37 protein-coding genes, 1 tRNA gene and 4 pseudogenes are annotated in these 57,671 nt (G+C 68.8%); 18 read left to right on the plus strand and 24 right to left on the minus strand.

Annotated features, from left to right (window positions below):
* Positions 1 to 337: 337 nt before the first annotated feature.
* Positions 338 to 922: a hypothetical protein gene (locus tag ACFU8W_RS30740; protein WP_384043943.1), complete on the minus strand. Its 585-nt coding sequence runs from the start codon at positions 920 to 922 to the stop codon at positions 338 to 340.
* A gap of 1,634 nt (positions 923 to 2,556) precedes the next feature.
* On the opposite strand from ACFU8W_RS30740, the gene ACFU8W_RS30745 reads away from it, so the two are divergent.
* From ACFU8W_RS30745 to bla, 5 genes are all read left to right on the plus strand, one after another.
* Positions 2,557 to 2,748 carry a hypothetical protein gene (locus tag ACFU8W_RS30745; protein WP_384043946.1) on the plus strand — a complete coding sequence of 64 codons (192 nt, stop codon included), beginning with the start codon at positions 2,557 to 2,559 and terminating at the stop codon, positions 2,746 to 2,748.
* Positions 2,749 to 4,106: 1,358 nt separating this feature from the next.
* Positions 4,107 to 4,562 (plus strand): transglycosylase SLT domain-containing protein, encoded by a 456-nt coding sequence (locus ACFU8W_RS30750; protein ID WP_384044062.1) that lies wholly within the window; start codon positions 4,107 to 4,109, stop codon positions 4,560 to 4,562.
* A 662-nt stretch (positions 4,563 to 5,224) separates the two neighbouring features.
* Positions 5,225 to 5,638, plus strand: coding sequence for a hypothetical protein (locus ACFU8W_RS30755; protein WP_384043948.1), 414 nt, complete (start codon positions 5,225 to 5,227; stop codon positions 5,636 to 5,638).
* A 34-nt stretch (positions 5,639 to 5,672) separates the two neighbouring features.
* On the plus strand, positions 5,673 to 5,834 hold the full coding sequence (locus tag ACFU8W_RS30760; RefSeq protein WP_384043951.1) for a hypothetical protein: 162 nt from the start codon (positions 5,673 to 5,675) through the stop codon (positions 5,832 to 5,834).
* 177 nt (positions 5,835 to 6,011) lie between these two features.
* Complete coding sequence (gene bla, locus ACFU8W_RS30765; protein WP_384044065.1) at positions 6,012 to 6,950, plus strand: class A beta-lactamase; 939 nt, start codon at positions 6,012 to 6,014, stop codon at positions 6,948 to 6,950.
* Positions 6,951 to 7,146: 196 nt separating this feature from the next.
* Here bla and ACFU8W_RS30770 read toward each other — a convergent pair.
* Positions 7,147 to 7,223, minus strand: a tRNA-Trp gene (locus ACFU8W_RS30770).
* A gap of 1,472 nt (positions 7,224 to 8,695) precedes the next feature.
* On the opposite strand from ACFU8W_RS30770, the gene ACFU8W_RS30775 reads away from it, so the two are divergent.
* The 5 genes and pseudogenes from ACFU8W_RS30775 (at position 8,696) to ACFU8W_RS30795 (ending at position 16,891) form a co-directional block, all read left to right on the plus strand.
* Positions 8,696 to 9,901: an MFS transporter gene (locus ACFU8W_RS30775; protein ID WP_384043954.1), complete on the plus strand. Its 1,206-nt coding sequence runs from the start codon at positions 8,696 to 8,698 to the stop codon at positions 9,899 to 9,901.
* 341 nt (positions 9,902 to 10,242) lie between these two features.
* Positions 10,243 to 12,621 (plus strand): FUSC family protein, encoded by a 2,379-nt coding sequence (locus ACFU8W_RS30780; protein WP_384043957.1) that lies wholly within the window; start codon positions 10,243 to 10,245, stop codon positions 12,619 to 12,621.
* Positions 12,622 to 13,938: 1,317 nt separating this feature from the next.
* Positions 13,939 to 14,790 carry a hypothetical protein gene (locus ACFU8W_RS30785; RefSeq protein WP_384044068.1) on the plus strand — a complete coding sequence of 284 codons (852 nt, stop codon included), beginning with the start codon at positions 13,939 to 13,941 and terminating at the stop codon, positions 14,788 to 14,790.
* Positions 14,751 to 15,139: pseudogene (locus ACFU8W_RS30790) on the plus strand (transposase); the annotation flags it as partial. The gene ACFU8W_RS30785 and the pseudogene ACFU8W_RS30790, both read left to right, overlap by 40 nt.
* Before the next feature lie 207 nt (positions 15,140 to 15,346).
* Complete coding sequence (locus tag ACFU8W_RS30795) at positions 15,347 to 16,891, plus strand: FMN-binding glutamate synthase family protein (RefSeq protein ID WP_384043960.1); 1,545 nt, start codon at positions 15,347 to 15,349, stop codon at positions 16,889 to 16,891.
* A gap of 861 nt (positions 16,892 to 17,752) precedes the next feature.
* On the opposite strand, the gene ACFU8W_RS30800 is transcribed toward ACFU8W_RS30795, so the two are convergent.
* Entirely contained in the window at positions 17,753 to 18,289 is a 537-nt protein-coding gene (locus tag ACFU8W_RS30800; protein ID WP_384043963.1) for a hypothetical protein, read from the minus strand.
* 654 nt (positions 18,290 to 18,943) lie between these two features.
* Between ACFU8W_RS30800 and ACFU8W_RS30805 the strand changes: the two genes are divergently transcribed.
* The gene (locus ACFU8W_RS30805) at positions 18,944 to 20,260 is read left to right on the plus strand and encodes a hypothetical protein (protein ID WP_384043967.1); all 1,317 of its coding nucleotides are present in this window, start codon (positions 18,944 to 18,946) and stop codon (positions 20,258 to 20,260) included.
* Positions 20,261 to 20,354: 94 nt separating this feature from the next.
* Here ACFU8W_RS30805 and ACFU8W_RS30810 read toward each other — a convergent pair whose 3' ends face one another.
* The 4 genes and pseudogenes from ACFU8W_RS30810 to ACFU8W_RS30825 form a co-directional block, all read right to left on the minus strand.
* Positions 20,355 to 21,245 carry a hypothetical protein gene (locus ACFU8W_RS30810; protein WP_384043970.1) on the minus strand — a complete coding sequence of 297 codons (891 nt, stop codon included), beginning with the start codon at positions 21,243 to 21,245 and terminating at the stop codon, positions 20,355 to 20,357.
* Between the two features lie 557 nt (positions 21,246 to 21,802).
* A pseudogene (locus ACFU8W_RS30815) lies at positions 21,803 to 21,889 on the minus strand (IS5/IS1182 family transposase); the annotation flags it as partial.
* Positions 21,890 to 22,024: 135 nt separating this feature from the next.
* Positions 22,025 to 22,999: an aldo/keto reductase gene (locus ACFU8W_RS30820; protein WP_384043973.1), complete on the minus strand. Its 975-nt coding sequence runs from the start codon at positions 22,997 to 22,999 to the stop codon at positions 22,025 to 22,027.
* A 1,370-nt stretch (positions 23,000 to 24,369) separates the two neighbouring features.
* Positions 24,370 to 24,597, minus strand: coding sequence for a DUF6381 family protein (locus ACFU8W_RS30825; RefSeq protein WP_384043976.1), 228 nt, complete (start codon positions 24,595 to 24,597; stop codon positions 24,370 to 24,372).
* 378 nt (positions 24,598 to 24,975) lie between these two features.
* Here ACFU8W_RS30825 and ACFU8W_RS30830 point away from each other — a divergent pair, with 378 nt between their 5' ends.
* From ACFU8W_RS30830 to ACFU8W_RS30840, 3 genes and pseudogenes are all read left to right on the plus strand, one after another.
* Positions 24,976 to 25,836: a HEAT repeat domain-containing protein gene (locus ACFU8W_RS30830; RefSeq protein ID WP_384043979.1), complete on the plus strand. Its 861-nt coding sequence runs from the start codon at positions 24,976 to 24,978 to the stop codon at positions 25,834 to 25,836.
* Between the two features lie 265 nt (positions 25,837 to 26,101).
* Positions 26,102 to 26,656: a GNAT family N-acetyltransferase gene (locus ACFU8W_RS30835; protein ID WP_384043982.1), complete on the plus strand. Its 555-nt coding sequence runs from the start codon at positions 26,102 to 26,104 to the stop codon at positions 26,654 to 26,656.
* Positions 26,657 to 27,002: 346 nt separating this feature from the next.
* A pseudogene (locus tag ACFU8W_RS30840) lies at positions 27,003 to 27,121 on the plus strand (transposase); the annotation flags it as partial.
* Positions 27,122 to 28,987: 1,866 nt separating this feature from the next.
* Here ACFU8W_RS30840 and ACFU8W_RS30845 read toward each other — a convergent pair.
* The 3 genes from ACFU8W_RS30845 to ACFU8W_RS30855 all read right to left on the minus strand — a co-directional run bounded on the left by ACFU8W_RS30845 (position 28,988) and on the right by ACFU8W_RS30855 (position 31,151).
* Entirely contained in the window at positions 28,988 to 29,299 is a 312-nt protein-coding gene (locus ACFU8W_RS30845) for a hypothetical protein (RefSeq protein ID WP_384043985.1), read from the minus strand.
* A 236-nt stretch (positions 29,300 to 29,535) separates the two neighbouring features.
* A complete protein-coding gene (locus ACFU8W_RS30850) occupies positions 29,536 to 30,546 on the minus strand; it encodes a DMT family transporter (RefSeq protein WP_384043988.1) in 1,011 nt (336 codons plus the stop codon).
* The gene (locus ACFU8W_RS30855) at positions 30,543 to 31,151 is read right to left on the minus strand and encodes a TetR/AcrR family transcriptional regulator (protein WP_384043991.1); all 609 of its coding nucleotides are present in this window, start codon (positions 31,149 to 31,151) and stop codon (positions 30,543 to 30,545) included. Before ACFU8W_RS30855 ends, ACFU8W_RS30850 begins: the two co-directional genes overlap by 4 nt.
* A 378-nt stretch (positions 31,152 to 31,529) precedes the next feature.
* Between ACFU8W_RS30855 and ACFU8W_RS30860 the strand changes: the two genes are divergently transcribed.
* Positions 31,530 to 32,714, plus strand: coding sequence for a TIGR03118 family protein (locus tag ACFU8W_RS30860; RefSeq protein WP_384043994.1), 1,185 nt, complete (start codon positions 31,530 to 31,532; stop codon positions 32,712 to 32,714).
* A 178-nt stretch (positions 32,715 to 32,892) separates the two neighbouring features.
* Here the strand turns inward: ACFU8W_RS30860 and ACFU8W_RS30865 are convergent, their stop codons facing one another.
* Positions 32,893 to 33,909 carry a zinc-dependent alcohol dehydrogenase family protein gene (locus tag ACFU8W_RS30865; RefSeq protein WP_384043997.1) on the minus strand — a complete coding sequence of 339 codons (1,017 nt, stop codon included), beginning with the start codon at positions 33,907 to 33,909 and terminating at the stop codon, positions 32,893 to 32,895.
* Between the two features lie 273 nt (positions 33,910 to 34,182).
* Between ACFU8W_RS30865 and ACFU8W_RS30870 the strand changes: the two genes are divergently transcribed.
* Complete coding sequence (locus ACFU8W_RS30870; protein WP_384044000.1) at positions 34,183 to 35,073, plus strand: helix-turn-helix transcriptional regulator; 891 nt, start codon at positions 34,183 to 34,185, stop codon at positions 35,071 to 35,073.
* 164 nt (positions 35,074 to 35,237) lie between these two features.
* Here ACFU8W_RS30870 and ACFU8W_RS30875 read toward each other — a convergent pair whose 3' ends face one another.
* From ACFU8W_RS30875 to ACFU8W_RS30905, 7 genes are all read right to left on the minus strand, one after another.
* Entirely contained in the window at positions 35,238 to 37,229 is a 1,992-nt protein-coding gene (locus tag ACFU8W_RS30875; protein ID WP_384044003.1) for an acetoacetate--CoA ligase, read from the minus strand.
* 171 nt (positions 37,230 to 37,400) lie between these two features.
* Positions 37,401 to 37,985 (minus strand): RBBP9/YdeN family alpha/beta hydrolase, encoded by a 585-nt coding sequence (locus tag ACFU8W_RS30880; protein ID WP_384044006.1) that lies wholly within the window; start codon positions 37,983 to 37,985, stop codon positions 37,401 to 37,403.
* The gene (locus tag ACFU8W_RS30885; protein ID WP_384044009.1) at positions 37,982 to 39,313 is read right to left on the minus strand and encodes an MFS transporter; all 1,332 of its coding nucleotides are present in this window, start codon (positions 39,311 to 39,313) and stop codon (positions 37,982 to 37,984) included. The genes ACFU8W_RS30880 and ACFU8W_RS30885 overlap by 4 nt, the downstream gene beginning before the upstream one ends.
* 31 nt (positions 39,314 to 39,344) lie before the next feature.
* A complete protein-coding gene (locus tag ACFU8W_RS30890; protein WP_384044011.1) occupies positions 39,345 to 40,262 on the minus strand; it encodes a TauD/TfdA dioxygenase family protein in 918 nt (305 codons plus the stop codon).
* Between the two features lie 41 nt (positions 40,263 to 40,303).
* Positions 40,304 to 41,275, minus strand: coding sequence for a quinone oxidoreductase (locus ACFU8W_RS30895; protein WP_345518813.1), 972 nt, complete (start codon positions 41,273 to 41,275; stop codon positions 40,304 to 40,306).
* Between the two features lie 111 nt (positions 41,276 to 41,386).
* Entirely contained in the window at positions 41,387 to 42,445 is a 1,059-nt protein-coding gene (locus ACFU8W_RS30900) for a 3-keto-5-aminohexanoate cleavage protein (RefSeq protein ID WP_384044016.1), read from the minus strand.
* A 371-nt stretch (positions 42,446 to 42,816) separates the two neighbouring features.
* Complete coding sequence (locus tag ACFU8W_RS30905) at positions 42,817 to 43,839, minus strand: AraC family transcriptional regulator ligand-binding domain-containing protein (protein ID WP_384044018.1); 1,023 nt, start codon at positions 43,837 to 43,839, stop codon at positions 42,817 to 42,819.
* Positions 43,840 to 44,201: 362 nt separating this feature from the next.
* Between ACFU8W_RS30905 and ACFU8W_RS30910 the strand changes: the two genes are divergently transcribed.
* Both ACFU8W_RS30910 and ACFU8W_RS30915 read left to right on the plus strand, forming a co-directional pair.
* Positions 44,202 to 45,287: a TauD/TfdA family dioxygenase gene (locus tag ACFU8W_RS30910; RefSeq protein WP_384044021.1), complete on the plus strand. Its 1,086-nt coding sequence runs from the start codon at positions 44,202 to 44,204 to the stop codon at positions 45,285 to 45,287.
* A 32-nt stretch (positions 45,288 to 45,319) separates the two neighbouring features.
* Positions 45,320 to 46,825, plus strand: coding sequence for a long-chain fatty acid--CoA ligase (locus tag ACFU8W_RS30915; protein ID WP_384044024.1), 1,506 nt, complete (start codon positions 45,320 to 45,322; stop codon positions 46,823 to 46,825).
* Positions 46,826 to 47,014: 189 nt separating this feature from the next.
* Here ACFU8W_RS30915 and ACFU8W_RS30920 read toward each other — a convergent pair whose 3' ends face one another.
* The 6 genes and pseudogenes from ACFU8W_RS30920 to ACFU8W_RS30945 form a co-directional block, all read right to left on the minus strand.
* Positions 47,015 to 47,200, minus strand: coding sequence for a hypothetical protein (locus ACFU8W_RS30920; protein WP_384044027.1), 186 nt, complete (start codon positions 47,198 to 47,200; stop codon positions 47,015 to 47,017).
* Positions 47,197 to 47,475: a hypothetical protein gene (locus tag ACFU8W_RS30925; RefSeq protein ID WP_384044030.1), complete on the minus strand. Its 279-nt coding sequence runs from the start codon at positions 47,473 to 47,475 to the stop codon at positions 47,197 to 47,199. The genes ACFU8W_RS30920 and ACFU8W_RS30925 overlap by 4 nt, the downstream gene beginning before the upstream one ends.
* Positions 47,476 to 48,267: 792 nt before the next feature.
* On the minus strand, positions 48,268 to 51,657 hold the full coding sequence (locus tag ACFU8W_RS30930; protein WP_384044033.1) for a S8 family serine peptidase: 3,390 nt from the start codon (positions 51,655 to 51,657) through the stop codon (positions 48,268 to 48,270).
* A 357-nt stretch (positions 51,658 to 52,014) separates the two neighbouring features.
* A complete protein-coding gene (locus tag ACFU8W_RS30935) occupies positions 52,015 to 53,043 on the minus strand; it encodes a helix-turn-helix domain-containing protein (protein WP_384044036.1) in 1,029 nt (342 codons plus the stop codon).
* Positions 53,044 to 53,595: 552 nt separating this feature from the next.
* Positions 53,596 to 55,113: a glycoside hydrolase family 43 protein gene (locus ACFU8W_RS30940; protein WP_384044039.1), complete on the minus strand. Its 1,518-nt coding sequence runs from the start codon at positions 55,111 to 55,113 to the stop codon at positions 53,596 to 53,598.
* 624 nt (positions 55,114 to 55,737) lie between these two features.
* Positions 55,738 to 57,406 (minus strand): annotated as a pseudogene (locus ACFU8W_RS30945) (IS200/IS605 family accessory protein TnpB-related protein).
* Positions 57,407 to 57,671: the final 265 nt, after the last annotated feature.

A 57,671-nucleotide genomic window follows, 5' to 3' on the forward strand; every position in this document is an offset into this window, starting at 1 on the left:
TGGGCCCCCCCCCCCCCGGGGGGGTTCATCTATACCTACCCGCCCACCCCTTGGGGGGGCGGGGGGGGGGGGGGGTTGTTACGGGTCAACAACCCCCCCCGCCTCCTGCCCCGGAAGGCGGATCCGCCAACTGGCCGACAGTCGTTCGACGTCGCAGGGTGCCGACTACGGCGGCATGCGGGGCGCTCGGTGAACGCCGGGCATGGCGCAGCCGGTGCGGGAGGTTTGGGGGGTGTGCCGAGGGATGCCCCCGCATGCCGGAAACCCCGGCCCTATTCCGACGGGCCGGAGTTTCCGTATGCTGCGGAGGATATTTACCACCGGTCGTAGTGGTTGCTCACCACTCCTTGTCGTAGTGGTCCCGGACCACCCGGAAGCTGCCCACGACACCGTTTTTGACGAACACGCCGCCACGGACGTGGTGACGGGTGAAGACACCGTTGCTGGTGCTCCAGGGACCGACCGTCGCAACCGGGGAACCGTTGTCGCAGGTCGCCCCGCGGAAGAACTCAACAGTCCGGCGGCTGTCGTTACGGACGTTGAAGCTCCGGGCACCCAGACCGCTCACCACCGTGATGCAGCCATCCTCACCACGAGCCGAGTAAGAGCGCTCGTTGATGAAGATCCGGCCCTCCTCCTTGTAGCGGAAACCACCACGCTCGTTGCCGCCACGGTTGCCGCCACCGCCGCCACCGCCGTAGCCGCCCTCGTTCCCCTTGCCCCCGTTGCCGGCGTTGCCACCGCCTTCACCACCGAGCGGAGCCGCGTCGGGGGCGGCCTGCTGAGCAGCCGGGGCGGCTTGCTGGACGGACGGGGCAGCAGCCGGGGCGGATCCGGCGGCCGAGGCGTAGGTGATGCCGGTAGTGGCGATGACCGCAGCGCCCACTGCGGCAGCGGTCACGGCGACAGTACGCGTCTTCATGTCACTTCTCCCTTGTCTCTGAGGGTCGGCCGGGCAACCGGCCTGTGACGAACGTACTTATGGCGCCTTTAGCTGGCATCTCGGACGTATCACCAGGGGGCCGACCGGGTGTACGCACGCCCCGCACCGCCCGCCGATCGCCACATGACACGCCGTCAATACGTGTGAAAGTAAGCTTATTTGGTACACGATTAGGCCTTCTGGGCGACTTGATGACGCCCGATCACCCTGTCGGCAGCATGTCGCCCGGCCCCGCACACCGAAAAACCTCGCCCGCCGCCCTGAACAGCCGTCACCGGCACCCCACCCCACCACCCCGGCCGCCACAGCGCGTGCGCCCGGATGCGGGCCGGCCCTTGCCGGCGCGGTGGACGACCGTGGCGACGCCGGGCGGGGTGACGGCGGCGGCCGTCGTCGCGGTCATCCGGTTCGGTCCGGCGCCTCGGAGCCATGGGCGCCGCGGTTGAACGTTTGCACGCGTGGAATTCCCGCGCGGCACCGACTCCCCTCTGCCCGGATGGTGCCTGTCCTGTCTCATCGGAGTCTTTTGCTCCTGAAGCGATGGCCCGGCCTTGCCGAGGACAACGACACTTGGTCCCGGTCGGCCGGGACACAGGCCGAAGAGGCCTTTGGCCCGCGGATCCGCCTGCCGGTGCACTGGAGCATGGCCGTGGAAGCACCGGCCCATGCGGCTCGGGTCGCCACGCCGACGGGCGCCCCCTCCTGGCCGCAGGCGCGGGAGCTTCGACCGCAACGCCGCGGCACCGGCCGGTCTTCGGTGAGACCGGTCAAGGACCGGCGCGACAAGGCACCCGGCCCCGGCCGGAGGTGACACCGGCACTCATCCAAAGACCCCGGGGGGCGCAGTGACGCAGGCAGTGACGCAGGCAGTCGCACCTGCGGTTCGAGCCGTGACAGGTCACCGCCCCTTGACCGCACGCCAAAGACGGGTCCCGGTCCGGAACCGATGGGCGAACCCGTCGAACGACGGCGCGCAGCAGAAGTTCGCGGCCCTCTCCTGTGCATCGTCGGGGCCGTTCTCCGTCTCCTGCCCGTCACGCCGGCGCGGAGCACGTAACAACCAGTCTGCTGTACTGATCATCGGCGCGTCGCGACGGAGTCTGGTGCCCGACCAGCTGCGCGCGGTTCAAGCTCCTCCTTGACTTCGGATTCGGAGTTCCCAGAACGATCGAACCAAGGAGCACTTACATGCGTCCTGTCCACAGGACACGGGCCCGGATGAGATCTCAGCCCCGACAAGGCCGGTAGGTGGCCGACGGCACGATCGCCGCACTCACGCTGGTCCTGACTACCGGGGTGAGCAGCACGGCTGCGGCGGCCCGGGCCCCTGGTGCACCCTCGATCGCCTCTGGCCCGGGGGACGGTGGAGGCGACAACTGCAAGCACAGGCCACATGACGACAAAGGCAAGGACCGCTGCCGGAGGGGTCCGACCGGCCCTAAGGGCCCCCAGGCCCTCAGGGTGAGCCGGGTCCGGCCGGACAAGAGGGACCGCAGGGCGAGCCGGGCACACCTGGTGCACAAGGCAGGCAGGGTGAGCGGGGCCCTAGCGGTACCGCCGACCTCACCCAATGGCAGGGACCCCTCGTAAATGCGCCTGCGGGCGGGATTCATGTGGAGAGTACAGCCGTCTGCCCTGCGGGCCAGACGGCTGTCTCCGGCGGGTGGGGCTCGGGCTACGGAGTTGTGCCGGGTGCCTCTCTCCAGACCACCACCCATACCTTCGGCGACAGCTGGACCGTCGCCTTCGACAATCCCACCGACGACGTCCTTGGCGGAGCGGCGTTCACGTACTGCGCTGCCTGATGGCGTGGCGATACGCAGCACAGTTTCCGGTGTGCGTGCGGGCTGCAGCGAGGGCCGGTCCACCCCATTCCTCGCTGCTCCCCTTTCTCCTTGCGTGCGGTACCCCGCCGGCCGGCGGTCCCTGGCCGATCTCGCCTTCACGTGGCCGGCTCCGTCGGGTCCAGCTCGAACGGTGTGCGTGCACAACCGTTCCCTGGCCCGCTGATGCTCACGGCCGGACCGGCGAACTCCTGCGGGAGGGGCTGCGCGGCGTCGTGCGTGGCGGGGCCGGTTCTTTCGAACAGGGATCGCCAGCGGCTCGTGCCCTTCTTCCGTCCGGGCGCCCGCCCCGGGCCAGGACCTCACGTACCTGTGGCGACCAGCTGCTCATCCTGGGCCCCGGTTCCTCATCGAGGGGTGGAATCCGATCACCTCGGCGCGGTCTGGCGCCGGCGGGCAGTGCGTGACCGCTCCACAGAGCCAGAACCGAAACTCGTGAACAATCCGATGCCGCGTCAGCGGTGAGTGACTCCCGGACCGCTGTCGAGGTGCTGCTCGATCTCGTGGCCGAAGCCAGGTGCACCGGACCGGCAGCTCCTCAGCCCCGGGGCCTGCGGTGGCCCTGCCGGGGCGGGGCGGCCATCGCCTGGCGGGTGCGGGGGCCGTGCCCACCCAAGACGGGAGGCGGGCCGATGCCGGCGGTGGCCCGGGTGGCCACTGACGGTGCTCGTTGGGTCCACCCGCCGCCCGGGCCGGCTTTCGGTGGTGCAGGTCCAGGCGGCGGCGCGAACAGCTGACGCAACCGCACGGGCCACCGCAGTCCCCCGGGCCCTGCGGCACACCGATATCCGCCCGCCCCTCCCACCCGGGCTTCACAGGCCTCCCCCGGCCAAGCCCGTTCGCACGGCCACGCGACACCGGATCAGCCCTGTTGCACGGGGGTGGCACGCGCCGCGCGCCGCCCCCCTTCATGCGTCGCCACCCGGTCGGTCACACGCCGGCCGCCCGGTCGGGATTCCCCTCGGATTCGCGCCGGCAATCACCACACCCCCATCAATACAGTGCGCTTATTCGGCATTACCGTGAGCGAATAGGGCGTCCTTTATATGACGCAGACCACGTGACCCGCGCCACTCTTGTGCCGATTTGAGGCATTTGCCGTGTGGGGTGGGCCACGTGACGGCCGTCACTCCGTAGCCGGATAGTAGACCCACGGGGACCCTGCCCGCAGCCTCGACGGCACTTCTCCCGGTCATTTCCGGCACCCAGTACGAATCCTTTTAGTAAAAGGGGGGCATTGACCCGGGATTTCTCCTCGATTAACAATTCTTGGCATCACCCCCCGACGGAAGAGGAATTACCGAATGCAGTTCACCGCGATGTCCACGAAGTTCGCCCGCATGACCAAGACCAAGAAGCTCTCGATGGGCATGCTCGCCGCCGGCGCCGCAGTCGTGGCCGGCACCGTCGCAGGCGCCCCGGCCGCCTCGGCCGCCACCCCCACCCAGTCCGGCGGCGGCAACGTCGACGCCTGGATCAACGAGTCGCTCAAGGTCATGCGCGCGAAGGGCATCCCGGGAACCTACGACGGCATCAAGCGCAACCTGATGCGCGAGTCCTCCGGCAACCCCAACGCCATCAACAACTGGGACTCCAACGCCACCAAGGGCATCCCGTCCAAGGGCCTGCTCCAGGTCATCGACCCCACGTTCAACACGTACCACGTCAACGGCACCTCCAAGAACATCTACGACCCGGTCGCCAACATCACCGCCGCAGCCAACTACGCCGCCCACCGCTACGGCTCGATCGACAACGTCAACTCGGCCTACTGACCATCGGCCCACCGACACGACGTGCCGACCGCACAGCCGAACCCGGTCAGGACCTGCCCGGGCCCGGCCACACGAACCCGCCCCCGGTTGCCCAGTCAGACCTGGGGGTCGGCCCTCGAAACAGGCCGGCCGGGCGGACCACTGCAGGCGCAGTGTTCGTGACCGGCCTGCCGGTGGCAGCGTTCCCGCATCCACCGGCGGCGCATCCTGCACTGTGCGGCGCGCAGACGCATCGTGGCCGCGGTCGAGACGGCCCGGCCCCGCGCCGCTTCCGGGAAGAGCTGTGCCGCAGTACCAACGCCCCCGCCGGACGCTGCCCGGTGCTGTTGCGGTGGAGGCAGCAGACGGTGGTGTCAAAGCACCCCACGAGCAGCCCGGGCGGCAGGCTGCGCGGTGTGTCCGAGCCGGACGCCGAGACGTGCTGGTGTACTGCGCAGATGCCGCCCCGGCACTTTCGCAGCCCTTCTTGACCACCGCCGCATCCACTGCGCGGCCTTCGCCGTGACCGCACTCGCACTGCCGCCCCGCAGGAAGGCGCTCAGCGCGCGCGCCTGACACACCACCAGACCAGTCGGCCCCGCAACCGCGGCGGCCGGCTTCGCTGTTCCTCAACCGCCCCGCCCGGCCACCGCGTCCACGCGGTCACGGTGTGCACGGCGGTCATGCGCCGTGCACCGGCGTCATTCGAGGGCGTTTTACGCCGCTTCCCCAGGGACAAGGACGGCTGGCGCTGGGATGCCACCGCGCACGATCCGGCCACCCGCGTGCGCATCCAGGAGGTCGGGCACGTCAAGGTGCACCAGCACCGGCCGGTGGCCGGCAGGGTCAAGACGGTCCCGGTCGAGCGCGAGGACCGTAAGCGGTTCGTCGTACTGACCGCCGAACAGGCCGCACCCGATCCGCTGCCCACGACCGGCAGTGTGGCCGGCATCGACCTGGGCACAGCCGCAAAGAACCGGCCCACCCAGGACACGTTCCACTGCACCGTGTGCGGCCACACCGCGCACGCCGACACAGTGGGCACCCCGAACGCTCTACGGGCCGGCCCGGCCCGTCGCAAAGCCCAACCGGCATAGCAGCCCCCCCTTTCAGGGGTGGAGGAGTCACGCGGTGGCTGATCTCAGCGAGTGTCTGCGGTCGCTGCCCGCGGCTTGGGCGAGCACCCGGCAGCTGACCGCGGCTGCCCCCGTTCAGCTCACGCCCAGGCCCCGTCAGCGCCGCCGGGATCTGTCGTCGCACGTCCCCTCCATCGGTGTGCTGCAAGGGTGGTGACGGCCGTTCGGCAAAGTTCGGCGGTCTTGTCGCAGCAAGGGGCGGGCGTGAGCCACTGCTGCGAGCGGCCCACGGCCAAAGGCGTCGGGCAGCGGTCGGTGCGGTCATCGCCACCAGGCCGGGCAGGAGCTGATGTCATGACGGACGTCCTGCCGTACGAAGGAAAGGCACATGGCTGTGCGATCCATCGGAGCCCGCGCGACCCGCCGAACAGTCCTGGCCGCCCTGGCCGCCGGGGCCGGTGCCGGGGCAGCTCCCGCCGCCGTATCCCCGCCGCCCCTCGCGCCCACCGCCCTCGCCGCGCCCGGCGCGGCGGCCCACGTCACCGGGCAGTTGCGCACCCTGGAGCGAGAGCACTCCGCCCGGCTCGGCGCGTACGCCCATGACACCGCCACAAACCGCACGGTGGTGTACCGGGCGGACGAGCACTTCCCGATGTGCTCCCTGTTCAAGACCATCGGCGCGGCCGCGGTCCTTCGCGATCTGGACCGCGGCGGCGAGTTCCTGGCCCGCCGTATCCACTACACCGCGCAGTACGTGAAGGCCTGCGGCCACTCGCCGATCACCGGCACGTCCGAGAACCTCTCCCGCGGGATGACGGTCGCCGACCTGTGCAGGTACTCCATCACACACAGCGACAACACCGCGGCCAACCTCCTGCTCCGAGAACTGGGCGGCCCCACCGCCGTCACCCGCCTGTGCCGCTTTGTCGGCGACCCGGTCACCCGCCTCGACCGGTGGGAGCCCGAGCTGAACTCGGCGGAGCCATGGCGCAAGACGGACACCACGACACCTCGCGCGATCGGGCGGACCTACGCCCGCCTCGTCCTGGGCGACGCGCTCGTCCCCCGCGACCGCCGGCTGCTGACCGGCTGGCTGCTCGCCAACACCACCAGCGGTGAACGCTTCCGCGCCGGGGTTCCCGCCGGCTGGACCGTCGCCGACAAGACCGGCGGCGGCAGCTACGGCGGCAACAACGACGCCGGCGTCGCCTGGCCCCCCGGCCGGCCGCCGGTCGTCCTGGCCGTCATGACCACCAAGCCCGGCCGGGACGCCCCCGCCGACAACCTGCTGGTCGCCAAGACGGCCGGCGTTCTGGCCGCGGCCCTGAGCTGACCACCGGCAGCGGCATTCGGGGGCAGGCCAGCACGATGTGCCCGAGCGATACGGTTCCCGGGCCGGTCCGCGCCCATCGCCGGGCGGCCCGCCGTATCCGGACCGCGGTCGTCCCGGCCGTATCCGGACCGCGGCCGCGGTCCCGGACCGTGGGCCAGGGCCGGGGGCGGGGGCGGGGGCGGGGGGCCCTGAACGGTGGCAGGGGTGGCAGGAATCGAACCTGCGGCATCCGGTTTTGGAGACCGGCGCTCTGGCCATCTGAGCTACACCCCTTCGGTGTGCGTCAGCCTGTCATACCCGGCGAGCGAGGCTCCACACAATTTTTCGCGGTCGGTCACCGGGCGCGAACAGAAGGACGGCTTCGGCCGCACCGACCGCGTCGAGTGCGGGTGCGCTCCGCGAAGGCCTCCACGTCAACCTGACGCATCGCCCGGTACCCGGCTCGCACGCCGGAGCAATCGCACAAGGCCGTAACCCTTTTCGCCCGCGCCGTGCACGCGCAGCACCTCACACACGTACGCGGCCCGGCGCGGCACTCGGCCCGGCACGCACCAACCAGGAAGTGGCCCCGGCATCCCGGCTCCTGAGCGCCCGCAACTCCTCAGCACCCGCAAGGTCCGCGGAGGCAGGACGAAGCCGCGGCAAGGCAGCCCCCCTTCCTTTTTCTTTTCACCCGGCACCGGGCACCGGGCACCGGTGAGCGCAGAAGGTGCGGGCCGGTCCGGCGACAATCACCGGGGGGCGGGCCCTGAGAGCACCGCCGGCACGTGCGGTGACGGCCCGGCTGCCGGACCTCATCGGCGCTGCCGGCCAGTCGTGCTCGTACCCGCACGGCTGCGTCGGCAGCATCGCAGCCCTGCGCGGCAGCCACCGCGCACACAGGCGCTCCGCACAACGGCGGCCCGCCCGGTCGACGTGCGAAGGGCTCCCGGGCGGGCTTCCGCTTCCATGCTGCCCCCGAGCCCCGCCGCTCGGGTGCGGCCGCGCGGCAAGCGGGGCCGAATGAGGTCGGAGCTGCCGCACAGTCGGGTGACACCGAAGGCCGTCAAGCCTCCAGTCCGGCGGTCTCGACGGTGGGCTGCAGGCACGGCCCGAAGGAGGTGGCCGCCCACTCCCCCCGCGTACCGGCAGCAGGCCCCCCGGGGGCGCGGGGCCGCGGGAAGCCGCCGGGCGAGATCCGGGCCGGTTCCAGGCGGGGCCCGGGTCCGGCAGTGACCGCGCCGGGCGACGTCGCCGCGCGGTGTTCACAAACGCCTGCCCGGCCCGGGCAGGGCCCCGGCCAGCAGGGCCCCGGCCGGCGGGAGGCGTCCGTCCCGGCCGGGGTCGTGTTCCGGGCTGCGACGGGCCCGACTGCCCTGGCCGGGCCGACACCGCCGCACGGCCGGGGGCGTTGGGCAGGGGCCGCAGGAAGACCAAGAGGACCCGGGGGCCGGAGGCGGACGCGGAGGCAACCGCCGACGAAGCGGCTGCAGGCGCAGACGATCCGAAGCCGCCGCCCGGGGTCCGTTTTGCTCTTGTTCCTGCCCCCGGCTCGTGCTGGTGGCCTGCGTTTACAGGTCCACGAAGGCACCCGGCCGCCGCGGCATGACCTGCAGGGCCTCACGGGCCGGCAGCAGGGATGCCGCAGGCTCTGCCGTGTGCTGATGACTCTTGCGCATCGGCCCGCCCCCGGGCGAAGCCAACGCCTGTGCCCGCCCCCGGGCGAAGCCAACGCCTGTGCCCGCCCCCGATGCCTATGGTGAGTTGTGATCAACCAGGACACGGACCGTCAGCAGAGCACTGTGCGCCCCGGCTACCTGGCCGCGGCCGGTGTGTTCGCGGTCGGGATGATGGGCACGACCCTGCCGACACCGCTGTACGGGCTCTACCGTGAACAGATCGGTTTTTCCGAACTGATCGTCACCGTGGTTTTCGCCGTCTACGCCATCGGGGTGATCGCCGCCCTGCTCCTGGCCGGCGGCTTCTCCGATGTTCTCGGCCGCCGCCCGGTCCTGCTGTGCGCGCTGGGACTGGCCGCGCTGAGCGCGGTGTGCTTCCTGCTGGCGGACGGGCTGCCGCTGCTGTTCACGGGCCGTGTCCTGTCGGGGCTGTCGGCCGGACTGCTCAGCGGTACGGGCACCGCCGCCGTGCTGGAACTGGCACCCGCCGGGCGCAGTGCCCGCGCAGGATTCGCGGCGACCGCGGCCAACATGGGCGGCCTGGGACTCGGCCCCCTGGTCGCGGGGGCCCTGGCCCAGTACGCGCCGTGGCCGCTGCGGCTGCCGTTCCTGACCCACCTGGCGCTCCTGACGGCCGCAGTGGCCGTCACCTCGCTGCTGCCCGAGACCGTGCACCACAGCGGCGCCAGGCCCCCACTGCGGCCGCAGGGCATGGTCGTCCCCGCCGAAGTACGCGGTGTGTTCGCGCCCTCCGCACTCGCCGCCTTCGCCGGATTCTCGCTGCTCGGCCTGTTCACCGCGGTCGCACCGGCCTTCCTCACCCAGACCCTGGGCGTGCACGACCTGGCCGTGTCCGGCGCCGTCGTCTTCTGCGTCTTCTGCGCCTCGGCCTGCGGGCAGTTACTGATCGGCCCCGTCGGCACACGCAACGCCCTGCCCATCGGCTGCCTGATGCTGGTGGCCGGGCTCCTCGTGGTGGGATCGTCGCTGCTGCTGGCGTCGTTGCCGGTCCTCCTCGTGGGCGCCGTGACCGGCGGCACCGGCCAGGGCCTGGCCTTCCGGGCGGGCCTGAGCGTGGTGAGCACAGCGGCTCCCAGCACCCACAGGGGCGCCACCATCTCGGCATTCTTCGTCGTCGCGTACACGGGAATCTCGGTGCCCGTCATCGGGATCGGCGCACTGGCGGCGGCACTGGGACTGCGCAACGCAGGCCTGGTGTTCACCAGCTGCGTGATACTGCTGGCCGCCACGGCAGGCGGCTACCTGTGGCGGCATCCACCCCCACACACCTGAGCACCCACCCCCACCCAGCACCCCCGGCCCCGCCCAGCACCCACGCCCAGCACCCCCGGCCCCACCCAGCACACCCGGCCCCACCCAGCACACCCGGCCCCGCCCGGCACACCCGGCCCCGCCCAGCACCCACGCCCAGCACCCCCGGCCCCACCCAGCACACCCGGCCCCGCCCGGCACACCCGGCCCCGCCCGGCACACCCCCGCCGGGCACCCCCGGCCCCTGCCGGGCGGCGGCAGGCAACACCAGGACGCGAGTGCGCCGCCCCCGCCCGCACCCGTGCGACGGTCCGGGGCGGATGTGATCCTGGAACCAGGACGAGCGGGCAGGGGTGCCGGCCATGGGCCCTGAGGAGGACACCAACAGCGCCACAGCCCGGGCACACCGGCGCCCCGGCCCCACGCTGCGCCGGGCCGCCACCGCACTGCGGCACGGCACCGGCACCACGGCCTGCGCGGGCCGACGGGCCGCCCGGGTCACACTCGCAGCCGTCGCCGCCTTCTACATCGGCCTGTACGGCCTGCACGACCCCGTCACCGCCACGTACGCGCTGTTCGCAGCAGTGGCGATGGCCGGCCTGTCCCGCATCCCCGGCACCGGACACCAGCGCGCCGCCGTCGTGATCCAGGTGCTCCCCGCCGGCTGGATCCTCGTGACGGCCGGAACCCTGCTCGCGGTACACACCTGGGCCGCGGTGGCGGGAATGCTGGTGATCGGGTTCCTGCTCTCGTTCGCGGCGGTGGCCGGCCCACGGCTGGCCGGGGCCGCACCCGGCCTGCAACTGCTGTACATCCTGCCGTGCTTCCCCCCGTACGCACCCCAGACACTGGGAGAACGGCTGGGCGGCATGACACTGGGCATCGTGCTGCTCGTACTCGCCGAGAGTCTGCTGCTGCCCGACCCGCCCACCACCTCCTACCGGACCCTGTCGGCCGACGCGGCCCAGACCGCCGCACGCAGCGCGACCGAGCTGACCCACCCCCCATGGACGATATCGGCCAAGACCCGCACAGCAGCACGGTCCGCAGGAGATGCCCTGCACCCCTTCCACGTACCGGAATCAGAGCGTCCGGCCGGACCGGGGCCACAGGAGCGGGCGCTCGCCCACACCGGCATGGCCGCCCGAGTCCTCCTGGCCCGCCTGCAGGAGATGCCCCGCCCGGGCCCCGGGCAACCGCACCCCCAGTCCCTGGCACTGCTGCGCGAAATCGCCACGTCGGCCCGGCACACCGCCGCCGCGCTGCGCACCGGCCGCCCGGCCGGCCCCGGACAACTGCAAGACGCCCTGGCCGTGTACCGGCACCTGCGCACGGTCCCCGCGCACGGCACGACGCCCGAAACCACCACCGCGGTGATGCACCGTCAGGCCATGCTCCTGCAGGCAGCCTACGCCGCAGCGACGCTCACCACCGCCGCCGACCTCGCCCTGGGACGGCGCCCCGGGCCCACCGAGACCAAGGACGGCAGCTTCTGGTACGCGGGACACAGCACGGCCCGCCTGTGGGCGCACCGGCTCACCGGGCACCTGAGCCCCCGCTCGGTGTACTTCCAAAACGCAGTACGCATCAGCCTGGCCCTGGCAGCCGCCCGTACCGTGGCCGGCGCCGACACCCTGCCCCACGGATTCTGGGCCATGCTCGCCACACTCACCCTGATCCGCACCACAGCCGCACAGACAAGCACAGTCGTACGCCAGGCCCTGGCCGGTGCACTGCTGGGCGCCCTCGCTGCCGCCGCACTCCTGGTGTTCGCAGGAGGAAACACCACCGCCTACGCCGTGACACTGCCCGTGATCATGCTGGCCACATTCTGGATCGGGCCGACACACGGCGCCGGGTGGGCCCAGGGCCTGTTCACCCTGGTCGTGTCCACCGTCTTCGCCCAGCTCGCGCCCGCCACATGGCATCTGGCCGAGTCCCGCTTCCTCGACGTCGTCACCGGCAGCATGATCGGCCTGGCGTTCGGACTGCTCGCCTGGCCACGAGGCGCCCAGGAAGAACTGCGCCGAGACATCGCCGCCCTCCTGCACGCCATCGGCGCGACCATCACCTCGACCACATCAGCCCTGACCCAAGGCCCAGCACAGCAGAACAGCCAAACCCGGCTGCAACACACCCTGACACTCGCGGAATCCTCGTTCGCGCAGTACCAGAGCGAACCGCACCGGCCCGGCACACCAGCAACAGACTGGCAAGCAACCCTGATAACCGGGCACCACGCCCTACGCGGCTCCAGACGCCTACTGGAAACAGAAAACCCCACCACAACCAGATCACCGACCCCCGCACACCAGACAAAACTGGCCCGGGACGGCAACAAGCTGGCCAGGCAGTACGAACGAGCCGGCACCCTCCTAACAAGCACACCACCACCACCACCGTCACCACCACCACCACCACCGCCACCGCCGCCACCGCCGCCACCACCGCCACCGCCGCCACCACCGCCACCGTCGCCACCACCGCCGCCGCCGTCACCGCCGCCGTCACCGCCGTCACCGCCGCCGTCACCGCCGTCGCCGCCGTCGCCACCGCCACCGCCGTCGTCGTGCCGCCCCGGACCCGGCAGGACCACAGACACCCAGCCACACAACACCCAGCCCCCACCCGTCTACTACGACGCCGAAGCATGGCTGCAGGCACTGGCCACAGACCTGGACCACATCACCGAAACCACCACCACAGCCACAACCAAACCACCCCCCAAAAACAAAGACTGACCCAGCCACCAACACCCCCCCTCACGCCCGCCCCGACCTCACCCACCCAGCCACAGAACCAGCACCAGCACCCCCGCCACAGAACCAGCACCACGGACGCGGACGCGGAACCAACGCCGACAGCACCCCCGCAGAACCAGCACCCCCGCCACAGCCACAGAACCAGCACCACGGCCCCGGAACCGCCACCCCCGCCACGGAACCAGCACCCCGGACGCGGAACCAGCACCGGCACCCCCGCCACGGAACCAGTCCCCGGCCACAGCCACAGAACCAGCACCACGGCCCCGGAACCGCCACCCCGGACGCGGAACCAGCACCACGGCCACGGAACCAGCACCACGGCCCCGGAACCGCCACCCCGGACGCGGAACCAGCACCGGCACCCCCGCCACGGAACCAGTCCCCGGCCACGGATCCGGTACCCCGCCCGCGGACCCGGGACCAGACCGCAGGTCCCGGCAGAACGGTGACCCCGGCCCCGGGCAAGCCCGGCACGCTCACCAAAACAGTCCACACCGGATACCGCACCGGCCGCGCCGGATACCCAGGAACAGACCACCAAAGCCGCTGACACACGAATTCACCCCACGGCCAAAACACCGCACGAATTCACCCCACGGCCAAAACACCGCACGAATTCGCCCCACGGCCAAAACACCGCACGAAAGGGGACCGCAGGTCCAGGCCCCTGCCACCGGGGCGATCCCCTGCCCCCGGCCGGCTGCCCTGCGCCTGCAACGGAAAAACTGCACCATCTTGGCCGTAAGCGCATCCCTGCGGCCGCCCGGCCACCGCCGGGACCACCCGGCCACCACCACCGGGCACCTCGGCCCGCAGGCCCTCGAACAAGGCCCGCAAGACCCTAGCCGACCGGGTCCGCCCAGCGCGACACGCGGGGGACTCGGCAAACACTTAGTATGGCCGAGCAGGTGTTATAGGACACCGGGCGTGGCCCACACACGCAGTACGGCCGCCCGGGACCGGACATCCGCCACGATATGCCCCCATGCCGGAAACCCCGGCCCGATTCCGACGGGCCGGGATTTCCATGGGATACAGACGGCCCAGCTACCACCCGTCGCGGTAACTGTCGACGACACGGAAGCCGCCCACGACACCGTTGCGGACGAACACGCCCCCACGGACGAAACGAGTGAAGACACCACTGCCGCCACTTTAGGGACCGACCCTCGCGACCGGGGAACCCTTGTCACAGATCGCCCCACGGAAAACCCCAACAGTCTCCCGGCTGTCGTTACGGACATTGAAACTCCGCGAACCCAGACCACTCACCACGGTGATACAACCGTCCGTATGAGCAGAGCACGTCCGCTCGTTGAAATGAATCCGCCCCTCCCCGTAACCGTACCCACCCCCACAACCACCCCCATCACCACCACCGTAGCCACCGCCATAACCACCCCCGCAATCACCGCCCCCGCTGTCACCACCATCACCACCGCCGCCACCACCATCACCGCCGTCATCACGACCGTTGCCACCACCCCCGTAGCCACCGCCATTGCCACCCCCGTAGCCACGACCATTGCCACCGCCCACATCACCAAAGGCAACCGCGGCAGGAACGGCCTGCCGGACAAACGGAGCAACCCGGACGGCCCCGGCAGCCGAAACGTAGGTGACACCAGTGCCGGCAAGGACCACTGCACCCACCACGGCAACAGCCACGGCAACAGCCACGGCAACGGTACGCGCGCTCACATCACCACTCCCTGCCCCAAAGACACCACCGGCCGAACAACCGACCCGAGACAAACGTACCGACGACCCCAATACCCGTCATATCCGAAAAACCAAACGCGTGACCCCACAGAACCGACCGGGCGAACACACCACACCCACCACACCACCACCCGACAAACCATCAAAACACAAAACAACAAACACACCTGGCACACCATCAACCCCACCCTGAACAACACACCACAACCACCCCCATCAACCCCACCCCACCCACCACACCGAACAACCACCCCCACCACCCCAAACCCCACCCACCACCCACCCCCTGAACAACCATCACCGAAAACCCAAAAGCCTTGGAGCCGTGGGAAGATCCGCGTCACCGCACGCAACTGCCGTCCCTGGCCTTCTTACTCGCCTCCAGACAAGCTGGCGATGCGCTCGCCTTCACCGATGTCATGACGCGCCTGCGCGTTCCTCGACCGCGGGGACGGCCCCGGACCGGGCCGGTCGTGGTCCTGACCGGTAAGGCGTACTCCCCCCGCGCCATCCGCGACCATCTGCGCAAGCGCGGTATTCGCGCGGTGATCCCAATCTCGACCGACCATAAACGCCACCGCTTGCGTCGCGGCAGCTGGGGCGGCGGGCCACCGGGCTTCGACCGGGAAACCCGCAAGCAGCGCAACACCGTCGAGCGATGTATCACCGCCTGCAGCAGTGGCGAGGCATCGCCACCCGTTACGAGAAGACCGCGACCATCTGTCCGGCCGCACTCCACATCGCAGGCATCTTCCTCTGGTCTTCCCGCTGATCCGCACGAAACGGCCTAGAGGATGCCAGCTGCGCGGCCGGACTCACGCACCCTGACCCGCCCGCCCATCCGCGCGACCTCTAATATCATCTGGCGTTTCGTCGTCGGACGCCGATGCCTGCCTGGCCGTGTCCGCCGCCCAACGCCTACGACGTCCGCCGCACAGCGATGGAGTCGGGTATCGAGCAGTCGAGGAGAGGAACGTTCATGCGCGCTCGGAGCATCGGTGCGGCCGCCGCAACAGCATTGGCCCTGGTGGCTGCCCGCGACCTCGTCCAGAAGAAGCACGCACTGCTCAGAAACTTCCCCGTGATCGGGCACGCCCGGTACCTGTTGGAGACGATCGGGCCGGAGCTGCGGCAGTACGTCGTAACGTCCAACGAGGAAGAGCGCCCGTTCAGCCGTGACCAGCGCACCTGGATCTATGCGTCGGCGAAGGAAGAGAACAACTACTTCGGGTTCGGAACCGACGTAGACGTCGAGCACGTGCAAGGGCACGCGTACGTGAAGCAGCGCACGTTCGCCGGCACGCTGCCCGACCTGCACGACCCACAGGCCCCGCTGCCCTCGGCCAAGGTGCTGGGAGGCCCGCGCGGGCGCGCCAAGGCGTTCCGGCCGGCGAGCGTCGTGAACATCTCGGCGATGAGCTTCGGATCGCTGTCCGGCGCGGCCGTCACGGCGCTCAACAAGGGCGCGGCGCTGGCCGGCACGATGCAGAACACGGGCGAGGGCGGCCTCTCGCAGTACCACCGCAACGGCGGTGACCTCGTCCTCCAGATCGGGACGTCGTACTTCGGTTGCCGCAGCGAGGACGGCACCTTCAACCTCGACAAGCTCAAGGACGTGGTCGCCGGCGCCCCGGTCAAGGCGATAGAGATCAAGCTCTCCCAGGGTGCCAAGCCGGGGCTCGGTGGGATGCTGCCGGGCGCGAAGGTGACCCCCGAGATCGCCAAGATCCGCGGCATCCCGGCCGGCAAGGACTGCGCCTCCCCCTCTCGGCACACCGCGTTCCACGACGTCGACTCGATGCTCGACTTCGTGGAGCTGCTCGCTACCGAGACCGGTCTGCCGGTCGGGATCAAGAGCGCTGTGGGGGAGATGAGCTTCTGGCAGGAGCTGGCCACGCTGATGGCGCGTGGTGATCGTGGGGTCGACTTCGTGACCATCGACGGAGGCGAGGGTGGCACCGGGGCGGCCCCTCTGATCTTCACCGACTCGGTGTCGCTGCCGTTCCGGATGGGCTTCTCCCGCGTCTACAGCACGTTCGCCGAGCGGGGTCTGACCGACGACCTCACCTTCATCGGCTCCGGCAAGCTCGGCCTGCCCGAGAACGCCGCCGTCGCCTTCGCCCTGGGTGTCGACATGATCAACGTCGCCCGCGAGGCAATGCTGTCCATCGGCTGCATCCAGGCGCAGAAATGCCACACCGACAAGTGCCCCACCGGCATCGCCACCCAGGACCCGTGGCTGGTGCGCGGCGTCGACGCGCCCTCGAAGGCCACCCGGGCCGCTGTCTACCTGCGCACCCTGCGTAAGGAGCTGCTGAAGGTCTCGGGAGCTGTCGGCGTCGCCCACCCGGCACTCATCACCGCCACCGACATCGAGATCATGAACGGCGACTACGAGGCCCGCACCCTGGCGAGCGTGTACGGCTACAAGGACGGCTGGGGCGAGCTCGGCCCGGAGCTCGCCAAGGAGATCACCGCACTGCTCACCACCAATCCGACACCTCTCCAGAAGCCGGCCGGCTGATGCGTGACGAGTTGCCGGTGGGTAGCCGGGTAGCTAATGGCTCGTCACGCAGCCTTGGCCGGGTAATCAACGGTGTCAGTGATCGCGGCTACGGTTCCCGGTCATGGGGTTCTCGGGGTCTTTCATCGTGGCGCGATCTGGCCTGCCGCTGACGGAGTTGGCGGCAATACGCGCCTCGGGCTGTGTGCCGTTCTGGTGGGCACGTGATGGCGAGTGGCAGATCCTACAAGCGTGCCCTATCGCGGATCCGGACCCTTCGATCATCCGCGAGACGCGTGCTTCTGTCCTGGTCTCTCACGTGGTCGACAGCGACTTCGCGACAGTTCAGGCAGCGAGTCCCGCTGGCCTGTCATGGCAATGTGCTTTGTCGCCGAAGATGGCGCGGGGTTACGGACTGCCCGGTGAGTGGATCGGTGATTCGGTCGAAGTAGGTGAGCGAGCTGCGGCCTGGGCTGGAGGGGCTGGCCTTCAGCCGGACCCGGTGGCCCTCAGGGCTGCCCTGGTGGCTGAGTGTGATCCGCTGGCGGAGGAATTGGTCTTCGCGCTCGTTCACGCCGTAGGGTTCCGGTTCCGTGACGGGGTCGACCTGGAACCGCCAGCCGTGTAATTGGGGCGCCCGGCCGCAAACTGTGCCTTGCCGATTCACCAACCGGAGTGCTCAGCCCAGTCGCACGACCTGTGTCGGCGTTCGCGTGAAAGTACCCAGCCGGGTACACGGAAACGTCCCCAGCGGGCTGGCTGCCGGAGCGCCCGGCCCATCCGACGGCCAGCCGCCCCCGGGACAGCGGCTTCTGTCCCGCGGCCTGAAGATGCGGGTAGCCTCAGCACCTCGCCGGCGCAGATCTGTGGTGGAACGCACGGTCAGCGTGGGATCAGCAAGCCCTCTTCCGTGACCATCAGGCGTGCCTGGTAGCTGGCCGGCGAGCAGTTGCGGCCGTTGGGATAGGTGGGCTGCGGGGTGGTGCTGATCTGTCGGTTGAGCACGGTGGCGCCGCGCTGGTTCTTGAGTACCAGCGTGACGTGTATCGGCTTTCCTGGCAGGTCACTTATGATCGCGAAGCCAGGCCGGATGGAGGGCTCGGGGGTTTGGGGGGTCCTGGCTGCCGGGCTTTCTGCGGCGGTAGCGGATTCCGTGGTCATCACGGGGTTCCCTGGGGTTGCCGGTTCGTCCGGCGAGGTCTTACGCAGCTGCAGCGTGCGCTTGTGGCAGGTGTCGTCCCAGCACACGGTGAGGGCCGCGTCGGCCACCCTGTTCGCCAGTTCCGGGTGAACCTCGACCCGGATCCCGGCGGGCGCGTCTATCAGGGTGCAGAGATGGGTGTCTCCCGCGAAAACCCCGCACCCGGTCAGCAGCGTCAGAGCCGCCAGAGGTACTGCTAATCCGACGTTGTGTCGCACGCTGGCTCCTCGGCAACCGTCTGCATTTTGATCAATGGCCACTCATGCTCGCACGGCAACTGCACCGTGCCGCTCGGCTCGGACGGTCGCGTGCCATCCCCAGCCTGTTGCTGAGCCAGGGCCGCGTGAGCGGGGCCCTTTGGGCGTGGCCGGAGCGAAGTGGAAGCCATAGCCCCGCGTGGCCGGGACGTGAGCCCGGCTCGGCCGCAGCCCGCGCGTCACCCGCCGAGGCTGGGTACGTAACCATGTACCTGCCCGGGCACGTTCAGGCGTACGCCGGCAACCTGTTGTTTGTCGGTCAGCAGACTGTCTCCAAGTTCTGATCCTGGAGGTGGTTGTGAGGCGTCGACCGAGTGTGTTCGTCCGGCCGTCTCGGCCGACCACCGAACCCGACCGACTCCACCGGCTGGACGTCCATCGACGTGACCGACTCGGCGAGGTCCTCCACGAGTACGCACACGCCGCTTGACTTGCCCGGACGTAATGATCGGCACCCGCACCGACAGATCGCGGGAACCACCATCTGGCCTGTCCGGGACCGGACATGTCTGGTCTCTGCCACTCCGAAGGCCTTCCACTGACCTGCTCAGCGTCGTTTGAATGCCGATCAGGCCCAGGCACACCGAGCCTGGCGGCATTGAGGAGTCAGTACTGATGAAGCGCCCTATCCTGGCGACCCTGGCCGTCGCGTCGCTTGCGACCATGTCACTCACCGGCGCGACAGCAGCCAACGCGATCTCCCCCGCCGCGGACACCGTCGCCGTGGCCGCGCCCAACGCGGCAGCCCAGTCCGCGGACATCTCGCAACTGCGCCAGGAGTTCAACGACTACATCGCCGGCCTCGATCTCGATGCCGACACTCGGGCAGCCGCCGAGGAGGCAGGCTCATCCGACGACGCACTCGTCGCGGCCGCTGCGAAGACCCTGACCCAGGTCAAGGCAGCGCTCACCGATGCCGGCGTCGACAACGAGTGGACCTCCGGGGCCATCAACCCCGACGACTACAAGTGCTCGACCACGGACTTCCGCGAGTGGGCCCGCGGTCAGATCGCGCAGATCGACCCTGCGTCGTGGGACTGGTACCAGAACGGCTTCCTGGGTCTGTCGCCCGACCTTCTGATCCAGTACTGGACCCTGATGAAGACGCCCACCAACCCCCATGACACCGCTCTCGGACCCAACGGAGCGAACACCGACGAGCTCGCTCGCACGTTCACGAACCTCCAGCGGTTCTGGGACGTCGACACCAGCAAGGTCGGGCTCGTCTCGCTCGACGGCAAGGTCCTCGGCCCCGACGCCTCGGCCGACCGTCAGTACGTGTACGACGGCCTCGGCAAGATCAGCCCGCTCGGCGCGCTCTTCCTGAAGCTCGGCGTCGAGGGCGGTCTCAGTTCGGGCCGGCTCAACGGATTCCCGGGCGGCGTCGACAACCCGATGTTCTCGCTCAACGCGTTCGCGATCGACCCCGCCCATGCCGGTGACTCGCAGGAGATGCTCGAGACGCTCGGCATCACCCGGCGTGTGGCGATGGGACAGGGCATCCTCCAGATGTGGAACGAGCTCGGCCTCGGCCGGGTCGGCGGACGTGCGGTGATGGCCCACGAGTTCGGACATCAGGTCCAGTACTCGGACAATCTCTTCGAGACCGACATCACCAACGAGGCTGAGGCCACCCGCCGTACGGAGCTGATGGCCGATGCCCTCGGCACGTACTTCACGGTCCACAAGCGCGGCGAGTCGCTCAACAAGGCGTACACCCTGCAGGATCTCCAGACGTTCTACAACGTCGGCGACTGCAGCTTCTCCAACCCGGGGCACCACGGCACGCCCAACCAGCGCTACCGCAGCTCCGCCTGGGCTGCCGACCTCGTCAAGAGTGCCGACGACCAAGGACACATCCTCCCGAGCCTGACGGTCGCCGACTCCTTCGAGAAGGTGCTGCCCGAGCTCGTCGCTCCCGACGCACGCTGAGGGACCAAGAGGTTCCGCAGACAGGGGCTGCCGCGGCGCGCAGCAGGCATCGCCCTATCTGTGGAACCTCTGACACGGTACGTCGGCCGTCGGATCACACCCAGCCACGTCTGGCGATCTGCAGTCCCAGCTGGAAGCGGGTATCCGCTCCGAGCAGCTCCTGCAGTCGAGTGACCCGGCGGCCCACGGTGCGTTCGGACACTCCGAGCTCCCGCGCGATCGACCGGTCGGTCAGCCCGATGCTCAGCAAGCGCACGAGATGCCGGAATTCCTTCGAACCATCCAGCACGAGGCTCTCGTCGGCGAGCGGCATCGACAGCTGCCAGTAGGACTCGAACACGCTTCGCAGCCCCGCGACGAGCCGAGGATTCCGAATGTTGGCGACGTGCACCTCCTCATCGCCATCCGAGGTGACGTTGGCGGAGACCACGTCGTCGACGATGACGAGATTGATCGGAACGCCGGGAAATATCCTCACCTGTTCGCCGGCCGCCATGCACGTCTCCGCCACCTCGATCGCCTCGGGAGACTCGAGCAGTCGACTGTCGTACACGACCCTGACCTCGATCCCGCGTGCCAGCACCTCGAAGACAGCGTCCGCCGTCGCAATCGGTCGATTGTTGCGCGGAGCCATGGTCAGCGCGTCGATCCGGGTTGTCGCGGAGCTGACGAGGTCCGCGTACTCCTGCAGCGCGATCGCACCGGTCGAGATGTCGACGCCCACGTCTGCTCGCTGGGACGCGTTCCACACATCCGTCAGCTCCTCGCCGATCTCTCGGATGCGCGCTGCCAGCTGCGTGTACGACTGCGCGGCTGCCTCGAGCGGGCCACGCGGCGCCCGCGCTTCGACCATACCCTCGGCTCGCACGACGAGGCCCGAGCGCAGCAACGGCCCGAGGACGCGATCGTCCACCTCAACCAGCGGCAGCCGACCAGCGGTGGCCAGCCGCACATAGAGTGCTCGCGCATCGTCATCCAGGCCCAAGAGCACCTGGTCCGCGGGCAGACCGGGCCGAGGGACACGCACCGACGCCACCGATTCCCGAGACATGCCAACTCCCGTCGTCCCGATCCAACCTCGGCCGGTCCAGTACCGGCCGGCCAGAAGCCTATAACTGGCCCTGTTCATGAGTTTGCTGTCGACGTGGCTGGTGGCGGGAGACGAGTTCTCACCGTGACAGGCCCAGCCGTGACCCACCGGCGGGGCGTCATCGCCTGTGGGCCGGGGAGAGTCTATCGGCCGAGGAACCGGTGCCACCACGATCTTGTGTGCTAGCTGACGGGTCTGCTCCGTAGGCGGGGAATGGACGGGGCTATGTCGAGTGCGACGGGGTGTCGGCTTTCGAACACCGCGATGTCGCTGCGGAATTCGACGATAAGTGCTCCACTCCTCGCGAGATCGAGGTGGTGGATGGGTGCGGGCATGGGAAGTTCGTCCAGACAGCCCCGGGTGCGCAGATTCCACAACCGTACGGAGACGTCATCGGCGGTGACAGCGATGGGGCAACTGTTCAGCTCGGCCAGGGCAACGGCCCAGATGCTGTCACTCTTCTCCGGGATCGTGTGGCGGATTCCCCGCCGTCGCAGGTACTCGCGGACGGGGCCGTTGCTGTAGGCCTTGTCGGCAGCGGGGCCCTCTCAGTCTCTCCTGGTCACCGTGACTACCTGCGCGTTGGCGTTTTGCAGGCACACCACGAGGCGCGGCATTCTCCCGCGCCTCGTGGTCAATATTGGTCGTTACCACTTGGCGCCGCGGTGAGGCGGTCAGTACCGGGCGCCGACGGGGGCCGGAATGGCGTCGAGGTCGGCGAGGTCGGCCGGAGACAGCTCGACGTTTGCGGCGCCTGCGTTGTCGGCGAGGTACTTCGGGGTCTTGGTGCCGGGGATGGGGACGACGTGCGGGCCCTGGGCGATGAGCCAGGCGAGGGCGACCTGCGCCGGGGTGGCGTCGATCCGGTCGGCGACTTCGCGGACCTTGGCCGCGATGTCGAGGTTGGCTCGCAGGTTGTCCTGCTGAAAGCGCGGCAGACGCCGCCGTTGGTCATTTTGCGGCAGTTCGTCAAAGGAGGCGAAGCGGCCGACGAGGAAGCCGCGACCCAGAGGAGAGTACGGCAGGAGGCCGATGCCGTGCTGCTTGCAGTAGGGCAGGACCTCGGCCTGGACGTCACGGCTCCACACGGAGAACTCGGACTGCACGGTGGCGACCGGGTGCACGGCCTGGGCGCGCTGGATCTGCTCGACGCTGACCTCGGACAGGCCCAGGTAGCGGGCCTTGCCGGCCGCGACGGCCTCAGCCAGGGCACCCCAGGTCTCCTCGACCGGGACCTCGGGGTCGACGCGGTGGAGCTGGTAGAGGTCGACATGGTCGGTGCCCAGGCAGCGCAGGCTGGCGTCGATGGAGGCACGGACATGCTCGGGTCGGCCGTTGGGCTTGACCAGCGGGGAACCGCCGGGGCCGCCGGTGGGATCGATGGCCTCCAGGCCGACCTTGGTAGCGATCACCGCGCGGTCGTGCCGACCGGTCAGGGCCCGGCCGACGAGTCGCTCGTTGGTGTGGGGACCGTAGACGTCAGCGGTGTCGATCAAGGTCACGCCCAGCTCGAGGGCCTGGTGGATGACCGAGACGGAAGTGGCTTCGTCGCGCGGGGTGGCCATGTCGTAGGCGAAGCTCATCCCCATGGCGCCCAGGCCGATGACGCCGACTTCTGGTCCGTGGGTACCCAGGGTAGTGGTGCGCATGCTGTGTGTTCTGCCTTGTCGGATCGTAGCGGGTCCGCGACCGAGCCAGAGCTGGTCGACCGGTCGACTATTTGGAACGTAGGCGGCTGGGCGAGGGGCGTCAAAGGCCAAGAGGGTCTGGGCCGGGACCTGCTTCCTTGCACCTGATAGGCCCGAACTCCCAGCGCACGTCCGTGCGGTGTTGGCCCGATCGGTGTGGTGCGCCCGCGGTCTCCGCTGGGGCTGTGCGGCAGGACCTCGTGAGGCATGCGCGCTGGCGACTGGCCAGTCCCTGGGAGTCCTTGTAGCAACAGGTGGTGGTTGCGAGTCCGAGAAAGGCGAGTTGATGCGTTTGCGGGCAATGCCGACGCCGAGGCACTTTCCCCGTAACCATTTTCGCAGGTCGGGATGGTCATACACCTGCGTCAGCTATCGAAAGAGGGCTACGATCTGGTGTGCGTACAGATCCCCAGGCCGAGGTCTTGGACCGCTCGATGGGCGTCTTGGGCCCGACTCGTCTCGCACAACAGCCGAACAAGGACGTACAGGGCACCACGGTCACCATCCTCGGCGCGGTTGCGCAGCGCCGCCTCCATCCCCCGCCGGCGAAGCGATGTGTTGGGTCTCCAACGTGCATGGACATCCGTGAGAGCGCGTTCCGTGAGTTCCGAGAGCCGTTCCGCACGGGCGAGGAAATCCATGTGCCACAGATGGTTGTCGTGCGTGTACGGGTCGGCGGAGGAGCACTCGGCGTGGGCGCTTACCAACGCGATGGCCGCATCCCGATCCCGGAGCTGTTCCGCTGCTCGGGCCTGCGCGAACCACTCCACAGAACGAATATCGTGCAGAGCTGCCTCGTACAGCATCGTGTGAGTGGTCGCCGGCGAACATCCGCCAGGACCAAACCCCCACCGCCTCCTGCCAAATGCTCTCAGAACGACCTCTCACAAGGACGCCGCACGGGCTCCGCACCCACAGTCCCGTGACGCCGTGACTCCCCCAACGACCACGCCATGATGCGCCACGCCGCCCGCTTTCTCACAGCACCACCACTCACTGCACCCACGCCCGAACACCCACCCGCCTCACCACCCCACGGCACAATCCCCGTGATCTTCGGACCCCCGTTGACACCCACGCACGCCCCGGGCCCGCGCCACCCGACAGCACCTGCCCGTACGCCGACACACGATCCAACGAGACCGGCGGCACCGCTCGATGAACACACAGCCACACGCCGTGCCGCGCACTCTCACACGACCACCGACAACTGTCACCAGAGCACCAACCCCGCAGTCCCTGCCATGCACCCAAGGCCGCCCCAAAACGTGGACAGCCTCCCCCCGCAGCGCGAGGAAAGGCCATCGGTACCGCTGGACACGAACGCTACGTCACCGGGACGGGAACTCGCCCTGCCTGCCACCGGGACCGCGACCCGGCCCGTCCCCGCCCCCACGCCCGCCCTCCTTCATCGACTGCTCCTGCATACGCCGCGCCTCGTCATGCAACCTGCGGCGCTCCTTGGGATCACTCGTCCGCTCGGCACGCTCATTCAGCTCACGAACCCTGTCCTGCAACTGCTGCGCACGGCTGGCGGACTCACCTGCAACACTCATCATCACTCCTGGGAGAGGAAGGGTCGGACACCACGCAGCCAACCAGCGCCCCACCACTTACGCACCCCGGAACATCACCGAACGCAATCACCGCAGGCCAACTGAGCCTTCACCCGCCACACGGTTGCCCAGCGCCGAAACAGCCACGACAACAACCACGAGCCGCAGCGCAAGGTTCGTGTGCGTGACGAACGAAGCCAACTTCGGCCCGAATGAGCGCCAAGCAGCAGCCCAGCTCGCGTTTGCGGCTCATCCTCGGTGATCAGGAGTTCGTGAACAGTGACGGACAACCGTTGTTGCGGGCATTCCCCGGTAACCGCGCGCCCGCACAGTGGATCGTGGCAGAGGCCGGTGACACCGCACGCCCGTAGGGTGAGCGGCATGACGGGGAATGGTGTGCCGAGGGACGAGGCGGCGGAGCGCGCGGCGCTGCGAGGTGCGTTGAGCGAGTTGGACGCGCGGCTTGCCACGAACACCGAGCGCGGGCCCGGAGCACGCCACCGGTTCGCGCCCCTGGTGGAACGACTGCGGACACCGGCGGCCGCGTTCCTGCGACCGGAGCTGGAGTGTCGACTCGCCCGTCACGTCGCCATGGACGACTCCTTCGCACGGGACCGGATCGCCCATGTCCTGGCAGGCGCCTGCGGTGCGGCGGCCCTGCCCGCCCTGCTGCGCGCGAGGGTGAGCGATCGCAACGACGACGGGGACACGCTGGAGCTCGACCTCCTCGACCTGTTTTCCGCCTGGCCCGAGGCATCACTCAGGCTGGTCCTGGGCTGCGTCGCCTCGGACGATCCCGGGACGCGGCTGGTCGGCATCTGGGGTCTGAGCATCATCGACTTCGGCGGAACGAAGTACTTCGGGCCTGTCGCCGAGGCGGCGTCCGACCCTGACCCGCAGGTACGCGCCGACGTGATGAGTATTCTCGGCTCCGTCTTCGGCGTTGGGAATCCCCCGCGGGCCCTGGCCACCCTCGTCGCAGGCACCCGCGATCCCGCGCCCGAGGTCAGAGGGGCAGCCGTGGCGGCCCTCGGCTCGTCGCACGACGAGCCGGTCACCGACCTCCTGGTGGCCCGCACTGATGACACGGATCGCCGGGTCCGGTTCCGGGTCGCATGGTCCCTGGCCCGACGGCCGGGCCCACTGGTCCGCGCCGCGCTCGAACGGCTCGCGGCGGACCAGGACGCGGATGTCCGCGACGCCGCACGCGCGGTCCTGGAACTGCCGACCAGGTCTCTCTGACCCGCCATCGCCCATTGCTTCCCAGGAACTCGCGCTCGGCCCTCCGGTCGGCCGGTCAGCGGCGGCTTTTTCGAGGCGACCCTATGAGCGCGCGGACAGCGGGGTGCCGGTGGCTCGGCACGGATGGTTGGCCATGTGAACGGCTCCGAATGACGGCTCGGTCCGCAGCGCCGGTGGATGTGCGGTGTGGCGACGGCAAGGGCGATGTCCGCGCAGGTGAAAGTGGTTTGCCGACCGGGATGTCGCGTGGGTAGCGTCGCCATCTATGACCCCGACTCTGCGTACCGAGCGGCTGCTCCTGGAGCCGTACATCCCCGAGGACGAAGAGGGCTTCGTCTCTCTGTTCCAGGACACCAGGGTGTCGCAGTGGATGGGTGACGGCCCTGCTTGCGAAGCGGCGGACCGGGCCCTGTTCAGGCGGATCTTCACGAAGGTCTATGCCCAGGACCTGTTCGATGTCTGGGCCGTTCGTCGCGACGGACTCCTGGTCGGGCATGCCGAGATCAAGCGAACCGACGTCGTCGCAGGGCACGAGATCATCTACGCTCTGGCGCCGACGGCATGGGGGTCCGGCCTGGGGACCGAGCTGGCGGAGGCGATCGTTGCCTATGGCTTCGACAACCTCGGACTGACCAAGGTGCATGCCACCGTAGCTGCACCGAACGAGGCCTCGCTGACCCTGCTGGACAGAATCGGTTTCGAGCATGTCCGGGACATCAAAGAGGATGACGGGAGCATCACCCGCGTGTTGGTCCGCCGTCCGACTGTGATCGGCGAGGCGCCCCGCGCCCGACAGGGGCGGACAAACCGCTTCCTTTGAACAGCCCGCGGGCAGCCTGTCAGGCAGCGAGGGTCGAGTACTGGGTCCAGGTCCGGATGAGTGAGTCGGGGGCGAAGGCGGTCTCCGGTCGGGCGCGGGTGTTGCGCCGCGTATGCATGCGGCGACGGCGGCATTCTGCTTGTCGTGGGTGTGGTGCTCGGAGCCGTCCAGCGCGAAGTAGCACAGGGCGGCGAACTCCGATTCGATCCAGTTCAGCCACGAGCCGTGGACCGGCACGAAGACCAGCGCGACGCCGTTGTCGCAGGCCCAGGTGAGAACCTCGGTGTGCCGGTGCGGCAAGCACCGCCAGAGCCCGATGCGTACGGGCCCCCGAATGGTGTTCCAGGACATCCTGTTCGCGCTGCACACCGGGATCGTCTGGGACATCTGCCGCAGGATCTCGGCTTCGGCTCGGGCATGACCTGCTGGCGCCGCCTGGCCGAGTGGACCGAGGCCGGCGTGTTTGCCCACGGGGCCTGCAACGCCCCTGACCCCGACGACCGAACACCGGCCAAAGCCGCATCCACTACATGCACCATCAAACAGCCGGCCCTCACGAACCCGGCCCGACCGGACACCTGACAGACCCCCAGGACCCGTCCGTACCGCCACACGGGACCTGGCCAACCGGCCGCGCACCTAAAGTTGTCGAGGACTACGACGCACAGCACAACCGGGCTCCCACCGGGCACCCACCACAAACGTGGGAGCGCACCCGGCAGGAGCCCGGCCAGTTTTCAGGACCTGGCGTGGCGGTTGGCACTCGTTGAGGCGCCAAGAACCACAGGCATACCGGCAGCATCGCGCACAAGCTGCACGCCAGAACCCGGCCTGTCACCGACAGCCAGGCCCGGACCCGCAAGTTCACCGCCCCCGCGACGCGCACCCGGGCCAAGCTGGGGACGACTCGTCAAGGAACCAGCAAACCCCAGTCGGCGGATCCGTCCAGCACCGTCCGGCGAAGGCGCCCCCCAGCCCCCGGCCCGTGGCCAGACCCGGAACAAGCGGTGCACCACAGCCGACGAAACTCTGGCATACGACGGCACACGCCGCGGCTCGCTCCCGCTCCTCAACACACAGACCAACGCCGCAAGAACGGCCTCGTCGTCAACAGCCACGACCCCGCCGTCCTGCGGGCCTCCCCGCGCCGACGGCAGCAACTGCCCTGCAATCTCCCGCGGTCCACCCAGGCCGGCGCGTCCCCACCGCCCACCACCCCTGACTGCCCCCACACCAGATCCACCCTCCGGATACCCGTCCCCCGCCGGAAGCGCCAAGGCATCCCTGCGTTCCTGAATATGCTCGAACTGGCGGATGATCTCGGCCACATGAGCAGGATCCTCCAAAGATCCGGCAGCAAGTCGGCCCCTCGCCTCCAGAAGGTCCCGGTACACCGCACCGTACGTACCGCACAGCCTGATCGACTCATCACCACGATCGCTCAGACCCGTGGCATGGGGCACAACAACCACCAACGCTGCAATCCCCGACAACACCGAAATGAACACCTGTGCCGCCAACTGCGACGACCCACCGATAACTGGCCACGCCAAAAGCCCCGTGACAAGACTCAGCACCGCCGCAGCCAAAGTATAGAAACGAACCTTCCGCACCAGACGGGCCGCTTCCCACGGCATCCTCCTCGCCCAGTAGCCGGCACATTCAATACTTTCCTCAAGCCGCTGCGACACGACCGCGTCAGCCGGGTCCTTCGACTGTCTGAAAATCCTGGGAAGCAGCTTCATGACACTCTCCACACTGGAGGGAAGTCCATGAACACTGACACGTCCACCCCACACACCCCGACACCGGCACGCATATTGTCGTTTTACTAACCCGCACAGACCAACACCGACCCCCAGCCGCCACCACTCCACCCACACCGAGCCACCCCAACACCCCGAACACACCCAGTCACACAGCCCCACCACGCCTTCGTCCGGCCCCCACCGGGTTTCGGATACGGGACGCAATGGGTAACCGGCAAACCAAGCAGGCACGCCACCGCAGGTCACGTCGGCAGAACGAGACACCGCGACCAGGCGCGCCTGCCCCCAATCACAACCAGCCGCAAACCCACACCCACACAGATACAGGTGGACCAGGCATCGAACACGCCGAGAAGCGCGAAGTTCGACGGGCCAGCGGCAGTTCGTCGCTCTGGGCGTCGACCCCGCTGGGACTGGGGCGAGGGCCTGCTCGCCTCGGTGGACGGGCTGGGTTCGTGGTGCTGCAGCGGACCATCAGCGTCGGGACCTCGCCGAAGTACCACCACTTCAAGCGAGGCATCATCCGGCTGAACGCCGTGAATGGCCAGGTCGCCAAGCCCCTTCACCTCCTGCGGGTGGTGGACCCGGTCGACGGCAACTTCCGGCCGCGGATGAGCTGGCAGCTCACCGTCCAGAAGTCACGGCACAAGCTCGCCCTGGACATCTGCCACGGCAGCGCGGTCAGATCATGCAGGCGTACCGCGAGAGGCGGGAGGACCAGCTCGACGCGCTCGGTCTGGTCCTGGACGCCGCCGTGCTGTGGACCCCCCGCCATCTGGGCGCGGCAGTCGCCCATCTTCAGGCGCTGCCTGCCGATCAGCGGCAGCACGACATCCTGGACGAGGACGTTGCCCGCCCGTCCCCGCTCCGCCACACGAACTCAACGGCCTGGGCCAATTCAGCCTCCGCGCCGGCATCCCGTCCGGCGTGGGCTGCGCCCGCCAGGCGACCCGGCCACGTCCGGCCCGGACGAGGACGACGAGCAGCCGTGAGGCTGACCGGGCATCCCGAGCGCCGTGGGTGACGCGCGCGAGCTCACCCAGAACGAGGTGGACGACCTCCCGCCCATGCCCGGGCGGCGGCCGTCGCGCTCCGCCCGGACACCTGGGCTCATGGGGCCGCGCCGGGCCCTACCAGGGCAGCGGCGTCTGCCTGGGCGGTGGTGTTCGGCCCCGTGGTGGTTGTCCGGGGCCTCGTAGTGGCGCGGGCCGGCATGGTGAGCACGGCAAGGCAGCCGACGACCAGGGCGATGCCGACCGATCCCAGCAGGGGCAGGCGTTCACCGACGACGAGTACAGCCAGGACGGCCGCGACGGCGGGTTCCAAAAGGGAAAGCGTGGTCGCGGTGCTTGCCGGGACGTACGCCAGGCCCCAGCCGAACAGGACGTAGCCGATGAACATGGGCACCAGAGCCATGTAGACGCCGACCGCCGCGTTCGACCAGGAGGTGAGGAGCGGGGCGCCGGTGGCCAGCAGCACCGGCAGGAGCAGCAGCCCGCCCAGCCCGAAGACAGTACCCATGGCCGCGCCGGAGGTGACACCACTGCTGATCAGACGGTGGGCCGCCCAGGAGTACAGGGCGTAGGTGAAGCCGGCGACCAGGCCCAGACCCACACCGAGCACGGTCGTCCCCGCGGATCGGGCCCCTGGGCCGGAGTGCACGCCGGCCGCTTCGGCCGCGCACAGCAGCGCCGTGCCGGACAGGCCCAGAGCGGCGCCGATCATCCAGCGACGCGTGAGGCGGCGCCCGTCGACGACACGCTCGATCAGGGCAGAGGCGAGTGGGGCCGAGCCGATCGACACCACGGTGCCGGCGGCGACCCCGGCCAGGTGCATGGAGGTGTAGAACGCCAGGGGGTAGGCCCCCACCGCGATCGCGCCGAGCAGCACCACACCCTTCTGCGCGCGCAGCCGAGGAGCTTCCCGTCGGATACGGGGAGCGGCGATGAGGGCCTGGAGCAGTCCGCCCAGGCCCATGGCGACGGCTCCGATCGCGAGCGGCCCCACTGCCGGGGCGAAGGTCGCGGCGGTGCCCGTGGTGCCCCACAGCACCGATGCCACCAGCACGCACACCGCCCCCACGCTCACCGAGGCGGCCGCGTGTCCGGCGGGCCGCGTCACAGCCGGTCCAGCAGGTTGGCCGCCATCGCCCGGGCGTGCTCCAGACGCGTACCTGCGCCCTCCAGGCCGGCGCGTGCCATCGCGCCTTCCAGCAGGAACGACAGATGCTCCGCCACCCCGCGCGCTTCCTCGGGCCGCCCGGGCAGCAGCTCCTCAAGATGCCCCACGAGCAGGGACTCGACCTCCTCCTTGTGCCGGCGCACCAAGACACGGCCCTCGTCCCCGGCAGGCAACTCGGCGGCCGCGTTCAGCAGGCCACAGCCCCGGAAACCGTGATCGTAGGCGAAGGCGGCGTGATCGGCGTACGCGTCGAAGACGGCCAGCACCCCGCCGCGACCGTCCGCGGCCTCTTCCAGCCGCCGCCGGTACAGGCCCAGCCACTCCTCATGCCGCGCATCGAGGTAGGCCATCACCAGATCGGCCTTGGAGGAGAAGTTGTTGTAGAGGCTCATCTTCGCCACGCCCGCCTCGGCGGTGATCGTGTCGATCCCTGTCGCCGCCACGCCGTCGGCGTAGAAGCGGCGCGCTGCAGCGGCGAGCAGCCGCTCGCGCGCGGTCCCCCGCCGCCTGCTGGGGCGCGCTGCCGCCGTCCCGGTGTCGCTCATCACATTCCCTCTCTTACTAGGTAGGTCAGTCTACCTAAGAACTGGAAGGGTGTCCGCTCGGCGACCGCCCCCCTTTCTCGCAAGCGGTCCCTGTACGGAGCACGATCAAAATGGGTCGGCACGAACGGCCTGTGCCGCCGATTCGCCGTCACAAATCGTTCTCGGAAGTCGGATGGGCGTCCAGAACCTGCGCCACCCGGTGGCGGGCGAGCGGGCGGGCCCGCCAGCAGACGGGTGAGAGCTTCGGACGGCCCTTCGCGCCGCGCAGGGAGCCGCCCAGCGGGGTGTGACGATCCGGCGTGTCGACTGGCCAACTGACGTTCCGTCACATCTGATGACTTTTGCCAGTTTTTCCGATTCTGGTAGAGGAGTATCTGAATGTCACTGCACGTATCGGCCTGTCGACCCCGACCCCTTCGAAATCGGCTGACGGCGGCGGCGCTGGCCCTGGGCACAGTCGCCGCCCTCGCCGCCGCGGCACCGCCCGGGTCGAGGGAGTGGCCGCGCGGAGCCGATCACGGCTTCCGGGAGCGTGATCTCGTCTCCGATATCCCGGGCAGGGCGGAAGCGACCGACGAGAACCTGGTCAACCCCTGGGGCTTGGCCGCCGCGCGCACCGGAGAGGTGTGGGTCTCGGACAACGGCGCGGACAAGGCCACGACGTATTCGGGCGCCGTCCGCAGGAAGCCGGTCAACATCCTGGACCTGGTGGTGTCGATCCCGGAGGGCGGCGCCCCGACCGGGGTCGTGCGCAACGACACCGACGACTTCCGCTTCAGTGGCTTCGGCAGGAGTGGTGTCGCCCGGTTCCTGTTCGCGGGCGAGGACGGCGACCTCTTCGCCTGGAACCGGAACGTGAACCGGACGAACGCCGTCCGGGTCGCTCACGAGAACAGCGACGGCGAGAACGCCGTCTTCAAGGGCCTGACCCTGATCCCGGGCAAGAAGAAGGATTGCGGCGCCCACGCGCAGCACAGCAAGAGGGCCCACAACCACGGACGGTCGCGGCTACTCGTCGCCAACTTCCGTGACGCCCGCATCGACATCTTCGACAAGGACTTCAACCTCCTGCCGCCCGACGACCGGTTCCAGGACCCGAACATCCCCGACGGCTTTGCGCCGTTCGATGTCAAGAAGATCGGCTCGCGGGTCTTCGTGACCTACGCCAAGCAGGACAAGGACAAACACGACGACGTCGCTGGTGCGCACAACGGTTTCATCGACACGTTCAGCACCGAGGGCAAGCTGCTGAAGCGCTTCGCGAGCCGTGGCGTGCTCAACTCGCCCTGGGGCCTGGAACTCGCGCCCAAGAAGTTCGGCAAGTTCTCCGGCGACCTGCTCGTCGGAAACTTCGGGGACGGCCGCATCAACGTCTTCAACCCGAAGAGCGGCAAGTTCAAGGGCACGCTGCGGAACCGTAAGGGCGACGCGATCGAGATCCCCGGGCTGTGGGGGCTGCTGCGCGGCACCGACAAGTCCGGCGGCAGGGACTCCGTGTGGTTCGCCGCCGGAATCAACGATGAAGAAAACGGGCTGCTCGGCACCTTGCGCGCCGAGCGCTGACCGCCCCCTCCCAGCGCGCTACCCCACGCGCCGGGGGGCTGACAGGCTGGGGTTCCCACCGGCGTCATCGGCCGCCCCCGAAGGAGGCGGCCCGATGACCTGATCGACCGCTTCCGCCTTGCGGTCGTAGCGACTCCCCGCCTTAAGGCGAGCCGTGGTGGAGGTGCGCGCCGGGGCGTCAGGGCTTGAGGAGCGCCTTGATGGCACGGCGTTCGTCCATGGCCTTGTAGCCCTCGGCGACCTGGCCGAGAGGCAGGGTGAGGTCGAAGACCTTGCCCGGGTTGATCCGGCCGCTCAGGACACCGTCGATCAGGTCGGGCAGGTAGCGGCGCACCGGGGCGGGGCCGCCGCGCAGACCGACGTGGGAGAAGAACAGCTCCTGCCCGTCGATCGCCACCTCGTGGGGGACGCCGACAAAGCCGACGTTGCCGCCCGGCCGGGCCGCATGCAGGGCCTGCTGCATGGCCTGCGCGGTGCCGACGCACTCCAGCACCGCGTCGGCACCGATTCCGTCGGTGAGGTCCTTGATCCGGGCGATACCTTCCTCGCCACGCTCGGTGACGATGTCAGTGGCGCCGAACTCCAGGGCAAGCTGCTGGCGGGACTCGTGGCGGCTCATCGCGACGATCCGCTCCGCGCCCATTTCCTTCGCGGCAATCACCGCGCACAGCCCGACCGCTCCGTCGCCGACCACAGCGACGGTGGAACCGGGCTTGACCTCGGCGGCGTCGGCGGCCCACCAGCCGGTGCCCATGACATCGGAGACGGCCAGCAGGCCGGGCCAGAACTCCTCGGCGGGGTGCTCGTCGGTGGCGACCAGGGTGCCCTGGGCATGGGGGATGCGCACGTACTCGGCCTGGCAGGTGCTCATGAACTCGCGGTTGAGACAGTTGGACTGGAAGCCGTTGCGGCAGTTGGCGCAGGTGTTGTCCGAGGTGGCGAACGAGCCGACGACGAACTGACCCGGCTTGACCGCGGTGACCTCGCTGCCGACCTCCTCCACGAAGCCGACGTACTCATGCCCCATCGGGTGCGCCTCGTCGGTCAGGTCCAGGCCGCGGTAGGGCCACAGGTCGGAGCCGCATACACAGGTGACGGCCGTGCGAATGATCGCGTCCGTCGGTTGGAGGATCTTCGGATCGTCAAGGGTCTCGAAGCGCACATCGCCGGGGGCGTGGATCACTGCTCCGCGCATGAGGGGTTCCTTACGTACTGAGGGGCGGGTCTCTGATGCGGCCCTGTGGGGCCGCTTGTGCCCGTGTGCGGTTGCATACCGGGCGTACGAGAACGCACCGCTGTCATCGGCGCGCGTCTCGGACGGGCACACCCGACGTCCGGCGCCGTAACGTCGGGGCCGGGAGTGCCACCTCATCCAGGTAACCGGCTTTCCGCGCGGGCAGCGAGTTACCAGCGAGGGGTGTACTGCCCGTACATCCCTCCCATGGCGTGCGGCACGTACGGTCGAGGGGTGGACAACCGTGAAGAGGTCCGCGAGTTCCTCACCTCGCGGCGAGCAAAGATCGCCCCGGAACAGGCCGGGCTGCCCGTCGGCTCCCGGCGCCGTGTACCGGGGCTGCGCAGGAGCGAGGTCGCGGCTCTGGCCGACGTCAGCGTCGAGTACTACGCGAAACTCGAACGCGGCAACCTCGTCGGCGTCTCCCCGGCCGTACTCGAGGCCGTCGCCCGCGCGCTCCAGCTGGACGACGCCGAGCGCGCCCATCTGCTGCACCTGGCCCAGGCCGCCGACGGCTCCGACGCCCTCACCCGCCCCTGGCGCCGGACCACCCGGCAGTGGACACCGCACCGCAGCCTGCAGTGGACCCTGGACGCGATCACCGCAGGGCCCGCGTTCGTCCGCAATGCCCGTATGGACCTACTGGCCGCCAACGAGCTGGCCCGCGCCTTCTACTGCGATCTCTACGCCGTCCCCCACAACCAGGCGAACCTCGCCCGTTTCAACTTCCTCGACCCCGCCTCCCGGCGCTTCTACCCCGACTGGGACACCTTCGCCGACATCGCGGTGGCCATCTTGCGCACCGAGGCCGGCCGCAACCCGCACGACAAGGACCTGCACGACCTCGTCGGCGAACTGTCCACCCGCAGCGAGGAGTTCCGCACCCGCTGGGGCGCCCACAACGTGCGCCACCACGGCACCGGGGTCAAACGGTTCCACCACTCGGCCGTCGGCGAACTCACCCTGGCCTACGAGGGCCTGGAGATGGCCGCCGCACCCGGCCACACCCTCACCATCTACACCGCCGAACCCGGGTCGCCCTCCGAGGAACGGCTGCGCCTGCTCGCCTCCTGGGCCGCCACCCAAGAGGCCCACTCGCCCACGCAACAATCCACAACAAGCTGACGCCTTCGACGACTGGCCCGCAGACGGGGCGGCCGAGAGGAAATAACGCTTGCTTCAGCGGCCACGAACGCAAGGAGACACTTCCATGCAAGGAGCAGTCATGCATGCTGCCGGAGTGCGGCTCTGTCGATCCGGCCCGGGACGTGCTCGTCTTGGCGACGGCATCAGCGTCCGGCTGGGAGCCTGGTTGCGAAATCCTCGAACCAGGACAGCATCTCGGGATGGGTGATGGCTCCCTCAGCACTCACATCAGCGGCACGAGCGCCCTGCATGATGCGCTTGACGGGGACCTCCAGCTTCTTCCCGGTCAGGGTGCGTGGCACGGCAGTTATCGGAACGATGACATCCGGAACGTGCCGCGGCGAAAGCTCTCCCTTGATCGACACGGCGATGCTGTTCCGGAGCGTATCGTCGAGGGTTGTCCCTTCGGCGAGGACGACGAAGAGCGGCATGAAGTACTGGCCATCGGGCAGTTCGGCGCCAATGACCACACTGTCCGCGATCTGAGGGAGCTGCTCGACGACGGCGTAGATGTCGGCGGACCCCATGCGCACGCCCATGCGGTTGAGTGTCGAGTCCGACCGGCCGGCCACCACGACGGACAGGTCCGGCTCGACTGTGACCCAGTCGCCGTGCCGCCAGATCCCGGGGTAGACGTCGAAGTAACTCGCCAGGTAGCGCTGGTTCTCAGGGTCGTTGACAAAGTGCAAGGGCATTGAGGGAAGTGGTGCCGTCACCACCAGCTCCCCCTGCTCCCCCACGAGCGGCTGTCCCGAGAAATCCCACGCGGCGAGCGCAACACCGAGTGCGGGGCACTGGATCCGGCCGAGCCGGACCGGCAGGACCGGAGAACCTCCGGCAAGGGCCGAGCAGATGTCGGTTCCTCCGCAGATCGACTGCAGCCATACGTCGGGGGTGAGACGATCGTAGACCCAGCGCCAGGTGCTCCCGGGGAGGGCTGAGCCGGTCTGCAGGATGGATCGCAGAGCGCTCAGATCGATCTCGGCTGCTGGGTGCGCGTCCGCCTTCTCCGCTGCGACCAGGTAGGCCGCTCCCATGCCAACCATCGTTGCGCGTGTCTGCTCGGCAACCTTCCAGACACCGTTGACGTCGGGGTAGGTGGGACTGCCGTCGTACAGGATGATGGTGGCTCCGTGCAGCAGGCCGCCGACCATGAAGTTCCACACCATCCAGCTGGTGGAGGTGTGGAAGAAGTAGCGGTCTTCGCTCCGGAGGTCGGCACCGAGGCCGAGGGCCTTGAGCAGTTCGACGACGATGCCGCCGTGGCCCTGCACGATGCCCTTGGGTACGCCCGTCGTACCCGATGACCACAAGATCCACAGAGGGTGGTCGGAGGGGACGTCGGCGAAGCTGAGCTCCGCCTGGTTCCGCAGCAGGAGGGACCACGTGTGCTGCGCCACCTCCGTCCGCTGCGACCACGCCGATGTGGTTGAGGACGCGTAGAGGTAGTCGACCGCGATCAGGTGCCGGACTGTGGGAAGGCCGTCCATGATCTCAGCGAGCTCCGGACGTCGGTCGAACTCCTTTCCTCCGTAGCAGTAGCCGTCGGCGGCGACGAGAACCGACGGCTGCGCCTGCTGCAGCCGCGCGAGGACGCTGGGCGTGCCGAAGTCCGGCGAGCACACCGTCCACACCGCTCCGACGGCAGCACTGGCCAGCAACGCGATCACCGCGTGTGCCGTATTGGGCAGGTAGCCGGCAACGCGGTCACCAGGTCCCACACCCATGTCGCGAAGGGACGCAGCGACAGTCGCGACCTGGCTCCTGAGCTGCTGCCACGACGTCTCCGCAGGAGCGCCGCCCTCGGCCACGGTGATCAGGGCCGGGCGTTCGTCGGTGGCATGGGCGAAGCATTGCTCGGCGAAGTTCAGCCGCGCTCCTGGGAACCAGGACGCTCCTGGCATCGACGGGTCGGCCAGGACCTCGTCGTAGCTGCTGACGGCGTCGAGACCGTAGAACTCCCACACCGCCGACCAGAAGGCGGGCACGTCGGTGGTGCTCCACCGCCACAGTTCCGTGTAGCCGGAGAAGGACAGTCCCCGCGTCGTGCTCAACCAGCGCATGAAGGCGGCAACGTTGGAGCTTTCGGCCGTCGATCGGCTCGGGGACCACAGCAGGTCGGTGTCGGTGTTCATCAGCGCCTCCAAGGCGGGGTCGTACAGGTGGGGATCAGTGCAGAGGCCGGCCGGCGGGGTGGAAGCGCCTACAGACTGCTCACATGTATCCGACGATGCGCGCTCGGTGGGTGCACGGCTCCCTCCTGCCCGAGGGCGGGCAGGAGGGAGCGTGAGGGGCACCGTCGTGCGTCAGTTGGGCATGTCGGACGAGGTTTGGCCGAGCTCGCGGATGATCTCCTCCGCCTGAGGCCATTCGCCATAGCCTGAGGCGGGGTTGAGGTGTCCGACTGGACCGAGGTTCTCGAGGCCACTCCCCCATGCCCGGGCGAGGTCGGTGACGCGTTCGAATCCGGCCAGGGGGTCGTTCGTGCTTGCCGCGACGATGCTGGGGAAGGGCAGAGGTGTCCGCGGGGTCGGCGTCCAGCCGTTTTCGCGCAGGTCTTCCGGGGTGAAATAGCCCTCCGGCAGCGGGGTGTCGAAGTCCGGTGGCGCTGCCAGCAGTGCGCCCTTGACGGGGCGCCGGTGTCGTTGCGCCCAGTGCACGGTGGTCATCACCCCGGCGCTGTGGGCAACCAGTACGACCGGCCCGGAGATGCCCGACAGGACCGCGTCCAGGGCGGCAACCTGGGCGTCGCAGCTGAGTCTGTCGCGTTCCAACGGCGGAATGGTACGGGCGTCGGCGATCTTGTCAGCGAGGATGGTCTGCCAGTGGTCCGGCACGTGATCGCGCAGTCCGGGGACGATCACGACTGTCGGCGGTGCAATGAGACTCACGACTGCAGCTCCAGGTTCTTGAGTGACACGTCGGGCAGCAGGCCCATGCGGCGCAGATCCTTCTCGTAGAAGACCTTGCCGATGGCGAAGGCTGCGCTGGCCGCGATCGCGATGAGCGGGACCACCCTCAGTGCGCCGAGCAGGCCCATGCGGTCCGCGACCATGCCCGTCACCGCGGGCCCCGGGGCAATCCCGAGCAGGCTGTTGGCCAGGGTGAGCGTGGCCATGGCCGTCGCCGCGATGGCGGCGGGGGTGAGGTTGGCCACCATGGCGGCCGCCGGGCCGGCCGTACCGCAGGCCACCAGAGTGCCGGCGCCGATCAGTACGAGCTGCACCGGGCCGGTAGGCAGCTGGAAGCCGACCATCAGCAGAACAAGTGAGGCGAGACTGCAGGCGATCGCGACGGACCACTTCCGGGCTGCCAGGTTCCGGCTGAGGCGGTCGGCGGCGATTCCGCACAGGATCATGCCGGTGCCACTGAGCAGCGCGAAGACTCCTGCGGTCAGCCCCGCTTTTGCGGGGGCCATCGAGTAGTAGCGGTTGAAGAAGCTCGGCATCCAGGCGAGCATCGCCATCGCGATGAACATCTGCAGTCCGCTGCCGATGTAGGCGCAGACCACGGAGACGGACGAGAACAACCTCGGCAGCAGGGTCCGCAAGGGGGCCCGCTCACCGGCCCTGGCGCTGTGCTTGTTGGAGGCCGTCCCCAGCCTCTTCTCGGTGACCAAGAGGCCGTAGACCGTGGCCAGGACCAGTCCGAAGATTCCCATCGCGCCGAAGGACCAGCGCCAGCCGTGTACCTGGGCGATGACACCGCCGGCCGACACACCCAGCACGGATCCGAAGGATCCTCCCGCGATGAACGCTGCGGAGAGCGTGGCCCGCAGGCGGATGGGGAAGACGCTGAGGACGACCGCGATGCCGACGCTGCCGTAGGCCGCCTCTCCGACGCCGACTATGAACCGGGCCGCGAACATCTCACCGAAGCTCGCGGAGACGGCGCATCCCAGGGTCGCCAGGCTCCACACCACCGCGGAGAGGACCAGGCTCCTCACCCTGCCCCAGCGATCGGCCACGAGCGACAGGGGGAAGGTGAGCAGGCCCACCATCAGAGCCACGATGCCGCTGAGGGAACCCAACTGGGCATCCGACAGCAGCCACTCCGCCTTCAGCAGCGGAAAGACCGCGTTGAGGACCTGCCGCGACATGTAGTCGGACATCAGAAGCCCGAAACTCAGCGCAAACACCAGCCAGGCATACCTGCGGGATACAGCCGGTATGGCGGGGGAGGTCCCCGGCACAGCCGTGCCGGCAGTGTGAAGTCCCATCGGCGTCACCTTTCTCGTCTCTGGTGGGGGCTCAGAAGGTTCTGTCGCCGACGATTCCGGCGCGCTCCATCTTGCGGAGGGCAGGCCAGTAGTCCTGGACGGCGTAGTGCTGTGTGGAGCGGTTGTCCCAGATGGCGAAGCTGTTCTTCTGCCAGCGCCAACGCACTTGGTACTCAGGGACGGCCGCCTGGCTGATCAGGTAGTTCAGGAGGTTGGCGGCGCCGGGCGCGTGGTCCTGGCCGAAGCGCACGTTCTCGGGCGTGTGGTAGTTCACGAAGTGTGTGGTGAAGGAGTTGACGAAGAGGATCTGCTCGCCGGTCTCCGGGTGGGTACGCACCACCGGGTGCTCCGCGTCCGGGTACTGTGCCTGCAGCCGGTGCCGCTGCTCCGTCGGCATGACGGCACCGAAGCTCGCCTCGATGCTGTGCCGTGCACCCAGACCCGCGATCTGCGTCTTGATGTGCTCGGGCAGCCTGCGGTACGCCTCGGCCATGTTGACCCAGATCGTGTCCCCGCCCACCTCGGGCGTCTCAACGCAGCGGAGCACGGCCCCCATGGGCGGGCACTCGCGCCAGGTGCCGTCGCAGTGGAGTGCGTTCTCGTAGTGCTCGGGCTTGCTGTCGAGGTCCTTGTAGATGCGGACCAGCCCAGGGTGGTCCGGGTCGCTGCCGAGCACCGGGTGGTCCTCGAGCCGACCGAAGCGCGAGGCGAAGGCGATGTGCTCGGCGCGGGTGATGTCCTGGTCCCGCAGGAACAGGACCTTGTACTGCAGCAGCAGCTGCTTGATCTCGGCGAACAGGTCGTCGTCGCGAGCGGCGTCGCCGAGGTTCACACCGGACAGTTCGGCGCCGATGGTGCAGGTCAGCGGCTCAACCTTGATGGAAGTGCGGGGAACGCCCGGGCGCACGAGGACGGGCGTGTTTCCCCTCGGGTTGATGGTCTGGTCCATGGTGCTCACTCCTCTGACGTGACGTGTGGGGCGCGGTGTGCTCAGAGAACGAAGACGGAAGATCCCGTGGTCCGTCCTGCTTCGAGATCGCGGTGTGCCTGTATCGCGTCCTGAAGGGCGTAGCGCTGGTTGATCTCGATCTTGATACGTCCGGACGCGACGTGACCGAACAGCTCGCCCGACAGGGCGTCCCGCTCGACGGGTTCGGCGATGTAGTCGGCCAGCGCGGGCCGGGTCACGAACAGCGAGCCATGGACGGCCAGTTGCATGGCGTCGAGCGGCGGCACTCCGGATGCCGTGCCGAAGCACACCAGCAAGCCGCGACGCTGCAGCGAGGCCATGGAGCCGGCGACGGTGTCCTTGCCGATGCTGTCGAAGACCACGGGGACACCCTTGCCGTCGGTCAGCTCGCGCACCCGCTCGGCCACGTCTTCGCGCCGGTAGTAGATGATGTGATCGCAGCCGTGGGCGCGGGCGATCTCGGCCTTCTCCTCGCTGGAGACCGTGCCGATCACGGTGATGCCGAGCAGCTTGGCCCACTGGGAGAAGATCAGGCCCACGCCGCCCGCCGCCGCGTGGAGCAATACGGTGTCGCCGGACTTCAGCGGGTGGATCCGACGCAGCAGATAGGCCGAGGTGAGGCCCCGCATGGTCATCGCCGCGGCGGTCTCGCAGCTGATCTCCTCCGGCAGCTTGATCAGCGAGTCCGCGGGCATGACCCGCTCCGTGCTGTAGGCCCCCAGCGGGCTGCCGGTGTAGGTCACCCGGTCGCCCTCTGCGACATGGGTGACGCCCTCACCGACGGCCTCGATCACACCTGAGGCCTCCACGCCGAGCCCCGCGGGCAGCGGGGCCGGATACAGACCGGTGCGGAAATAGGTGTCGGCGAAGTTGAGTCCGACGGCGACGTGCCGTATCCGTACCTGGCCCGGGCCCGGGTGGCCGACGGTGACCTCTTCCCACCGCATGACGTCGGTGCCACCGGTTTCGTGGAAGCGAATGGCGTGTGCCATGACTTGCTCCGTTTGCTCGTGTGTGTGTGGGGGGGTGGGGGTCGCGGGCCGACCCCGATCGGCTGGGATGGATGCCGTGTCGGCCCCGCGACCGCCCCTCGTGGGATCGGGTCAGCTCTTGGCGTCGCGGAGCATGAAGCCGCGTCGGCCGGGACGGCGGTTGGGCACCATGCCGAGCTGGGACAGGGTCTCGTCGGCGTCCGAGTACCATTGGCGGATCTTGTAGATCTCCTTGGCCTCCTGGCCCGTGGCGATCTCACGACCGAGCACGTTGGCGATCTGGACCATCTGCTCGACCTGCTCCACGGAGGACATTCGGTCGCCCTTGCGCCGCCACAGGTTGTCCTCGTTGCCCACCCGCACGTGAGCGCCCAGGGCGATGCCGATCGCGTTCATCGGCGCGACTGCGCGCATGGAGGCCTCGATGGTGAGCACGGCGCCGTCCGGGACGCGGCGGATGAACTCGATCAGGTCGGCCGGGTGACGGCCGGCGAACCCGCCCCCGATGGCCACGTAGTTGAGCACGAGCGGGCCGCTGTAGACGCCCTTGCGGATCAGCCGCTCCACCGTCTCCAGCTGTGCCATGTTCGCGAGTTGGAAGTGCGGCTGAATGTCGTTGGCGCGGAGCCGCTTGAGGTGCTCGAGGTAGAAGTCAGGCCCGGCCTCGACCACCATGTCCCGGTAGGCCTTGTAGTACGCCGGCTTGGCGATCGAAGTGCCCTCGATGTCCTCGTCGTCGAAGAGCTCGACGATGTTCATCTGGTTGGTGTTGATGGCGATCGTCACCTGGTCCGGCTTGGGGGTGATCTCGGCCAGCATGTGGCGGGTGTCGTAGCTGAGCCACTTGGCGTCGGCGCCTTCGTCCTCCGGAGCGAAGGAGATCGACCCGCCGATCTGCAGGACCATGTCCGGCACCGCCTCGCGCAGCCGGGCCATCAACTCGTTGAACATGGAGATGCGCTTCGAGCCGTGGCCGTCCAGCTCGCGCACGTGGATGTGCAGCACCGTGGCGCCGGCGTTGTAGCAGTCGACCGCCGCCTGCACGTGCTCGTCCATGCTGAGCGGGAGGTCGTCGGCGTCGCCGGGCAGCCACTCCGGCCCGTAGGGCGCGGCCTGGATGACCAGCTTCTCCTGGTTCTCCGGATACAGGGAGTCGTCGAAGAAGTGCACAGTCCATCTCCTTTGATGATGGGTCTTCACTCGCTGCACACATCGCTGCCTGCGCTGCGTGGCCTGAGGGGATCGGCGAGAAGCGGAGTGAGATTGCAGACGGGGTCCCCGGACTCGCTGGGCAGCCCGGATACGATCGATGGGTCCCGGTGGGAGATGCGGCTTCAGGCAGGGTCTCTGCTGTCCTCGTGCGGGCCGGCGGTCTCCCTTGCGGTAATGCAACGTTAACTGCCGGTTACGCCGGATGCTTAGCCGCAGGTGACATCAGACTTATCACTTGGGGACCGTCCCTCCCCGGCTGGTGTCACCCCCAAGTCGGAGGATCAGGCCGTGGCTGAGCGCTGTCCCCGGCAGCAAGTGATCGTCGCCGGTCACCCCTCCGCGGACGGCTGCTGCGTGGTCCTCCGGACGCGCCACTGCCTGGGGCTGCAACCGAACCGCTCGCTGAACCAGCGCGAGAATGCGCTCGGTGCGGAGAATCCCAGCAGCCCGGAGATCTCCGTCAACGAGCGGCGCGGGTTCGCCACGAGCTGCTCGGCGAGCTCGGCACGCGTCGCGTTGAGGAGGGAGGAGAACGTCACACCAGAGGCCGACAGGTGCCGATGGACGGTCCGTCGGTCGACGCCGAGGCTGCATGCGACCTGCTCGATCGAACAGCGACCGGTGGGGAGCAGGACTTCGATCAACTCGCGCACCCGGTCCGTCACGGTCGTGTCCCTCGACACTGCGAGCGACTCGAAATACTGCCGCGCGTACGTCCGGAGCTGCGGGTCGGACATCGGGTTGGGAGCGTTGAGATCGCTGGCGTAGAAGACGATCCCATTGAATTCCCGGTCGAATTCCACTGCGGGCCCGAAGACGCGCCGGTGGGTTCCGGTGTCCAGTGGGGCGCTGTGCGTGAAACATACGGACACAGGCTGCCACCGGCTACCGAGGAAACTACGAAGGATTTGGTGGAAAGCGCCCACGGCCAGCTCTATGGCCTGGCGGGCCGCCATGGCCTCACCGAGCTCCAGGCTCACCTTGAGGGTGGCCAGGCCACTCGCTTCGGAGAGCCGGCCGTGCAGCATCTCGTTGTACATGTGCTCATGGCGGACGAGAAGCTCGATCGCGCTGCGGGCGTCGGGCTCCTCGCGTATGACCAAGCTGATGGGGCCGAGGTTGGAGAAGCGACGGCGCTCGGCGAGGAGCAGGCCGAAGTCCTCACGATGTGAGGCCGCCGCCGAGAGCTCGAGCAGCTCGGTCACGGCCACGCCGGAGATCCATCTGTCCTGGACCGTGAGGCCGACAGGGTCCAGGCCCACGCGCTTCATCAGGGCCCGCGGGTCGATGCCGAGCGACTGGCTGAGCTCGACGTAGCTGCTCAGCGCTGCATTACGGACAAGGGGCTTCATGGGCGCACTCCAGGCTCTGTCCCCAAGTGATAAGTCACATGTCACGCCAAGTCAAGCGATGCCTCAAGTCGTGACCTAGCGTTGCACCACTGCATGGGGCTCAGCGTCTGGATTCGGCGTCCCGGCCGATCGGAAATCCGACGGAGAACACCATGGCAAACAGTCCAACTGTTGACCAGCCCTGGAAAGGGATACGGAATCCCCATGCGGATCAATGGCCTCAGGTGGAATGCCTGCACCCGATCCGCGGGGTTCGTCCACGATGAAAGGAGAGGGGTCGTTCGCACGGTTTCGGGTTCCGAGCCGGCGAAGAGCCGAATGCGACTCCGGCTGGGCGGACGCACGACCCCGGGGAGGCCACCATGACGAACGTGATCAGCGTGCTGCGCCGGTCGTACACCGGGCCGGCCGCGTGGCAAGGCCCGGACCTGGCGGGCTCCGACGAGTGGGTCCTGCGGCTCTCACCGGCACAGATCGACGAGCTCGAGGCTGCCTTGCGCACGGTGCGTGAGCGAGGCGTTCCGCTGTTGAAGGTGAGCGCCGGCGACTTTCCGCTGCCGACCTTGGCCGGGGAGCTGGAGCGCATCGCCGACGTGCTGGAGAACGGACGCGGCTTCGTACTCGTCAAACGCATTCCGGTCGAGCGTTACAGCCAGGCGAGGGCAAGCACCATTTTCTGGGGACTGTGTCAGCACCTGGGTGTCCCGGTGTCGCAGAACGCGGCGGGCCACATGCTCGGCCACGTCCGGGACACCGGTCACAGCATCGCCGCCCCCGCAACGCGCGGCTACCAGACCAGGGAGATGCTGCCGTTCCACACCGACGGATCCGACGTCCTCGGACTGTTGTACCTGCGGGCAGCCCGCTCCGGTGGACGTATCTCCGTGGTCAGCTCCGCGGCGGTCTACAACGCGCTCCTGGCGCGGCGGCCGGATCTGGTCGAGGGCCTGTACCGGACCCATTTCCTCGACCGCCGCGAGGAACACGCCCCTGGTGAGCGCCCGTACTACGCGGTTCCGCTGGCGTCCTGGTCCGGGGGAAAACTCAGCATGCGCTACAACCGCTGTTACCTCGAGTCCGCTCAGCGCTTTCCTGACGTGTCCCGCCTGGAGCGGGCGGATACGGAGCTGTTCGACCTCATCGACGAACTGGCGGTGTCCCCAGCGCTCCGACTTGACGTCGACTTCGAGGTCGGCGACCTGCTGCTGCTCAACAACCACGCGGTTCTGCATTCCCGTACGGAATATGAGGACTTCGACGAACCCGAGCAGAAGCGCCACGTGCTGCGACTGTGGCTGACCCTGCAGCAGGGGCGGGAACTGCCACCGGACTTCTGGGGAGACATGCACAGCAATGACTGCGGGCCCGGCCGCGGCGGTATCACCCCCCGCGACATGATCGCGACACACAACTCCGCGTCCCTCTGCGGCTCTTTCCGCCACCAGTGACCGCCACCAGCTCAGATCAAAGGGGAAACCGCATGGACAACCTCGCCACTCTGCTCGCGGAATCCGCCTGGGCCGAGGGCAACCGGGTCGCCATCCGCCAGGGCGATATCGTCCTGACATATGCCGAACTGAACGACACCAGTGCCCGGGTCGCCTCACTGTTGCAGGCCAAGGGTGTCCGGGCGGGCGATCGCGTCGCGTTGGTCATGCCCAACGTCACCTACTTCCCGATCGCGTATTACGGAATCCTCCGCGCAGGCGCCGTAGCAGTGCCGATGAATCCGCTGTTGAAAGCGCGTGAAATAGCCTTCACCCTCCGGGATTCCGGCTCCCGGATCGTGTTGGCGTTCCCGCTGTGCGCGGACGCGGTCGCGAAGGCCGCAGCAGAGGTCGGGGTCGACTGCCTGGTCACCGACCCGATGACCTTCGACACTCTGGTACGGGCCACCGAACCGATGCCCGAGACCGTCGACCGGGCGGCGAACGACACTGCTGTGATCCTCTATACCTCGGGCACGACGGGGACCCCGAAGGGCGCCGAGCTGACTCACCGCAACCTGATGACCAACGCGACCTCCGCTGCCAAGACACTCCTCCACGTCGGGCCGAGCGACGTACTGTTCGGGGGCCTGCCGCTGTTCCACGCCTTCGGCCAGACCTGCGCCCTCAACGCCGCCGTCGCTGCGGCCGCCACCCTGACCATGCTGCCGCGGTTCGAGCCGGCCAAGGCGCTGGAGATCATGCACCGGGACGGGGTCACCGTCTTCCTGGGCGTCCCCACGATGTTCACTGCCCTGCTCCACGCCGGGATCCCCGACAGCTACGACCTCTCGAGGCTGCATCTCGCCGTCTCCGGTGGAGCTTCCCTGCCGGTCGAGGTGCTGCACACCTTCGAGCGGGAATTCGGCGTCACTGTACTGGAGGGATACGGACTCTCGGAGACGTCACCGGTCGCCGCGTTCAACCCTCCGGACCGACCACGCAAGGCCGGTTCCATCGGCGTCCCCATCCGCGGAGTCGAACTCAAACTCGTCGCGGACGACGGCACCACGGTAGGCCCGGGCGAAGTCGGTGAGATAGCGATCCGCGGCGAGAACGTGATGAAGGGCTACTGGAGCCGCCCGGATGCGACTGCGGAAGCCATCCGGGACGGGTGGTTCCACAGCGGTGATCTCGCCCGTGTCGACGAGGACGGCTACTACTTCATCGTCGACCGGAAGAAGGACCTCATCATCCGCGGTGGCTACAACGTCTACCCGCGCGAGATCGAGGAGGTGCTCTACGAACACCCGGCAGTAGCCGAAGTGGCCGTCGTCGGCGTTCCGCACGAGATCCACGGGGAGGAGGTGGCCGCCGTGGTGACCCTCCGGCCGGGTGCGCAGACCACGGTCGACCAGGTGCGCGACTACGTCAAACAGCGAGTGGCTGCCTACAAATACCCTCGGATCGTCACCTTCGCCGACGCACTGCCCAAGGGCGCAACAGGCAAGATCCTCAAGCGTGAGATCGTCGTCACGCAGCAGGCGCCCGAGGACTGAACTGATCCGTTTTCCATCTCCGCTCCGACCTCGGCCCGATCATGCTGAGCGGACCGTCTCCGGTGCTCCAGGGCCTCGTTGAGCATCGCGCGTTCGTGTATCACGCGGTAACCGGCGCCTCGCACGGAAGGACGTTGTCCAGGGCCAGGCCGTACTTCGGCCGGAACAGCGCCAGGTTCTCCTTCCCGCTCACCGGGCGGACTTGGACGTCCACTCAGTGCTGGTCGCTGTGGACAGCGGGAACCACGCCGGGCGCGAAGTGTCCAGGGTGACCCGGTAGGTCGCGGGGTCGGCGCCGACCGGCAGCCTGGTCAACGTGGGCCGCGGCGTCTCCTGGGCCACCGCGGTGGCGCTGGGCAGCTCGTCGGCCTTCACCGATCCGGCCGGCGCGGCCTGCTTGAGCGCCTTGCCCGGCGCGCCGGTATGTCAGGTACGGGCACCTCGCTGCGCTGGGGGGCCGGAAGGTCGGGCCGGTCGGACGGGTTGGGCGCGTCCGCCGAATGCGGTCGTACGGTCGGCGACGTCGGGCCGGGCAGCGGTTCGGGGATCAGGCCACGGGCCAGTGCCGCCGTCACGGCGCCGGTGCGGCTTTCGCGGGATTCGCGGGTGAGCCGTCGGCTCATCAGGTCGATCACCGCAACGCGGATCACGACCCCGGAGCATGCGGGTGAGCCGGCTTCCACTCACCGGGACGTGCCCGCTACGACCTGTCCGGCCCCAACAGCAGGTGCGGTCCCGATTCGGGCGGCCTGGAGAGGTGCGCGAGCTCCTTGCTCCTGGCCGGCTTCCGGATTGCTGGCGAGAATGGACCCGCCCCTCACCGCGGGCTGGAACGCTACGCCGAGGGGCCGAGCTCCGGCACTGACTCCTACCGTTCCTGGGCAGTGAGCAGGAGTGAGTCCTGGCTCACCGGCACGCCCCGAACGGTCTTGGGCGCACTGGTCCTCCGCTTTCGCCTCCCGGTCGGCGACGCATATCCCGTATGCGGTCCGTCCCAGGCGGGCGGAATCCCTCACGACCTGGCCATATGGGTGTGGCCAGAGGCGACGGGGAGGCCCCGAACCATCTCGCTGGTGGCGCGGGGGCCCCGACTGCTGACGCCACACCCGGCGTCCCAGATCGCACCGAGAACGTTACGCACGCCCCGCCAGGCATACCCGCAGATCGTCACGCCGTTCACTCAATCGTGGCTACCTGCGCCAAAGCAGCTTGCATGCCCAGCAGTTGTGAACCCCCGGGAGCCCGGCCCCTTCCGGTGTCGTACACCTTGCGTGCTCGGAGTCCCTCGAAGACGGCCGCGGGAGTCCGGCAAGCTGTCCGCTCGACGAGTCTGCGGCAGTCTGTATCTGGACCGACCGTGCCCGGATGATCAGGGGTGGAACAGCACGTGGCCGGCCGGGCGGGCCGCCCGTTGCGGGAGGCCGCCCGGCCGGACTTGGTGGTTACCGAACGTCGTAGGCGCGGGTGATGGTCTGGGTGACCGCGTTGCCGTTGGCGTCGGTGAGGGTGGCCTTCATCTTGACCTGCTTGCCGGAGGCGCCGGTGTGGTCGAGGATGGCCGTCCACTTGCCGTCCCGCTGCTCGGTCGGCGCCTGGGTCCAGGTGGTGCCGCCGTCGTAGGAGTAGGACAGCGTGGCCGCCGTGATCGCGCCCGGGGTGTACCCGGCGTGGCCCTCGACCGACAGGCCGACCTTGATGCCGCTCTGCGCGGGCAGGGTGTTCAGGCCGTCCACCGGGACGTCGTACGCCGGGAAGAGGATCGGCAGGCCGCGCGAGTAGACATCCGGCTCCCGGTGGGAGCGGAAGCTCCAGGTGGTGGTGACGGCGGTGGAGCGCAGCCAGTTCCGGTCCGAGGACGGGATCTTCTCCAGGTTCTGGGTGAGCTCGTACGCGGAGTCCTCGTCCGGCACCCTGAACACGTCGTACGGCCAGGCGCTGGTGGCGATCTGCTCACCATTGCGCTTCAGCCTCAGGTTGCCGAGGTCACCGAACGACCCGCCGGAGGACCAGTGATCGCCGGATCCGTCGAGCCAGAGCGCGGTCTGAATACCAATCAGGTCACCCTGTCGCTCGGCGGCCAGCATCAGGTTGCCGTCGGCGTCGCGCGCCGCGGCCGGCCGCAGGGGCCCTGCGTACCACTCCTCGGCGCTGCGCTGTCCGGCCCGGTAGGTGCGCTCTTGGTCACTCATGAACGCGGCCCACGGGAAGCTGGTCATCGCGCCGTGGTACCAGGCGTCGTCGCCGGTCGTGTAGTAGGCGGTGCGGGTGCCGGGCACGTGGACCTGGCCGAACGGGCTCACGGGAACGTAGGTGCCGCTGTTCCCGGCAGGACGCATGAACAGTGCGTCGATGTAGTCGGCCTCCTTGCCCATGCTGTTCCACGTTTCGGTGACCTGGGCCAGCTTGGAGTCCTCGGGCTTGTAGGCCTGGTCGGAGTGCAGCGGACCCTGGGTCGGGAACGACAGGTTGTACACGTAGGGCGAGCCGTCCTCGGAGCCGGTCGCACGCCAGGTGGGCCGGAACTCGAAGGTTCCGTCCTTGGCACGTCCATCGACGTCTGCGTAGAACTTCTGGACGGTGTTGCCGGAGATGAGCGATCCGGATATCTGCCAGGTGTCGTCCCACGTGCGGGCGTAGCTGAACGTGGTGTTGTTCACCGTCGAGGGTCGATCGGTGTGCAGGCTCAGTTGGTGGGCCTCGCGGGCGTCGAGAACGACAGTGGTGTCATGGGTGATCCTCAGCTGCGGCTTCGCGAGGTAGCTGACCGATTCGGGCGCGTTGTTCGCGCCGTACGTCGCCACGAAGCTGCTGAGAGCGTAGTCGCCCGGGCGCACGCTGTACTGCTGCTCGGTCGCGCCCTGGTTGTTGCGGCGCTCGCCCTTGTCGGTGTCGAGGCTGACGAGGTCCAGGGAGGAGGGGCCGGTCGCAGGCTTGCCGTTACGGTCGATGGCCTTGACCCGGAGCGTGACCGTCTCCGGCTGGACGTAGAGCGTGACGGGCACGGAGACGTGCACATCGCCGCCGGTGGCCAGGATCCGGCCGGTGACCGCACCGTACTGGGCATCCTCCAGACGGGCGGTCGGGTCGATCCGCAGCGGCACCTGAGCGGTGGCCCCCGCGGGGACCCTCACCTTGCTCTCCTCCAGCTTGACGATATTGGAGTGGACATCGCTGCCGTCGTTGCCGTGGACACCGCTGACCTTCAGGCTCAGGGTGAGGTCGCTGTCGCCGGAGTTGGTAAAGGGCACCTGCACGGTGGTGCGGTCCGCGGCGTCCTGCGGCCAGTTGTAGCTGCCGGCCTGGACGGCGGGCGCGGAGAGCACCTTCTGGTTCACCGCACCGAACACGTCGAGAACCCCACCGCCGGTCTGGTCGGCTTCTGCGACCTTGCCGCCGGTGCGGGCGGAGGAGACCAGGGCGGCCTTGATCTGCTGCGCGGTCCAGTCCGGGTGGGCCTGGCGGACGACGGCCGCGGCGCCCGCGACATGCGGGGTGGCCATGGAGGTGCCGGACATCGTTCGGTAGGCATAGACGCCGCGGCCGCCCGCGCTCGCCGCCGAGATGTCGACGCCGGGCGCCGCGATCTCGGGCTTGAGGGTGTGCGTGACGGCAACGGGACCGCGGCTGGAGAACCACGCCGTGGTGTCATCTCGATCGACGGCACCGACGGTCAGCACACTGGGCACGCACCCGGGCGAGGAGACGGTTTCGGTGCTCGAGCCGGAGTTACCGGCGGCGATGACGAACAGGGTGTGCTTGTTCTGCGAGAGCTGCTTCGTGGCCTGGGCCATCGGGTCGGTGCAGTCACCGATCCTCGGGTTGCCCAGGCTCATGGAGACGACATCGGCCTGCTGGTCGACGGCCCACTGCATACCCGCGATGATCCAGGAGTCCAGGCCGTAGCCTTGGTCGTTGAGAACCTTGCCGATGAGCAGGGAGGCACCGGGGGCGACGCCCTTCTTGCGGCCGTCACTGGCTGCTCCGGAACCGCCGACCGTGGAGGCGGTGTGGGTGCCGTGGCCCTGCCGGTCGTCGGTGGTCTTGGAGTCCGTGAAGTTCTCGGCCGCGGCGACCCGGCTCACCAGGTCCGGGTGCTCGGCGTCCACGCCCGTGTCCAGCACGGCGACCTTGGTGCCCTTGCCGTCGTAGCCGGCCGCCCAGGCCTCCGGCGCGTGCACCTGCGCGGTGGACCGGTCCAACGTGGCCTCGACCTTGCCGTCGAGCCACAGCTTCTTCAGCGTGGAGGCAGTACGTGAACGCGTGTTGGTGATGTCCTGCCAGAAGGTGGCAGCAGCGTCCTTGTCGGCTTTGAGCGCGACACCGTCCACCGCGGGGAGGCTCAGGCCACGCTCGGACCCGCGAGGGGCCACCGGCGCGCGCTCGGCAACGTTCACAGTGTTCCGGTAGGTGGCGATAAGCGGCAGCGTGTCGGTGTGTGTGTCGTCGTATCCCTGGCGGATGAGCCCAGTCACGTTGAACAGCTGCTCGTCGACCTTGCCCTCGGCGATCGCCTGAGAGGCGTCCTCCGGATAGACGTAAAGGTCCTTGCCCATCTGATACGTCTGGACCAGCGGCTGTGTGCCGTCCTCGCGGGGCAGCACGGCCGCCGAGCTGTGGCCCGACCTGTCCGTGGTCACCAGCACCTTGTCGCCGGTCACGAGCGTGACCGTCACCTGCTTGCCGCCCGATGCCGTGGTCCCGCTGCCGATGATGGGCTTCTTCCCCGAGGCACCGTCAGGCGGCGTATCCGCCGCCCCGGATGGCGTGACCGCAGTGACGGCCAGGACGGCGGCGGCCGCCGCGCCCAAGGCCATACGCATAATGGGGCGCATGAGTCTCCCTACTTGAAACCGTGAACATGCCATGTTGCGGCTGCAGCCTGGCAGACATACGGATTGCGTAGGGATGCCGCGCGTGACGGGTTTCCCGCGTGTCGGTTTTCCGTCACGCGGTCACATCTCTTGGTTCGTCGGTTCGGTGGGACTTCGGGCCTGGCAGGTGGGGGTATGCCCCGCCGGGCCGACGGTCGCAGCATGGGTGCGCGCGCCGCTGCGCCGGTAGACACCTCCAGCCCGGATCACGGCTACGCCGGCGGTGAAGCAGGAACCCGCCAGGAGTTGGCGGCCACCCTCGCACAGTGACCAGCAACACACGGAGACTCCTCGGCCCTCGGGCCGAGGAGGAAGAGGTCAGAGCCAGCCCGCACGTGCGGCGTGCCACCCGAGTTGCAGGCGCGAATCCGCTCCGGCAAGGTCCATCAGACGGCGTGTCCGTCGCTCCACGGTGCGTATGGAGAGGCCGAGTTGGGAAGCTGCCCGCCGGTCGGAGATCCCTGCCAGCAGCAGGGCGAGGACTTCCAGTTCCCCCTCGGTTGGCTGCTGATCGGCTGTCGCCTCCGCACGCACACCCGTGGTGGTGTTGTACAGCGGCCGTGCCTGGGCCCATTCCTTCTCGAAGAGATGGACCAGGGCCGTCAGCAGGCCGCTACGGTGCACCACGATGGCGCTCGGCTCGCCCCCTGAGTCCGCCATGTCCAGTGGCACCATGGCACGCTCCCGGTCCGACACGACCATCTTCAGCGGCAACGAGTCGACCAGGCGGAGCTCGAGACCCGCCATCATGGCCTCCCTCACGTCCCGCGCTACCTCGTGACCATCGAGGTAGTCCTTGGCAGCCACGACCCGGAAATCGACTCCGCGGTCCAGCGCGGAGCTCTCCGACACGTCGGCTTCCTCGCGCGGCACCGCGATGGGCGCGCCGACGAGGAAGACGAGCAACTCCCGCTGGGCGCCGCGCTGCAGTTGGTGGAACCGGTGTGCGACCTGCTCCACGCCGACGACCACCTCCACGACGCTGCCCGCAGGGTGTGCAGCCGTACTGCGGTACTGCTCGGTCAGCATCGAGAACGCGGTCTCGGCCCGGTGCAGCGCGTTGCGCTGCTCGACAAGGAGCGGGGCCAGGGCCACCGAGGGTGGTGTGAGCCGGTAGCGTGCGGGCCGGCGGCCGGCCCCGCAGTCAGCCGAGTCAGGTGCCCCGTTCCCGGCCTCGGTGGCGACCGCCACCAAGCCACGTGTCGCCAGGTCAAGCAGGATGCGGGTGGTCTCGGCCTTCTCAAGTCCGGTCTGCCGGGCGAGGTCCTGCGCAGAGGCTGTCGGGCGGGCCAGCAGTGCCGTGTAGACAGCCTCTTCGGCCGGACCCAATCCCAGTGCCTGCAGCATCCAGCTCCTCCTCGGGCGGCCATCGCGTCCGGCCCTGGTGCAGGTTGTGTGGACCGAGCGGATTCTTCTCAGCCGAACCCTATCCCGCTGTCAGGATGTCGTCATTGACTGTTTACCCGTCCTGCACTCCACCCTGGACGCCCCGGACGCGGCCTTCCAGGTGAGGGCGCTCGCGCCGGACGATGATCCGGGTGCAGTCTGCGTTGGTCCGTCCACCGTGCCGGTCAGTTGCGCCACTTCAGCGCCGGTGTCGAAGCACCATGTGATCAGCGACGCGCCCAGCACCCTCCCGGCCATCAGCCTGACCGGCGGCAACGGTTGGACTCGTACCGACCGCGAAACCGCCTCAGCCGCAGCCGGCTGCGCATCCGGGATCGGCCAACCACCTTCCGCCACACGAAAGATCAAACAGTGGCTCGCGGTCCTGGTCGTCCGCCTCTCCTACCTCACCGCAGCGGTCAGCAGCCCGGCTCTCACGCCCAGGGACACGGTTGGCTTCAGCGCCCTTCGATGTCCGCGGGTCCGCCATCCACACCGATCCACGACCGGCGTTCAGCCATCGAGCGGCTCATAGTCGAACCAGTCGAAGTGGACGGTACCGGCTGAGGCGTACATTCCGATGACCCGGCCGGTGAAACCGCCGGCGACCTCCGTGGACAGGTACCGTCCATCGAGCGTCGTGAGCTCGACGAACGTGCCGTCCGGTTCCTCTATGCCGATGGAGAGGGTGTCCGGGCCGGTACGCGCGTCGCCTACGTCCTGCGTAACGGCCACCTCGATCCTGAGGACCAGGGGCCCGGCGGGTGTCTGCTGAGACGCCACCACTGTGTGCAGAGGGCCGATGCGGGCGAGCACCCGTACCTTGCCGAACGCCGCCTCGATAGCGTAGTGGTGCTGCTCGTCGAGGCGGACGGCCAGGCCACCGCGTCCTTCCGCCGGGTCGACCAGCGTGCGTACCCGGCAGGACAGGTGCTGTTGGCGCCGGCCGATGAACGTCACGCCGAGGTCGTCGAGTGAGCTCCCACGGGCGTGCAGCGTCAGCCAGCCGGCCCGTTCCTTCGTGGTGCAGTTCTCCGCAGGGCGCTGGCGCGGCGAGACCCAGCACGGGGCCAGCTCACTGAGGTCGAAGTCGTCCCGGACCGGCGCGACGGCGCCCGGCTGAAGCGGCCACGGGGGCGCGGGCATCACGGGAGACAGGTCGCCGACGACCGGCCAGCCGTCGACCCAGCTCACCGCGGCCAGGAACGTCTCGCGGCCGAGTACGTGCCAGCCCGGGGTGCCACCGCGCGGTCGCACCCCGAGCAGCACCATCCACCACGAACCGTCGGGTGCCTGCACCAGATCCGCGTGACCGGTGTTCTGAATGGGGTAATCGGTTCCGCGGTGCGTCAGAATCGGGTTGTCCGGGCACGGCTCGAACGGGCCGGTAGGTGTGCGGCCACGAGCGATCGAAACACCATGGCCTCGCTCGGTGCCGCCTTCGGCGATGAGCAAGTACCAGTAGTCGTCGATCCGGTACAGATGCGGCGCTTCCGGAGCTTTGGCATCGTCGGTGCCGGACCAGAGCCGGCGCGGTGGACCGAACGATTCCCCGGTGTGCGGATCGATGCGAATCTGTCCGACTCCGGCATAGGTGCACCAGCAGTTGCCGTCGTCGTCCCAGGCGAGATCGGGGTCGATGCCCGGTACCCCGGGCACCCGGATCGGGTCGGACCAGGGGCCGGCCGGATCGGTGGCGGTGAACAGCAGGTTGCCGCCGTCGTGCACGTTCGTAGTGATCAGCCAGAAACGGCCGTCGTGATGGCGCAGCGTGGGCGCGTAGATCCCGCCGGAGGAGGCGGCGTCAGGCGATAGACGCAGTTGGTCAGGCCGTTCCAAGGCGTTGCCGATCTGCGTCCAGTGGACCAGGTCCCGGCTGTGGAATATGGGCACGCCGGGGAAGTACTCGAAGCTGGAGCACGCGAGGTAGTAGTCCGCGCCCACCCGGCAAATGCTCGGGTCGGGGTGGAACCCGGGGACCACGGGGTTGCTGATGGTATTGCTCGTCTGGGGCGTGCTGGACACTCTCATCGAGTCCCTTCATCGGCTGGAGCCCAAGTATCCCGATTGCCGCCGCATCTGGAGGTCGGCGTACGAGTGCACGCCGGCAGCGTCGAGGATCTGCAGCGTGGGCGGTTCCGGCTGGAGGTCGTAAGCGTGTCTCGCGGCCGGTGGCTCCACAGGCCGTGTCCTCAGCGAGCCGGCCCCGGCAACCGTGACGCTCCTGGCCGCCGACCTGTCCGAGCTGCCCAGCCGCACCCCTCAACGGGCAGCGCAGGGAGCCGAGTTCGTCTCTTGACGAATGCACCGCCGCCTGCCGCAGGGGTATGCCTCGTTGAGGCTGACCGGCGCCTGGTCCTCAACCTCGATGAGGCCGGCCACCGGGCGCTGCTGCGCGAGCACCTCGACCGCGCGGTCCCGGCGGAGCTCACCGAGGCCGCCGCGCCGGAAGCGTCCGGCTGGTGTGACGGCTGCGCGCACGTGGTCGTTGTGCCGCTCAAGCCCATCCGGCCGCCGGCCTGGCACCCCTGCCCCCACCCCACCCCGCCCCGCCCCGGACCCTCTCCCGGCGTTCGCCGACACGGCTCGCGCGATGAGCACGTGGAGCGACGAGCGGTGCGACGCAGGGCTGCCGACAGACTTCCGTTACCGTTCCTAGCCAGTGTGCGTGAGTGAGTCCTGGACCCACTGCTGCGTACTGGGCGCATCCCGAACGGTGTTGGATGCGCCGGGTTCCCGCGTTCGCGTCCCGTTCGGCGACGGCCCTCCGGGGGGGCCGGTCCGTTGCGGGTGGGCGGGTTCCCTCACGCCCCCGGTCACCTGACCCGGCCTGCGCGGTCCGATGCCCCGCACGATCGCTCCGGTCGTGCGGGGGCGGTGCCGTCCTTCCCCAAGCTCTCAACTCCGTTCGAGCAGGGGATACCCCATCCCGGATCGGGTGTCCGAGGGCGCGTCGTCCGATCGCGATACCGGCGGCATCGTGACGGGACATGGTGCGGTGCGGGGTGGCCAGTGGTTTCTGCCAGTGCTGGGCACCCCACTGGGAGGTGTAGGCCGGGTCGACCGCGACAATGCTCAGGCCGTGTTCGGCGGCCATCAACACCAGTCGGGCCTTCAGTTTCCCGGTCGGGATGCCGGAGATGAGCTGCCGGAACCGTTTGCGGCGGCCGTGCTTCTCCCGGGTTTTCTCGGTGGTGAAGTCGAGGTCTTCGATGCCGATCGCGGCGACACCGACTCGCCTGGCCCAGTGGATCAGGCGGGTCAGGGCGTGGCGGAGCTGTGCGTCGCGGTGACCGGCGGTCCCGGACAGGTCGTAGGGGAAGCGGCGCGGGTCGCCGATGGGGTTGCCGTGCCGGTCGAGCCGGTAGGCGGCGAAGTGGTCGGCGTTGGTGTCGACACCGATCATGCCCCGGGCGCGGGCGGCGGACAGCGGGATGGTCTTCACGACGGGGCGCTGCCACGAGGCCGTGAGGTACCAGCGGCCGCGCTGGGTGTCGAGGTGGATGCGGTAGGCCACGGCCCGGTTCGCGGCGATGCGGTCGGCCCACTCCTGGCCCCGGTGCGCGAAGCCGATCCGGGTGGTGAGGACGTACCGGCTGTGCCGGGCGTTGGCGAGGTGCGCGAGCGGGGCCGGCAGTCTGATGCTGACCTCGCCGTTCGGGGTGACGCGGATCGTCTCGTTCCCGAACCGCTTCCCCGACTCGCCGTCCGCCGCGATGAACCAGCGCTCCGCCTCCCACCGTTCCCGCCACTGCTCCTCGGTGAGCCCGGCCTCGGCGAGGTGGTGGCGGGTGTTGAGCAGACGTCTGCCGCCCCGCACCACCCGCACCCGCCCGGCCTGCCACTCGGCAACAGCAGCAGCATGCCGATCTTCCAGCATCGCGAGACGGCGGGACTTGTGGAACCACTCGCCCTTGGAGCGGTAGCCTCCTGCGGCCCGCTTCGTTCCGGGTTCACCGATCGGGAGGGACAGGCGGTGCCGCAGCGTTCTGATCCCGGCTGCCAGCGTCTGGATGTGTGCGGCCTGGCAGCGGCGCGCGAGCGCCCACTGATCGTGTGTGGCCTTGGTGATCGCACCGGCGATCCGCGACGACGACAGCGGCGTCAGGTCCCGCTTGCGCGCCGCCCAGCTGTCCGCGCTGTGCTCCAGACCGTCCGCGCAGCGGGCCTTGAGATCACGGGAGGCCAACGCACCCTGATGCTCACCGACCGCACGCAGCACCCTCTCGTCCCGGGAGGTGAGGTGCTTGAGCCGGTCCCGAACCGCCACCCCGCAGGGCCCCGGCACCACGAAGGGCACGGCCAACTCCCGCACACCACCCACCACATCACCCCCGCCCTCAAAGGCCAGCCACCCGCTGTCCAGCCCAACGAGCAGCAGCCACCAAGGTCACCCATTCGACCACAGAACCCCCGTTCACGCCCCCACAAACCCACCGACGGGACTCACTCCCGCTCGCCACCACTCACTTCAGCTCAGCAAACCGACAGCAGCTCACAGCCCCACAAGCTTCCGGCGGCTGCCGCGAGCAGGGTGACGAAGATGACGCGCTTCCCGAACGGGATGGACGGTCTCTGGGTGGACGGCA

The organism is Streptomyces sp. NPDC057565 (assembly GCF_042801455.1).
GTDB classification, from domain to species: Bacteria; Actinomycetota; Actinomycetes; order Streptomycetales; family Streptomycetaceae; genus Streptomyces; species Streptomyces yanii.

Excerpts from the sequence above, each read along its gene's own strand:
- ACFU8W_RS30835 (WP_384043982.1), top strand. The coding sequence starts at position 26,102 with ATGACCCCGACTCTGCGTACCGAGCGGCTGCTCCTGGAGCCGTACATC.
- ACFU8W_RS30875 (WP_384044003.1), bottom strand. The coding sequence starts at position 37,229 with ATGAACACCGACACCGACCTGCTGTGGTCCCCGAGCCGATCGACGGCC.
- ACFU8W_RS30895 (WP_345518813.1), bottom strand. The coding sequence starts at position 41,275 with ATGGCACACGCCATTCGCTTCCACGAAACCGGTGGCACCGACGTCATG.
- ACFU8W_RS30820 (WP_384043973.1), bottom strand. The coding sequence starts at position 22,999 with ATGCGCACCACTACCCTGGGTACCCACGGACCAGAAGTCGGCGTCATC.
- ACFU8W_RS30830 (WP_384043979.1), top strand. The coding sequence starts at position 24,976 with ATGACGGGGAATGGTGTGCCGAGGGACGAGGCGGCGGAGCGCGCGGCG.
- ACFU8W_RS30905 (WP_384044018.1), bottom strand. The coding sequence starts at position 43,839 with ATGAAGCCCCTTGTCCGTAATGCAGCGCTGAGCAGCTACGTCGAGCTC.
- ACFU8W_RS30805 (WP_384043967.1), top strand. The coding sequence starts at position 18,944 with ATGAAGCGCCCTATCCTGGCGACCCTGGCCGTCGCGTCGCTTGCGACC.
- ACFU8W_RS30915 (WP_384044024.1), top strand. The coding sequence starts at position 45,320 with ATGGACAACCTCGCCACTCTGCTCGCGGAATCCGCCTGGGCCGAGGGC.
- ACFU8W_RS30935 (WP_384044036.1), bottom strand. The coding sequence starts at position 53,043 with ATGCTGCAGGCACTGGGATTGGGTCCGGCCGAAGAGGCTGTCTACACG.
- ACFU8W_RS30785 (WP_384044068.1), top strand. The coding sequence starts at position 13,939 with ATGAGCAGAGCACGTCCGCTCGTTGAAATGAATCCGCCCCTCCCCGTA.
- ACFU8W_RS30795 (WP_384043960.1), top strand. The coding sequence starts at position 15,347 with ATGCGCGCTCGGAGCATCGGTGCGGCCGCCGCAACAGCATTGGCCCTG.
- ACFU8W_RS30940 (WP_384044039.1), bottom strand. The coding sequence starts at position 55,113 with ATGAGAGTGTCCAGCACGCCCCAGACGAGCAATACCATCAGCAACCCC.
- ACFU8W_RS30910 (WP_384044021.1), top strand. The coding sequence starts at position 44,202 with ATGACGAACGTGATCAGCGTGCTGCGCCGGTCGTACACCGGGCCGGCC.
- ACFU8W_RS30890 (WP_384044011.1), bottom strand. The coding sequence starts at position 40,262 with ATGGACCAGACCATCAACCCGAGGGGAAACACGCCCGTCCTCGTGCGC.
- ACFU8W_RS30855 (WP_384043991.1), bottom strand. The coding sequence starts at position 31,151 with ATGAGCGACACCGGGACGGCGGCAGCGCGCCCCAGCAGGCGGCGGGGG.
- ACFU8W_RS30825 (WP_384043976.1), bottom strand. The coding sequence starts at position 24,597 with ATGATGAGTGTTGCAGGTGAGTCCGCCAGCCGTGCGCAGCAGTTGCAG.
- ACFU8W_RS30750 (WP_384044062.1), top strand. The coding sequence starts at position 4,107 with ATGTCCACGAAGTTCGCCCGCATGACCAAGACCAAGAAGCTCTCGATG.
- ACFU8W_RS30780 (WP_384043957.1), top strand. The coding sequence starts at position 10,243 with ATGGGCCCTGAGGAGGACACCAACAGCGCCACAGCCCGGGCACACCGG.
- ACFU8W_RS30865 (WP_384043997.1), bottom strand. The coding sequence starts at position 33,909 with ATGCGCGGAGCAGTGATCCACGCCCCCGGCGATGTGCGCTTCGAGACC.
- ACFU8W_RS30740 (WP_384043943.1), bottom strand. The coding sequence starts at position 922 with ATGAAGACGCGTACTGTCGCCGTGACCGCTGCCGCAGTGGGCGCTGCG.
- ACFU8W_RS30755 (WP_384043948.1), top strand. The coding sequence starts at position 5,225 with ATGCGCCGTGCACCGGCGTCATTCGAGGGCGTTTTACGCCGCTTCCCC.
- ACFU8W_RS30885 (WP_384044009.1), bottom strand. The coding sequence starts at position 39,313 with ATGGGACTTCACACTGCCGGCACGGCTGTGCCGGGGACCTCCCCCGCC.
- ACFU8W_RS30860 (WP_384043994.1), top strand. The coding sequence starts at position 31,530 with ATGTCACTGCACGTATCGGCCTGTCGACCCCGACCCCTTCGAAATCGG.
- ACFU8W_RS30930 (WP_384044033.1), bottom strand. The coding sequence starts at position 51,657 with ATGCGCCCCATTATGCGTATGGCCTTGGGCGCGGCGGCCGCCGCCGTC.